54 protein-coding genes (1 of these 54 cut by a window edge) are annotated in these 57257 nt (G+C 59.1%); 36 read left to right on the forward strand and 18 right to left on the reverse strand.

Annotated elements, in window-relative coordinates; genetic code table 11:
• Positions 1-417 precede the first annotated feature (417 nt).
• The 10 genes from BLO80_RS02625 (at position 418) to BLO80_RS02670 (ending at position 13523) form a co-directional block, all read left to right on the forward strand.
• Entirely contained in the window at positions 418-1743 is a 1326-nt protein-coding gene (locus tag BLO80_RS02625) for an NAD(P)/FAD-dependent oxidoreductase (protein WP_092326566.1), read from the forward strand.
• Between the two features lie 356 nt (positions 1744-2099).
• Entirely contained in the window at positions 2100-2768 is a 669-nt protein-coding gene (locus BLO80_RS02630; protein ID WP_092326567.1) for a haloacid dehalogenase type II, read from the forward strand.
• Between the two features lie 36 nt (positions 2769-2804).
• Positions 2805-4079 carry an NAD(P)/FAD-dependent oxidoreductase gene (locus BLO80_RS02635; RefSeq protein ID WP_092326569.1) on the forward strand — a complete coding sequence of 425 codons (1275 nt, stop codon included), beginning with the start codon at positions 2805-2807 and terminating at the stop codon, positions 4077-4079.
• 78 nt (positions 4080-4157) lie between these two features.
• Positions 4158-5804, forward strand: coding sequence for an ABC transporter substrate-binding protein (locus BLO80_RS02640; RefSeq protein WP_092326570.1), 1647 nt, complete (start codon positions 4158-4160; stop codon positions 5802-5804).
• A 40-nt stretch (positions 5805-5844) separates the two neighbouring features.
• Positions 5845-6801 carry an ABC transporter permease gene (locus BLO80_RS02645; protein ID WP_092326711.1) on the forward strand — a complete coding sequence of 319 codons (957 nt, stop codon included), beginning with the start codon at positions 5845-5847 and terminating at the stop codon, positions 6799-6801.
• Entirely contained in the window at positions 6798-7673 is an 876-nt protein-coding gene (locus BLO80_RS02650; protein ID WP_053121195.1) for an ABC transporter permease, read from the forward strand. The genes BLO80_RS02645 and BLO80_RS02650 overlap by 4 nt, the downstream gene beginning before the upstream one ends.
• Before the next feature lies 1 nt (position 7674).
• Positions 7675-9516 (forward strand): ABC transporter ATP-binding protein, encoded by a 1842-nt coding sequence (locus BLO80_RS02655; RefSeq protein WP_092326572.1) that lies wholly within the window; start codon positions 7675-7677, stop codon positions 9514-9516.
• Positions 9517-9586: 70 nt separating this feature from the next.
• On the forward strand, positions 9587-10744 hold the full coding sequence (gene argE, locus BLO80_RS02660) for an acetylornithine deacetylase (RefSeq protein WP_092326574.1): 1158 nt from the start codon (positions 9587-9589) through the stop codon (positions 10742-10744).
• A 207-nt stretch (positions 10745-10951) separates the two neighbouring features.
• A complete protein-coding gene (locus BLO80_RS02665; protein WP_092326575.1) occupies positions 10952-12409 on the forward strand; it encodes an NAD-dependent succinate-semialdehyde dehydrogenase in 1458 nt (485 codons plus the stop codon).
• A 34-nt stretch (positions 12410-12443) separates the two neighbouring features.
• Positions 12444-13523, forward strand: coding sequence for a tartrate dehydrogenase (locus tag BLO80_RS02670; protein ID WP_060742358.1), 1080 nt, complete (start codon positions 12444-12446; stop codon positions 13521-13523).
• A gap of 250 nt (positions 13524-13773) precedes the next feature.
• Here the strand turns inward: BLO80_RS02670 and BLO80_RS02675 are convergent, their stop codons facing one another.
• The 3 genes from BLO80_RS02675 to BLO80_RS02685 all read right to left on the reverse strand — a co-directional run bounded on the left by BLO80_RS02675 (position 13774) and on the right by BLO80_RS02685 (position 16540).
• Positions 13774-14481 (reverse strand): cupin domain-containing protein, encoded by a 708-nt coding sequence (locus BLO80_RS02675; RefSeq protein WP_092326577.1) that lies wholly within the window; start codon positions 14479-14481, stop codon positions 13774-13776.
• Between the two features lie 48 nt (positions 14482-14529).
• Positions 14530-15387, reverse strand: a complete 858-nt coding sequence (locus BLO80_RS02680) for a GNAT family N-acetyltransferase (RefSeq protein WP_092326579.1) — start codon at positions 15385-15387, stop codon at positions 14530-14532.
• Between the two features lie 226 nt (positions 15388-15613).
• Positions 15614-16540 carry a 2-hydroxyacid dehydrogenase gene (locus tag BLO80_RS02685; RefSeq protein WP_092326580.1) on the reverse strand — a complete coding sequence of 309 codons (927 nt, stop codon included), beginning with the start codon at positions 16538-16540 and terminating at the stop codon, positions 15614-15616.
• Between the two features lie 286 nt (positions 16541-16826).
• On the opposite strand from BLO80_RS02685, the gene gabT reads away from it, so the two are divergent.
• The 10 genes from gabT to BLO80_RS02735 all read left to right on the forward strand — a co-directional run bounded on the left by gabT (position 16827) and on the right by BLO80_RS02735 (position 25762).
• On the forward strand, positions 16827-18119 hold the full coding sequence (gene gabT / locus BLO80_RS02690; protein ID WP_092326582.1) for a 4-aminobutyrate--2-oxoglutarate transaminase: 1293 nt from the start codon (positions 16827-16829) through the stop codon (positions 18117-18119).
• Positions 18120-18211: 92 nt separating this feature from the next.
• A complete protein-coding gene (locus BLO80_RS02695; protein WP_092326583.1) occupies positions 18212-18868 on the forward strand; it encodes an HAD family hydrolase in 657 nt (218 codons plus the stop codon).
• A gap of 46 nt (positions 18869-18914) precedes the next feature.
• Positions 18915-19403, forward strand: a complete 489-nt coding sequence (locus tag BLO80_RS02700; RefSeq protein ID WP_008146530.1) for an Lrp/AsnC family transcriptional regulator — start codon at positions 18915-18917, stop codon at positions 19401-19403.
• Between the two features lie 296 nt (positions 19404-19699).
• Positions 19700-20731: a phosphate ABC transporter substrate-binding protein PstS gene (pstS, locus tag BLO80_RS02705; protein WP_092199665.1), complete on the forward strand. Its 1032-nt coding sequence runs from the start codon at positions 19700-19702 to the stop codon at positions 20729-20731.
• 72 nt (positions 20732-20803) lie between these two features.
• Positions 20804-21769: a phosphate ABC transporter permease subunit PstC gene (pstC, locus tag BLO80_RS02710; protein WP_060742350.1), complete on the forward strand. Its 966-nt coding sequence runs from the start codon at positions 20804-20806 to the stop codon at positions 21767-21769.
• A complete protein-coding gene (pstA, locus tag BLO80_RS02715; protein ID WP_060742349.1) occupies positions 21769-22680 on the forward strand; it encodes a phosphate ABC transporter permease PstA in 912 nt (303 codons plus the stop codon). The genes pstC and pstA overlap by 1 nt, the downstream gene beginning before the upstream one ends.
• Positions 22681-22755: 75 nt before the next feature.
• Complete coding sequence (gene pstB, locus BLO80_RS02720; protein WP_025214260.1) at positions 22756-23517, forward strand: phosphate ABC transporter ATP-binding protein PstB; 762 nt, start codon at positions 22756-22758, stop codon at positions 23515-23517.
• 93 nt (positions 23518-23610) lie between these two features.
• Positions 23611-24309 (forward strand): Fic family protein, encoded by a 699-nt coding sequence (locus BLO80_RS02725; protein WP_092326585.1) that lies wholly within the window; start codon positions 23611-23613, stop codon positions 24307-24309.
• On the forward strand, positions 24309-24935 hold the full coding sequence (locus BLO80_RS02730; RefSeq protein WP_371856653.1) for a hypothetical protein: 627 nt from the start codon (positions 24309-24311) through the stop codon (positions 24933-24935). Before BLO80_RS02725 ends, BLO80_RS02730 begins: the two co-directional genes overlap by 1 nt.
• Positions 24936-25126: 191 nt before the next feature.
• A complete protein-coding gene (locus BLO80_RS02735) occupies positions 25127-25762 on the forward strand; it encodes a hypothetical protein (protein ID WP_092326586.1) in 636 nt (211 codons plus the stop codon).
• Positions 25763-25804: 42 nt separating this feature from the next.
• Here BLO80_RS02735 and BLO80_RS02740 read toward each other — a convergent pair whose 3' ends face one another.
• From BLO80_RS02740 to BLO80_RS02795, 12 genes are all read right to left on the reverse strand, one after another.
• Positions 25805-26350, reverse strand: a complete 546-nt coding sequence (locus tag BLO80_RS02740; protein WP_092326588.1) for a hypothetical protein — start codon at positions 26348-26350, stop codon at positions 25805-25807.
• Between the two features lie 149 nt (positions 26351-26499).
• Positions 26500-27189 (reverse strand): lipopolysaccharide kinase InaA family protein, encoded by a 690-nt coding sequence (locus BLO80_RS02745; protein WP_092326590.1) that lies wholly within the window; start codon positions 27187-27189, stop codon positions 26500-26502.
• Positions 27189-27854 carry a class I SAM-dependent methyltransferase gene (locus tag BLO80_RS02750; protein WP_092326591.1) on the reverse strand — a complete coding sequence of 222 codons (666 nt, stop codon included), beginning with the start codon at positions 27852-27854 and terminating at the stop codon, positions 27189-27191. The genes BLO80_RS02745 and BLO80_RS02750 overlap by 1 nt, the downstream gene beginning before the upstream one ends.
• A 733-nt stretch (positions 27855-28587) precedes the next feature.
• A complete protein-coding gene (locus BLO80_RS02755) occupies positions 28588-29964 on the reverse strand; it encodes an efflux transporter outer membrane subunit (protein WP_092326593.1) in 1377 nt (458 codons plus the stop codon).
• The gene (locus BLO80_RS02760; protein ID WP_092326595.1) at positions 29961-33056 is read right to left on the reverse strand and encodes an efflux RND transporter permease subunit; all 3096 of its coding nucleotides are present in this window, start codon (positions 33054-33056) and stop codon (positions 29961-29963) included. Before BLO80_RS02760 ends, BLO80_RS02755 begins: the two co-directional genes overlap by 4 nt.
• Entirely contained in the window at positions 33056-34237 is a 1182-nt protein-coding gene (locus BLO80_RS02765; protein ID WP_092326596.1) for an efflux RND transporter periplasmic adaptor subunit, read from the reverse strand. Before BLO80_RS02765 ends, BLO80_RS02760 begins: the two co-directional genes overlap by 1 nt.
• A 22-nt stretch (positions 34238-34259) precedes the next feature.
• Positions 34260-34754 (reverse strand): DoxX family protein, encoded by a 495-nt coding sequence (locus BLO80_RS02770; RefSeq protein WP_092326598.1) that lies wholly within the window; start codon positions 34752-34754, stop codon positions 34260-34262.
• A 363-nt stretch (positions 34755-35117) separates the two neighbouring features.
• Positions 35118-36533: an ATP-binding protein gene (locus tag BLO80_RS02775; protein ID WP_092326599.1), complete on the reverse strand. Its 1416-nt coding sequence runs from the start codon at positions 36531-36533 to the stop codon at positions 35118-35120.
• Complete coding sequence (locus BLO80_RS02780) at positions 36530-37249, reverse strand: response regulator (protein ID WP_092326601.1); 720 nt, start codon at positions 37247-37249, stop codon at positions 36530-36532. Before BLO80_RS02780 ends, BLO80_RS02775 begins: the two co-directional genes overlap by 4 nt.
• A 195-nt stretch (positions 37250-37444) precedes the next feature.
• Positions 37445-37837 (reverse strand): DUF3500 domain-containing protein, encoded by a 393-nt coding sequence (locus BLO80_RS02785; RefSeq protein ID WP_092326603.1) that lies wholly within the window; start codon positions 37835-37837, stop codon positions 37445-37447.
• Complete coding sequence (locus tag BLO80_RS02790; protein WP_092326604.1) at positions 37758-38648, reverse strand: DUF3500 domain-containing protein; 891 nt, start codon at positions 38646-38648, stop codon at positions 37758-37760. Before BLO80_RS02790 ends, BLO80_RS02785 begins: the two co-directional genes overlap by 80 nt.
• Positions 38645-38962 carry a DUF3861 domain-containing protein gene (locus tag BLO80_RS02795; protein ID WP_092326606.1) on the reverse strand — a complete coding sequence of 106 codons (318 nt, stop codon included), beginning with the start codon at positions 38960-38962 and terminating at the stop codon, positions 38645-38647. Before BLO80_RS02795 ends, BLO80_RS02790 begins: the two co-directional genes overlap by 4 nt.
• Before the next feature lie 167 nt (positions 38963-39129).
• Between BLO80_RS02795 and BLO80_RS02800 the strand changes: the two genes are divergently transcribed.
• The gene (locus BLO80_RS02800) at positions 39130-40038 is read left to right on the forward strand and encodes a LysR family transcriptional regulator (protein ID WP_092326607.1); all 909 of its coding nucleotides are present in this window, start codon (positions 39130-39132) and stop codon (positions 40036-40038) included.
• Positions 40039-40054: 16 nt separating this feature from the next.
• On the opposite strand, the gene BLO80_RS02805 is transcribed toward BLO80_RS02800, so the two are convergent.
• Genes BLO80_RS02805 through BLO80_RS02815 form a run of 3 tightly spaced genes read right to left on the reverse strand, consistent with a single transcriptional unit; the run spans position 40055 to position 43904 of the window.
• The gene (locus BLO80_RS02805; protein WP_092326609.1) at positions 40055-41245 is read right to left on the reverse strand and encodes an XdhC family protein; all 1191 of its coding nucleotides are present in this window, start codon (positions 41243-41245) and stop codon (positions 40055-40057) included.
• Between the two features lie 21 nt (positions 41246-41266).
• Entirely contained in the window at positions 41267-43399 is a 2133-nt protein-coding gene (locus BLO80_RS02810; protein WP_092326610.1) for a xanthine dehydrogenase family protein molybdopterin-binding subunit, read from the reverse strand.
• 49 nt (positions 43400-43448) lie between these two features.
• Positions 43449-43904: a (2Fe-2S)-binding protein gene (locus BLO80_RS02815; protein WP_092326612.1), complete on the reverse strand. Its 456-nt coding sequence runs from the start codon at positions 43902-43904 to the stop codon at positions 43449-43451.
• 489 nt (positions 43905-44393) lie between these two features.
• Between BLO80_RS02815 and BLO80_RS02820 the strand changes: the two genes are divergently transcribed.
• The 15 genes from BLO80_RS02820 to BLO80_RS02890 all read left to right on the forward strand — a co-directional run.
• Positions 44394-45170 carry a ribonuclease activity regulator RraA gene (locus tag BLO80_RS02820; RefSeq protein ID WP_092326614.1) on the forward strand — a complete coding sequence of 259 codons (777 nt, stop codon included), beginning with the start codon at positions 44394-44396 and terminating at the stop codon, positions 45168-45170.
• An 18-nt stretch (positions 45171-45188) separates the two neighbouring features.
• The gene (locus BLO80_RS02825; RefSeq protein WP_139196893.1) at positions 45189-45749 is read left to right on the forward strand and encodes a flavin reductase family protein; all 561 of its coding nucleotides are present in this window, start codon (positions 45189-45191) and stop codon (positions 45747-45749) included.
• Positions 45750-46217: 468 nt separating this feature from the next.
• Entirely contained in the window at positions 46218-47180 is a 963-nt protein-coding gene (locus BLO80_RS02830) for a VOC family protein (protein ID WP_218189353.1), read from the forward strand.
• 40 nt (positions 47181-47220) lie between these two features.
• On the forward strand, positions 47221-47619 hold the full coding sequence (locus BLO80_RS02835) for a RidA family protein (protein ID WP_092326617.1): 399 nt from the start codon (positions 47221-47223) through the stop codon (positions 47617-47619).
• A 1-nt stretch (position 47620) separates the two neighbouring features.
• The gene (locus BLO80_RS02840; RefSeq protein ID WP_092326618.1) at positions 47621-48520 is read left to right on the forward strand and encodes a fumarylacetoacetate hydrolase family protein; all 900 of its coding nucleotides are present in this window, start codon (positions 47621-47623) and stop codon (positions 48518-48520) included.
• A gap of 3 nt (positions 48521-48523) precedes the next feature.
• Positions 48524-50053 (forward strand): aldehyde dehydrogenase family protein, encoded by a 1530-nt coding sequence (locus BLO80_RS02845; RefSeq protein ID WP_092326620.1) that lies wholly within the window; start codon positions 48524-48526, stop codon positions 50051-50053.
• A gap of 25 nt (positions 50054-50078) precedes the next feature.
• A complete protein-coding gene (locus BLO80_RS02850; protein WP_092326622.1) occupies positions 50079-50363 on the forward strand; it encodes a DUF1330 domain-containing protein in 285 nt (94 codons plus the stop codon).
• A 69-nt stretch (positions 50364-50432) separates the two neighbouring features.
• The gene (gene torT, locus BLO80_RS02855; protein ID WP_175459439.1) at positions 50433-51518 is read left to right on the forward strand and encodes a TMAO reductase system periplasmic protein TorT; all 1086 of its coding nucleotides are present in this window, start codon (positions 50433-50435) and stop codon (positions 51516-51518) included.
• Positions 51519-51560: 42 nt separating this feature from the next.
• The gene (locus BLO80_RS02860) at positions 51561-52145 is read left to right on the forward strand and encodes a carboxymuconolactone decarboxylase family protein (protein WP_092326625.1); all 585 of its coding nucleotides are present in this window, start codon (positions 51561-51563) and stop codon (positions 52143-52145) included.
• A gap of 70 nt (positions 52146-52215) precedes the next feature.
• Positions 52216-53805 (forward strand): sugar ABC transporter ATP-binding protein, encoded by a 1590-nt coding sequence (locus BLO80_RS02865; protein WP_092326626.1) that lies wholly within the window; start codon positions 52216-52218, stop codon positions 53803-53805.
• Positions 53798-54820 carry an ABC transporter permease gene (locus BLO80_RS02870; RefSeq protein WP_092326628.1) on the forward strand — a complete coding sequence of 341 codons (1023 nt, stop codon included), beginning with the start codon at positions 53798-53800 and terminating at the stop codon, positions 54818-54820. The genes BLO80_RS02865 and BLO80_RS02870 overlap by 8 nt, the downstream gene beginning before the upstream one ends.
• A gap of 12 nt (positions 54821-54832) precedes the next feature.
• The gene (locus BLO80_RS02875; protein ID WP_092326629.1) at positions 54833-55219 is read left to right on the forward strand and encodes a nuclear transport factor 2 family protein; all 387 of its coding nucleotides are present in this window, start codon (positions 54833-54835) and stop codon (positions 55217-55219) included.
• Positions 55220-55247: 28 nt separating this feature from the next.
• Positions 55248-55625 (forward strand): hypothetical protein, encoded by a 378-nt coding sequence (locus BLO80_RS02880; protein WP_092326631.1) that lies wholly within the window; start codon positions 55248-55250, stop codon positions 55623-55625.
• 29 nt (positions 55626-55654) lie between these two features.
• Positions 55655-57058: a GMC oxidoreductase gene (locus tag BLO80_RS02885; RefSeq protein ID WP_092326633.1), complete on the forward strand. Its 1404-nt coding sequence runs from the start codon at positions 55655-55657 to the stop codon at positions 57056-57058.
• A 32-nt stretch (positions 57059-57090) separates the two neighbouring features.
• Positions 57091-57257: the 5' portion of a LysR substrate-binding domain-containing protein gene (locus BLO80_RS02890; RefSeq protein WP_092326634.1), read on the forward strand. 826 nt of this gene lie beyond the right edge of the window; only the first 167 of its 993 coding nucleotides appear in the window; its start codon is at positions 57091-57093; its stop codon lies beyond the right edge, outside the window.

The following is a 57257-nucleotide window of genomic DNA, read 5'->3' on the forward strand; positions in this document are numbered from 1 at the left end:
GAATGGGCCGGCGTCATCGCGAGCAAGCTCGCTCCCACAGAGGACTGAGCACCTATTTTTGTCTGCCGAAAATCCAATGTGGGAGCGAGCTTGCTCGCGATAGCGGTGGCCCAGCTAAATGAATGCCAGCATGTGCTCCGTGAAACAGATAATCAGACCCTCCCATCCGAAGCACTCCGCAAAGTCTGCTGAACACATCCCGCAAAACGGTGGTTTGTACCAGGCGACCTATACTTTTAACCGTTTATGCACGGTTTCTTGGTGTTGTAATAACACCATGATTCAGCGTGGCACTGATGCTTCCAGAACGAAGTAGCGGCTTGCCCTGGTCGCTGCCCTCAGTGCATGGCGATGCACCCGCGACCGTCTGAAGAAGACGTACCTTCAAATTCCCCGGCCTTCATGGACATCCCTAAAATGCCAGCACCGTTAATTTCCGTAGAGACGAATTCTGAGCTTCCGACGCACGCTGACGTTGTCGTGATCGGCGGCGGCATTATCGGAACCTTCACGGCCTATTACCTGGCCAAGCGCGGCATGAAGGTCGCGCTGGTGGAGAAAGGCCGCGTGGGTGCGGAGCAGTCGAGTCGAAACTGGGGTTGGTGCCGTCAGCAGAATCGAGACGCTCGCGAACTGCCGCTGTCGACCAAGAGCCTGGATCTTTGGGAGCAGTTCGCGGCAGAGACCGGTGAGGACACAGGTTTCAGAAGGTGTGGCTTGCTCTACTTGAGCAACAACGAGAAAGAGCTGGCCGGTTGGGCGAAATGGGGGGAGTTCGCCCGTACCGTCAATGTGAAAACCCACATGCTGACGGCGGAGCAGGCCGCTCAACATGGGCGGGTGACCGGCAAGCCTTGGAAAGGCGGGGTCTTTTCACCTACCGACGGTACGGCAGACCCATCCCGTGCCGCCCCGGCGGTCGCACGGGCCATCATTAAACTGGGCGGCACGGTGCACCAGGGCTGCGCCGCTCGTGGCCTCGAGACCGAGGGTGGCCGGTTGTCTGCCGTCGTCACCGAGAAGGGCACCATTCGCACCAGGCTCGCGGTGCTCGCCGGTGGCGCATGGGCGTCCTCTTTCTGCCGTCAGTACGGCATCCGGTTTCCCCAGGCGTCCATTCGCCAGACGATACTGTCGGTTTCCAAGAGTGCCCAAGAGATACCGGACGCGCTCCACACGGATGAAGTCTCCATGACCCGTCGCTCCGATGGCGGGATCACGCTGGCCATCAGTGGCCGAGGGCGTGTTGACCCTACCTTGCAATTGCTGCGTTTCGCCCCGCAGTTCCTGCCGATGTTCCAGCGTCGTTGGCGCAAGCTGGCCCCGGGCGGCCTGGAAGGCTTTCAATCGGGACACGAGGGCTTGGGGCGCTGGCGGTTGGACCAGCCGACGCCGATGGAACGCATGCGAATTCTCGATCCCAAGGCAGACGCCTCGACGGTCGAGTTGACTTACAAGCGCGCGGTAGACCTGATCCCGCTGCTGAAAACCTCGTCGGTCACCGCAGCCTGGGCAGGTTATGTTGACAGCACGCCTGACGGGGTCCCGGGCATCGGCGAGATGGCCAGCTTGCCTGGCCTGGTGCTGGCGGCGGGGTTCAGTGGCCATGGCTTCGGCATCGGCCCGGGTGCGGGTCATTTGATCGCCGACATTGTCTGTGACATGCCGCCACTGGTTGATCCGCGTCCCTATCACCCGGACCGTTTCCAATCTTCGGCCTGGGGCAAGGTCGCGGAGTTCTGAGGCGCCGGAAACTCACCGGCAAAACACTGAACGGGCGCATCCCAAGGGGCTGCGCCCGTTTTCATTTGCAGGCGTAGATTCTGCCGTGCGTGGCGTTTCCAGTGGTTTTTTACGCACCATAAATGTCCGCAAACGCCTTGAAAACGGCGCAAATGCCCGTGCATGGCGCATCCCGCACAGTCTGCTGAGCAGGCCCCGAAAAACGGTGGTTTGTGCCAAGGGGCCTATACTTTTAACCGTTTATGCACGGTCTCATGATGCTGTAATAAATCCGTGATGCAGCGTTGCACCCAGGCTTTCGGAACGGCGCAACCGCTTGCCCCTCATGACCTTAACCATCACTCAGGACTGCACTCATGAGCTTCCTTCGCCCCAAGTTCATTACCTTTGACTGCTACGGCACGTTGACCAATTTTCAGATGGGGACCATGACGCGCGAACTGTTCGCCGATCGGGTCCCTGCCGAGCAGATGGACCAGTTCGTCAAGGATTTCTCGGCCTATCGCCTGGACCAGGTGATGGGTGACTGGCGGCCCTATGATGAAATTCTCAAGACTGCCCTGGCCCGGGTCTGCAAGCGTTGGGGTGTCGAGTACAAAGGCGAAGGTCAGCTCTACTACGATGCCGTCCCGACCTGGGGACCCCATGCCGACGTACCGGCCGGCCTGTCGAAAATCGCCGACAAGATTCCCCTGGTGATTTTCTCCAACGCGATGGACGAGCAGATCATGTCCAACGTCGACAAGCTCGGCGCACCGTTCCATAAAGTCTTCACGGCTCAACAAGCCCAAGCCTACAAGCCGCGCCTGGCGGCCTTCGAATTCATGCTCGATAACCTCGGCTGCGGGCCGGAGGATGTCCTGCACGTGTCCTCGAGCTTCCGTTATGACCTGATGTCGGCCCACGACATGAAGATCAAGCACAAAGCGTTCGTGGCCCGTGGTCATGAACTGCCTGGAAATGCTGGCTACCACTACCACCAGATCCCGGACATCGGCGGATTGGCCGGCCTGGTCGGTCTCTGAGTCTTTGGACACTCTTCAAGGCATAAGGGGTTAGACATGGGCAGTGAGTCTTATTGGCTCGATACCGCACCGGCATTTACCGGTGCCCAGCTCGGTGCGTTGCCCGGGCAGGTCGATGTGGCCATCGTCGGTGGTGGTTTCACTGGCCTGGCCGCGGCCCGGGCCCTGGCCTTGAAGGGGGCCAATGTGGTGGTGCTGGAAGGCGGGCGGATCATTGGCGAGGCGTCGGGGCGCAATGGCGGCCAGTGCAATACCGGCGTGGCCCAGGACTACGCGGCCCTGAGTGCCAGCCTCGGCGCCGATAAAGCCCGCGCCTATTACCAGGCCTATGAAAGCGCCGTGCAGAGCGTTGTCTCGCTGGTGGAGCAGGAACAGATTGCCTGCAACTTCACACGCAATGGCAAGCTCAAGCTGGCGGCCAAGCCCATGCATTACGAAGGTTTGGCGCGCACCTGCGAATTGATTCGGCGCGAGGTCGATGCCGAGGTCGAATTGCTGTCTGCGCAAGAGACCCGCGCTGAAGTCAACTCGGCCCAGTTCCATGGCGGCTTGTTGCAGCGCAACGGCGTGCAGATGCACGTCGGGCGCTTCGGGGTCGGGTTGGCCGAGGCCGCCGTCCGTCACGGCGCCTTGATTTTCCAGGGCGTCTCCGTCACGGACTGGAAAGCCAGTGCCGGCGGCTATCGGGTCAATACCACCAAGGGATCGCTACAGGCCACGCAGGTCCTGCTGGCCACCGGCACCTCCCAGCAGGGTGGGTTGGGCTGGTATCGGCGGCGGATCGTGCCGGTGGGCAGTTTCGTGATCGCCACCGAGGTGTTGCCCCAGGCGCTGATCGACAGCTTGCTGCCGGCGCACCGTTCCTATGTCACCAGCCGCATGATCGGTAACTACTTCCGCCTGACCCCGGACAACCGCCTGCTGTTTGGCGGGCGGGCACGGTTTGCCATGTCTGACAGCGTGTCCGATGCCAAGAGCGGCAAAGTCTTGCACGCGGCGATGGTGCAGATGTTCCCGCAGCTGGCCCAGGTGAAGATCGACTATTGCTGGGGCGGATTGGTGGACATGACCTCCGATCGGCTGCCCCGGGCCGGCCAGCACGGAGGGGTTTATCACTCCATGGGCTACAGCGGCCATGGTGTGCAAATGTCGGTGCACATGGGGCAAGTCATGGCCGACGTCATGGCGGGCAAGGTCGAGGCCAACCCTTGGCGCGAACTCGATTGGCCGGCCATCCCCGGTCATTTCGGCAAACCCTGGTTTTTGCCTCTGGTCGGTGCGTACTACCGCCTTCAAGACTATTTGCACTGAGTTGCGGGAGACGCTTCACGTTTCAACACATTGCGTTAATCGCGAGCAATCGAGCCATTTCCGAAAGGTAGAACTGACATGACTGACGAAAAAAACAGTATCGACACCCAGCTGATAACAGGTACGGAAAGTCTGCGCATTTTCGAAGGGCTCAATCGCGGCATGTCACGCCGCAATGCATTGCAAATGCTGGGGTTGGCCGGGGTGGCCGTGGCAGGAGCGGGCAGCCTGTTCGGCGCCGCCGGCAAGCTGTTCGCCGATGAGGAACCCGCCGCCCCTGGCAAAGGCAAGCCTGGCGGGCGCATTCGCGTCGCCGGCTCGACCAGTTCCACCGCCGACACCCTGGACCCAGCCAAAGGTTCGTCGTCCACCGACTATGTGCGCCATTACATGTTCTATAACGGGCTGACGCGTTTCGACAGCCACATGGTGCCGCAACTGGAACTGGCCGAGCGTATCGACACCACCGACGCCACGCTTTGGGTGATCAGCCTGCGCAAGGAAGTGACCTTCCACAATGGCAAGGCACTGACCGCTGCCGACGTGGTGTTTTCGCTGCTGCGGCACAAGGACCCGATCACCGGTTCCAAGGTCCTGTCGCTGGCGTCGCAGTTCGCCGAAGTCAAAGCCGTCGGCCCCCACGAAGTGCAGATACAGTTGAGCGGTCCCAACGCGGAGCTGCCGTCGATCCTGGCCGTCTCCCACATGTTGATCGTTCCCGAGGGCACCAGCGATTTCAGCCAGGGCATCGGTACCGGTCCGTTCAAGGTCAAGGAGTTCAAGCCCGGGGTGCGCTCCATTGGTGTGCGCAATACCAACTACTGGAAACCCGGCTTGCCGTACCTGGACGAGATCGAATTCATCGGCATTGCCGACGAATCGTCACGGATCAACGCCCTGTTGTCGGGGGACGTGCACATCGTCAACGAGGTCAACCCACGCTCGACGACCCGCATCAAGGCCAGCGCCAAGCACCAGGTCATCGATTCACCGTCGGGCAACTACACTGACCTGATCATCCGCCAGGACCAGATGCCGGGCAAAAGTCCGGAATTCACCCAGGCCATGAAGCTGCTGCTGGATCGGGAACAGATCAAGTCGGCGATCTTCCGGGGCTATGCCAGGGTCGGCAACGATCATCCGATCGCTCCCGGGGCACGTTTCCACAATGCCGAGTTGCCACAACGGGCCTACGATCCGGAACAGGCCAAGTTCCTGCTCAAGAAGGCCGGCATGCAAGACATCAGCATGCCGCTGATGTGCTCGCCAGCGGCGACCGGCTCGGTGGACGTCGCGGTGTTGCTGCAGCAGTCCGCCAAGGAGGCGGGACTCAAGCTCAACGTCAACCGCCTGCCGAGCGATGGCTACTGGTCCAACCACTGGGCCAAGCACCCATTGAGCTTTGGCAACATCAACCCGCGGCCCAATGCCGACATGCTGTTCTCGCAGTTCTTCCAGTCGAGCGCACCGTGGAATGAATCCGCTTGGAAAAACGAACAGTTCGACCAGCTGTTGGTGCAGGCCCGAGGTGAAACCGACGAGGTCAAGCGCGGCAAGATGTACGGCGACATGCAGGTGCTGGTGCATGAGCACTGTGGCATCGGCGTACCGGTATTCATCAGCAACATCGATGGCGCCGATCAGCGCGTAAAGGGTTACGGCGCCAACCCCCTGGGCGGTTTCATGGGCTACATGTTTGCCGAGCAAGTCTGGCTGGATGCCTGATGACCGTCGGGTTTGGGCCATATTGCGTGAGGGTCGGATGATGAACAGCAACACACTCTGGTTGATCGGCCGCCGCCTGGGGGCGGCGGTCGTGACCTTGTTGATTGTCTCCATGGTGGTGTTCGCCATCACGGCAGTGCTGCCGGGGGACGCGGCGCAACAGGCGCTGGGCCAGTTCGCCACACCGGAACAGGTGGCGGCCCTGCGGATGAAAATGGGATTGGACCAGCCCGGTGTGTTGCGTTACCTGCATTGGCTGACGAGCCTGCTCAGCGGTGATTTGGGGATGTCGATGTCCAATGCCACGCCGGTCGTCGACTTGATGGCCGGCCGGGTCCCCAACACCCTGATGCTGGCGGCTGCCACGGCGCTGGTGTCGGTGCCTGTGGCCTTGACCCTGGGTATCGGTTCGGCGATGGGACGGGGCGGGCGTATCGACAGTTTCCTGAGCTTCTTCACCTTGACCATGGTGGCGGTGCCGGAGTTTCTGGTCGCCACCCTGGCGGTGCTGATATTCGCCGTGAACCTGGGCTGGTTGTCGGCACTGTCCTACGCCAGTGACATCACCTCACCCTGGCATTTCATGCGCACCTACGCCTTGCCGGTGATGACGCTGTGCTGCGTGATTGTCGCGCAAATGTCGCGCATGACCCGGGCGGCGGTGATCGATCAGCTCGACAGCCCTTACGTGGAAATGGCCCGCCTCAAGGGCGTCAGCAATATCCGGATCGTCCTTCGCCATGCCTTGCCCAATGCCATTGGCCCCATCGCCAATGCCATCGCCCTGAGCCTGTCCTATCTGTTGGGCGGGGTGGTGATCGTGGAAACGATCTTCAACTACCCTGGCATCGCCAGCTTGATGGTCGATGCCGTGACCAACCGCGATATGGCCCTGGTGCAGGCCTGCACCATGTTGTTTTGTACGGCGTATCTGGCGTTGGTGTTGATTGCCGACCTGTGCGCGATCCTTTCCAACCCGAGGCTGAGAAACCAATGAACAATCTCATTGTGAAGTCCCCGACGGCGGCCGTTGCGCTGGGGCTGGGCAAAGACGCCCACGCAAAGTCCTGGCTTGGCCTGGTCGGTGCCGCGATGTGTGTGATCTGGTTGCTGGTGGCCATCTTCGGCCCGTGGCTGGCGCCGCATCCGGTGGGGGAGGTGGTCTCTGACAACGTCTTCGACAGCCTCAGCGCGACGTACCCGTTCGGCACCGATTACCTGGGCCGCGACATGCTCAGCCGGATCCTTGTCGGCGCACGCTTCACCGTCGGCCTGGCGTTGGTGGCCGCGGTGTTGTCCAGCACCCTGGGCACCAGCCTGGCGCTGTTGTCGGTGGTGTCGCCAAAGTGGCTGGATGAGCTGATCAGTCGCCTGATGGACGCGTTCATCTCGATCCCCAGCAAGATGTTGGCGCTGATCATGGTCTCGGCCTTCGGCTCCTCGGTCACTTTGCTGATCTGCACGGCGGTGTTGAGCTACACCCCCGGCGCTTTCCGCATCGCCCGCAGCATGGCGGTGAATATCGAAGCCCTGGAATACGTGCAAGTGGCCCGTACCCGTGGTGAGCGCCGGCTGTACATCGCTTGTGTGGAAATCCTGCCGAACATACTCAACCCGGTCCTGGCGGACCTGGGCCTGCGCTTCGGTTTTATCGTGCTGCTGCTCAGTGGCATGAGTTTCCTGGGGCTGGGCGTGCAACCGCCGGATGCCGACCTGGGCTCGCTGGTGCGCGAGAACATCGGTGGCCTCAATCAGGGGGCGCCGGCCATTGTGATTCCGGCCCTGGCCATCGGCACCCTGACCATCGGTGTGAATCTGTTCATCGACCGGTTGTCGTCGCGACGTAGCCGACGTTCGGGAGGTCATTGAAATGAGCGAATTGATCCGAGTACAGGACCTGCGCGTGGTCGCCTGTGGCGAGCGCGGTGAAGTGGACATCGTCAAGGGTGTCAGCTTTTCCCTGCAAAAGGGCGAAGTGTTGGCGTTGATCGGTGAGTCCGGTTCCGGCAAGACCACCATTGCCCTGGCGCTGCTCGGTTATGCCCGGCGCGGTTGTCGCCTCGCGGGTGGCGTGGTGCAGGTCGGCGAGCATGACATGCTGGCGTCGAGCGAAAGCCAGTTGCAGAAGTTGCGGGGCAACCGGGTGTCCTATATCGCCCAGAGCGCCGCAGCGGCATTCAACCCGGCGAAAAAGCTGATCGACCAAGTGGTGGAGGGCGCGCTGATTCATGGCCTGGGCAGTCGGGCGGTGCTTGAAGCCAAGGCCATCGAGTTGTTCCGCGACCTGGCCCTGCCAGACCCTGAGCGCATTGGCCGACGCTACCCTCACCAGGTGTCCGGCGGACAACTGCAACGGGTGATGGCGGCCATGGCACTGATCAGCGATCCGTTGCTGGTGGTGCTCGACGAGCCTACCACGGCCCTCGATGTGACAACTCAGATCGATGTGCTGCGGGCCTTCAAACGAGTGGTCGGCGAACGTGGGGCCACGGCCGTCTATGTGTCTCACGACCTGGCGGTCGTGGCGCAGATGGCAGACCAGATCGTGGTGCTCAACGGCGGTGAAATCTTCGAGCACAGCGCCACGGCACCGTTGCTCAAGGGCCCGGCCCACGAATACACCCGCAGTTTGTTGGCGGCGGCGCGACCAGATACGACGATCCGTCCGCCGAGCGACATCGCCCAAGAGACGCCGCTGCTGACCATCCAGGGGCTGACCGCCGGCTACGGCAACAAAAATGCCCAGGGCATGCCGGCGATTCGCGTGCTGGAAGACATTGACCTGACGATTCGCAGGGGCCAGGCCATCGGTGTCATCGGTGAGTCGGGCTCTGGCAAATCGACCCTGGCACGGGTCGTGGCCGGATTGTTGATGCCGGCCCTTGGCGGGTTGACCTTCGATGGCCAACCCCTGGGGGGCAGCCTGTCGTCACGCACCCCCGAGCAGTTCCGACGCATTCAAATGGTCTTCCAGAATGCCGACACCGCGCTCAACCCGATGCACAGCGTCAGCACGATCCTGAGCCGTCCGCTGAAGATGTATTTCGGTCTCAAGGGCGCGGCGTTGCGCGAGCGTATCGGCGAATTGCTGGACCTGGTGCGTTTGCCGCGGGCGCTGGCGCAGCGGCGTCCGAACGAGCTGTCTGGCGGGCAGAAGCAACGGGTCAACCTGGCCCGAGCCTTGGCGGCCAAGCCGGACCTGATTCTCTGCGACGAGGTGACTTCGGCGCTGGATACCGTGGTCGGTGCGGCGATTCTCGAACTGCTGCGCGATTTGCGCCAGCAACTGGGGGTGTCCTATCTGTTCATCAGCCACGACATCTCCACCGTGCGCGCCTTGTGTGACGACATCGTGGTGATGTACAGCGGCCACAAGATCCAGGCCGGCACGCGCCAATCCTATGCCGAGGCACCGTTCCATCCGTATACCGACCTGCTGATCCATTGCGTACCGGAACTGCGCCAGGGCTGGCTGGAAACCTGTGGGGCCACGACCTGCCAAACGCTGCCACCCGTTGGCCCCAAAGCCAACGTGCCCGGCCTGTGCACCTTCCTCAGTCGCTGCCCGGTGCGGGTCGACGGCTTGTGCAATTGCGTCGCGCCGCAACGGCGGATGATCGTGGGCGGCAGTGAAATCCTCTGCCACCACGACAGTGCGGAACTGATGAAGACCCAGCAGTCCAACAACGTGACCGTGGCGGCGTATGCATGAACCGGCGTTTCGTCAGGCTGGTCGACATCAAGCGTTTCTTCTTTTCAGTCGAGCAACGGAGCAAGGCCTCATGAAACCCCGCGTATTGGACATTCTCAAACGGCTGATGGCCTTCGATACCGTCTCCTCGGAATCGAACATGGCCTTGATCGAGTACGTGCGCGATCTGCTGCTGACCAAGGGCATCGAGTCACTGATCGTCCAGGATGAAAGCGGCAAGAAAGCCAATCTGTTTGCCAGCACCGGGCCACGGGACGTGCCGGGGATCCTGCTGTCCGGGCATACCGACGTGGTGCCGGCGGCGGGGCAGGCCTGGACCTTTCCGGCCTTCGAGGCGACGGTGCAGGATGGGCGGATTTATGGCCGTGGCAGTTGCGACATGAAGGGGTTTATCGCACTGGCTGTCGACGCCATGCTCGAGGCCACCGAGCAGCCATTGAGCCGGCCATTGCAATTGGCCCTGTCCCATGACGAAGAGATCGGTTGCGTGGGGGTGCGTCGTTTGCTCGATGTGCTGCACCTGGCACCGGTCCGGCCGTTTCTGTGCGTGATCGGCGAGCCAACCAATATGCAGTTCGTGCTCGGCCACAAGGGCAAGGGTTCTTACCGTACTTACTGTCGCGGCCTGGAAGCGCATTCCTCCCTGGCACCGCGCTCGGTCAATGCGATTCACGTGGCCTGCGATTTCATTGCCGCGCTGCGCCTGAGCCAGCAGCAGTTGCAAGAGCAGGGGGCCCGGGACACCGATTACGACGTGCCCTACAGCACCGTGCATGTTGGACAGATTGTCGGCGGCAAGGCGCTGAACATCGTGCCCAACTTGTGCACCCTGGACTTCGAAGTGCGTAACTTGCCGGCGGACGACCTGGACGGGCTCCTGGAACAGATGCGTGAGCGCGCCGAACTGATCGTCGGCGAAGCCAGGAAGCTCTCCAGCGTGGCCGCTATCGAAATCGAGACCCTGAACGTCTATCCGGGCCTCGATACCCACCCGAGCGTCGAAGCGGTGCGTTTCCTGAAAAACTTTGCCGCGCCTGGCACCGGCACGGCCAAGGTCTCATTCGGCACCGAGGGCGGCTTGTTCAAACAACGCCTGGATGTGCCGGTGGTGGTCTGCGGGCCAGGCTCGATAGAACAGGCGCACAAGCCTGACGAATTCATCGAGATCAGCCAGATGGACGCTGGCGAGCGCTTCCTGCAAGGGTTAGTGGGCTCGATGCACCGCTAATTTGCCTGATTGAACATTCCGTCACGCCTGCAGCCCCATGGGTTTCATCGCCTGATCGAGGCGCACGGCGATCAATCCCCACCCGCGGTAGAGCATGCCGTCGAAGGCTGATTTTCAGCATTCACGGCTGTAGGGCCGGCGTTTTCAGCATCCTCGTCCAGGGCGAAACAATAGACTGAAGGCTGTCTCAAAACAGGACCCGACACCATGCTCAAGAATCGCCTGAAAGACCCCAGCCTGCTGGTAGAACGCGCTTACATCGACGGTCAGTGGGTCGGCGCCGACAACGCCGCGACCGTGGACGTTATCAACCCGGCCACCGGCGAAGTGCTCGCCAGGGTGCCCGCGATACAAGGCAGTGAAACCCGGCGCGCCGTCGAAGCCGCCGACCGTGCCTGGCCGGCCTGGCGTGCACGTCCGGCGGCAGAGCGGGCGGCGCTGCTGGATCGCTGGTATCAGGCCATGATCGACAACCTCGATGACCTGGCGTTGATCTTGACCTGCGAACAGGGCAAGCCGCTGGCGGAAGCCCAGGGCGAAATTCGCTACGGTGCCAGCTTCGTCAAATGGTTCGCCGAAGAAGCCCGACGGGTCTACGGCGAAACCATCCAGGCCCCCAGCGCTGATCGCCGCTTGCTGACCCTCAAGCAACCGGTCGGTGTCTGCGCCGCGATCACCCCATGGAACTTCCCCAACGCGATGATCACCCGCAAGTGCGCGCCCGCCCTGGCCGCCGGGTGCACGATCGTGGTCAAGCCGTCGGACCTGACCCCGCTGTCGGCCCTGGCACTGGCGGTGTTGGCCGAGCGGGTCGGCATTCCGGCCGGGGTGTTCAACGTCGTGACCGGCATGCCCACCGCCATTGGTGAAGAACTGACCGGCAACCCGACAGTGCGCAAGCTGTCTTTCACCGGGTCCACGGCGGTCGGTCGCCTGCTGATGCGCCAGAGCGCCGAACACATCAAGCGCTTGAGCCTGGAGCTGGGCGGTAACGCGCCGTTCATCGTGTTCGACGACGCGGACCTGGAGCAGGCCGTGACCGGCATCATGCTCAGCAAATTCCGCAACGCCGGGCAGACCTGCGTCTGCGCCAACCGGATCCTGGTGCAGGACGGGATCTACGAGCGCTTCGCCCAGCGCCTGGTGGAGGAGGTGGGCAAGCTCAAGGTCGGCGATGGCCTGGACGCCGGCGTGAACATAGGCCCACTGATCAATACGGCGGCGGTCAGCAAGGTCGCTCGACATATCGACGAGGCCTTGAGTCAGGGCGCTCGTCTACTCTGTGGTGAAATCCCCAAGGGTGACAGCCACTTCGTCCAGCCGACGGTGCTCGGTGAGGCCCATGCCGGAATGCTGCTGGCCAATGAAGAGACCTTCGGCCCGGTTGCACCGCTGATGCGCTTCAGCACTGAAGAAGAGGCGCTGGCCTCGGCCAACGCGACGCCTTACGGCTTGGCCGCCTATTTCTTCACCCAGGACTTGCGCCGCTCATGGCGGTTCGGCGAGGCGCTGGAGTTCGGCATGGTCGGGCTCAATACCGGACTCATCTCCATGGACGTCGCCCCCTTTGGCGGTATCAAGCAATCGGGCCTGGGGCGTGAAGGCAGCAAGTATGGCCTGGACGAGTTCCTTGAAGTCAAAGCCTTCCACATGGGTGGCTTGTGATCCGGTCAGCATTTGAAGAGAGGAGGCACGGTTGATGAGCAAACCATTCAGAATCGCCGCGATTGCCGGCGACGGCATCGGTAAGGAAGTCCTGCCGGAAGGGCTGCGGGTATTGGAGCAGGCCGCGAAGAAATGGCAATTGGATTTGAGCATCGAAGTGCTCGACTGGGCTCACTGCGATTATTACCTGGAACACGGGCAGATGATGCCTGCCGACTGGTTCGCGCAGCTCAAGGACTTCGACGCGATCTACTTTGGCGCCGTGGGCTGGCCGGACAAGGTACCGGATCACATTTCCCTGTGGGGGTCGCTGCTGAAGTTTCGCCGGGACTTCGACCAATACGTGAACATCCGGCCGGTGCGGCTGTTTCCCGGTGTACCGTGCCCGCTGGCGGGACGCGAAGCCGGGGACATCGACTTCGTGGTGATCCGCGAAAACACCGAGGGCGAGTATTCCTCGATCGGCGGCAAGATGTTCGAAGGTACCGAACATGAGTTCGTGCTGCAGGAGTCGGTGTTCACTCGCCGCGGCGTGGACCGGATTCTCAAGTTCGCTTTCGACCTGGCCCAGACCCGGCCGCGCAAACGCCTGACCGCGGCGACCAAGTCCAATGGCATCTCCATCAGCATGCCGTACTGGGACGAACGCACCGCGCTCATGGCGCAGCAGTACCCGGACGTCACCTGGGACAAGCAACACATCGATATCCTCTGCGCCCGCTTCGTGCTTCAACCCGATCGCTTCGATGTGGTTGTGGCCTCGAATCTGTTCGGCGACATCCTGTCCGACCTGGGCCCTGCCTGCGCCGGCACCATCGGCATTGCACCGTCGGCCAACCTCGACCCGGAGCGCCGGTTCCCCTCGCTGTTCGAACCGGTCCATGGCTCGGCGCCGGATATCTATGGACGAAACATCGCCAACCCGATTGCGATGATCTGGTCCGGCGCCTTGATGCTGGACTTCCTCGGCAATGGCGATGAGCGCTACCGTGCGGCCCATGATGGGATTCTCAGGGCCATCGAGCAGGTAATCGCCGAGGGGCCGATCACGCCTGATCTAGGCGGGCAGGGCTCGACCCAGGATGTTGGTCAGGCTATTGCGATGGCGCTTTGAACTGAGGTGTTCCGAGATCAACCTCCACCACGAGGCGGCCTTATGGCCGCCCTGGTTCCCCCGCTTGTTGTGGGAGCGAGCTTGCTCGCGATGAGGCCAGTAAACCCAACATCTATGTAACTGAACCACCGCCATCGCGAGCGAGCTCGCTCCCACAAGGGGACCTCGGTGTACATGAGGTCTGTGGCTTCTGAAAATTCAATGTGGGAGCGAGCGTGGCCTTACCAATCCCAAAAAGCCCCGCCAGACATCACTTGCAGACGTAGACCTTGCGCACATAGACGCTGCTCTTCCAGGCGCAGGGGGCGCCTCGAGGCACGAACACTGTATCGCCCGTGTCGACCGCCAGTTCGGAACCGTCGGCGATCTGGAGAATGATGCTGCCCTCGATCAGGTGCATCAGCTCATGCATCGTGTGTGGCCGCGCCTTGCGGGTATAGGGTGTCGAGTCCCAGATGCCGATGCGCAGGTTGGTCGCGTCCTCGACGAACACGTTGTTCGAGCGACATTGCGGTGTCGGGCTCAGCAGGAACTCTTCACTCGGAGGCGTCGAAGGGGATAGCAGGGTGTAGGGGGGAAGGGCGGTCAGCCCGACAGTGCCGGCTTCAACAGGCTGGGTATCGGCACAGAATGCCCAGAACGAGCCAGGTAGCGCGTCGATCTGAACCGATGTGCCACGGGCGATCACGGCGCTGTCACCCGGATTGAGTTCGAGCGCGTGATCCTGGCTCTGCAGGATCACGCGCCCCGCGTGGACCACGATCGTTTCACTGTAGGGGTATCGATCGCTGCTGAATTGTCCGCTCGCCTGGACGACGCCGGCAGCAATGTCATCCGTCCCGACATAAGCAATCTGCCTGTCGAAAGGATCGTTGGCGCCCAATGTGCCGGTGGTGAACGCTGTTGACGCGGGAGTGCCGTTGGCATGTGCGAGCAGCACGGCGGTGGGTTCTAGCATGAGGGTATTTCTCCAGGAGAGTGGATGGTGTCGCTGTGAGGTAAGGCGTCAGCCGATGGCCTGGGTCACCAGTGCAAATTGCTGCACGCCGCCGCTGGCCTGGGGCGGGGTCCCACGAACCATTTGGGCGACGGTGTCGACCTGTCTCAGCCCGGCGTCTTCCAACCACGGGCCGAGGCCGCAGTCGGAAGGGATGTCAACGCGCACGAAAGCATCCGGCACTCGAGCCAACAACACCGCGATCAGGTGCTTGGCCTGCTCTGGGTTTTCCGCAACGACCGGGCCGATGGAACGACCACGACCGAAGGGACGCAGGAGGGCGAACGCTCGCAGTTGCCCCTCACGCTCGATACCCACGACGTCTTCGACACGCTCGAACAGATCGTTGAGCACGGCATGCCTGTCCAGGCCGCTGCCGGCGTCGGCGAGTTCGATCAGGTCGTTTCGATCGGCTTCGGTCAGGTGGCGCAAGCGCTCACCGGATGGCAGGTCCATGGGGGCCGGAGGCGATACGTTGCCTTGGTGTTGTTGGACATGTCCAAAGTCAACGAAGCCCTGGCTGGCATAAAGGGGCGCGCCGGCCAGCGTCGCGTTGAGCATGGCGGTCCGCGAGCCGCACGCCTGGAGCGCCAGCTCCATCAGTTTGCGACCGATGCCCTGGCCCTGGTACTCATCGCTGACGATCACCAGGCCGATCGTGGCGTAATCCCCCTGCGGGCAGGTGAACGCCGTACCGATCAGGCGGCCTTCGTCCTCTGCGACAAAACCCTGCGAGACACGCTGCAGCATGGCCCAGTCCTCCAGGCGGTGGGGCCACTTCAACTGCACGGACAACGCATGGGCCGATGTCACATCGGCAGACGTCATGGGGCGATAGGTGTAGGCAGGGCGTTGCGTGTTGGACATGACAGATCTCCATGGACAGGGAGCGTGACCGGTCGGATTTCTCCGCTGAAAGTATTGGTATCTCACCTGCCACCAGGCCTGACAAGAGGCGGACATTGATTCGGTAGATTGCATAAGTTGCGGCGTCGCACGCCGCAGTTATTGCTCAAATCTGGCGCAGGCTCAGCAGCAAATATCAGCGGATTTTCCGTCGGTGTTTTTCTCGTAGGTGCATGACAAGCGCAGGTCAGTAACGGCGCTGAGGGTCAATCTGGCCGAGCATCGATTCGCCGCGCTGGTGGCGGCGGATATTGTCCAGCAACACGCCAAAGGCGCTTTCGGGCTGGGTCATCGCCGCGATATGTGGCGTCAGCAATATTTGCGGATGCTGCCAGAACGGGTGATCCGGTGCTGCCGGCTCCTGTTGCAATACGTCGAGTACCGCGGCACTTAGCTGGCCGCTGGCCAGAGCCTCGAGCAGATCCTCTTCTATCAAGTGCCCGCCACGGCCCATGTTGATCAGGGCAGCCCCCTTGGGCAGATGCTGGAACGACTGGCGGTTGAGAATCCCTCTGGTCTGCTCGGTCAATGGCAAGACACACAGCACGATGTCGCATTGGCCGAGGAACGCCGGGAGCTGTTCGTCACCGGCAAAGCAATCCACCCCGGCGATGCGGTGTTCGCTGCGTGCCCAACCTGATAAGGCGAAGCCAAAGGTCTGCAAGGTGGCCAGGATCTGCCGGGCCTGCATGCCTAGCCCCATGACACCGACCCGACGCTGGGCCGCCGGCTGCAGCAAGTGCGCCTGCCAGCACCGGGCGACCTGTTGCTGGCGATAACGGAGCATGTCCCGGTGCAGGCTGAGCACGGCGAAACTGGCGTACTCGCACATGCCCCGGGTGATGCCGGGGTCGAGTAACCGGACCACGGGCAGGGACGTGGGCAGACGATCAAGGTCAAGCTGGTCGACCCCGGCCGACAAGGCGAACAGCACCTCCAGGTTTGGCAGCCGTGTTTCGAGGTCGTCCGGCGCCTGCCAGGCGGCGAGGTAGCGAATATCCTTTGGATCGCCGATGTCCGGCCAGGCACGCCATTCGATATCCGGCGCGTGCTCGGCGAACAGACGCTTCCATTGTTCGCCGCGTACCGGGTCGGCTTTATAAAGCAGGGCCATGGGTCACTTCTCGTACTGGATAGGGAAGCTCCAGCATGCCCGACTGGTAAAGCAGGATGTATCAAAAGAACCTGCGTAATCACACATCGCTGCGTTGTATAGGGCGTCTGCCGGCAGATTCCATCGGGCTGGAGGCGGCTGAAGGAATCTGCTGTTTGCCGGGGTGAAAACAGTCGATCCGAATTTCCCAGAGGCCAAGTTCGGCTTAGACAATCGCGTCGAACGCTTAACCTGTGGAACACATCGCAGCCGTTTCCCGGTTGCCCGGTTCACTGTGGGAGATGCCATGAACAGTAAAGTCGAAGAAACCCCTAGTTTGCTCCGTCAACGCGATCAATTCGTGCCTCGAGGTCTGGTCACCGCCCATCCGCTGGTCATCGACCGGGCTCAGGGGGCTGAAGTGTGGGACGTGGACGGGGCGCGCTACCTGGATTTCGTCGGCGGCATTGGCGTCTTGAACATCGGTCACAATCATCCGAAGGTAGTCGCGGCCGTGCAGGCCCAATTGCAAAAGGTCAGCCATGCTTGCTTCCAGGTGGTGGCCTACAAGCCCTATCTCGACCTGGTCAAGCGCCTGTGTGGGTTGGTGGGTGGTCAGCAGGCCTACAAGGCGGCGCTGTTCACCTCTGGCGCGGAGGCGGTGGAGAACGCGGTGAAGATCGCCCGCGCCCATACCAATCGTCCCGCCGTCATTTCCTTTCGTGGCGGTTTTCATGGGCGGACCTTGCTGGGTACGACGCTGACAGGCATGAGCCAGCCCTACAAGCAGAACTTCGGGCCCTTCGCACCGGAGGTCTTCCATACCCCATACCCGAATGCCTACCGCGGGTTCAGCAGCGAGATGGCGCTGCAGGCCCTGAATGAGTTGCTGGCGACCCAAGTCGCTCCGGATCGAGTCGCGGCGATCATCATCGAGCCGGTGCAGGGCGACGGCGGCTTCCTTCCTGCACCGCCCGAATTTCTCCAGGCGCTGCGGACCCTGACCGAGCAACACGGCATCGTGCTCATCCTCGATGAAATCCAGACCGGTTTCGGCCGTACCGGCAAATGGTTCGGTTTTCAGCACGCCGGCATTCAGCCGGACCTGGTCACTGTCGCCAAGAGCCTGGCAGGTGGCTTGCCCATTTCGGGCGTGGTGGGGCGTGCGCACATCATGGACGCGCCATTGCCCGGTGGTCTTGGCGGCACCTATGGCGGCAACGCCTTGTCCTGTGCCGCCGCGCTGGCGGTGATCGACGCTTACGAACAGGAGCAGTTGCTCGAACGTGGCCAGGTCCTGGGCGAGCGGCTGCGTCAGGGGCTGCTGCGCTTGCAGGCACGTCACCCGCGCATCGGTGACGTGCGCGGTACCGGCTTCATGCTGGCCATCGAATTGATCAAGAACGATGAGGCCCGCAGCCCCGATGCCGAACTCACCCAACAACTGATCGACCAGGCCAGGGTAGGCGGGCTATTGGTGATCAAATGCGGGGTGTACCGAAATGTTCTGCGCTTCCTGGCGCCCCTGGTCACCGAAGAAAGTCAGATCGACGAAGCACTGACCATCCTTGAGGCAGCATTGCTCCGCGTGTTGGATTAATCTCAGGCCTCGGTCGGCCCGCTGCAGTGACGGGCCGACCGAAAGCATTTAGAGCATATGGATGGATGAATGCATCACGGGAGGCGACACACATGCACCTGACTGATTATCGTGCGCTGCTGATCGATTGTGACGAAGTCCTGGTCGATCGGGATTCCGGTGTCTGGACGGCCCTGCAACCTTTGCTCGACAACCATCCGGACGTGCCAGGCAGGGAAGTGGTGCTGGCTGAGTTCGACGAGACGGTGCGCGGGCTCTATCCGCGTTTTTCCGAACTGGGCTTCAGTGGTTTGTTGTGCTTTGCCCATCGCCAACTGGCAGAGCGCCTGGGGCTCAAGGTCAGTTGGGAGGAGGGCATGAGCTTTGCCCGTTCGGCCTGCAACTGGTCGCTGTTCGAGGACGCGCCCGGTGCCATGTTGTACCTGCGCAAATTCTACCGGCTGCTGGTGTACTGCGATCGTGATGCCGAAGATCGTGACCCGCTCTGCGAACGCCTGGGAATCCCCCCCGAGGACTTGCATTCCCGCGCCAGCAATCCATTGGAGGACGAGGCATGGTTGCTGGCGAACAAGCTCAAACCTGAAAACATCATGCAGGTGTCCAGGCCGCCCGCACACCCGCCAAAGTCGTCGGGCTTGTGCCTGATCCGTCGTGGCCATGAGCCTGATAATCAAGCATATTCCGCCGATTTCTACATCACCAGCATGGCCGACCTCGTCGCTCAGCATCAGCTATCTTTGCGGCGTTGAATTTGCTAAAACCACTGTCAACCTGAAGACAACCGAGGGGTACCCGATGGAAGGTTTAATAAAACTAGACCGAATTGATATCAGTATCCTTGTTGAACTTCAAAAGGACGGTCGAATGACCAACGTCAGTCTCGCCGATGCCGTGGGCCTGTCATCCAGCCCATGCCTGCAGCGAGTCAAACGGCTCGAGTCGGCTGGTTATATTTCCGGCTACAGGGCTCATCTCAACCTGGCCAAGATCACTGACTCGGTCACGGTCTTCACTGAAATCACCCTCAGCGACCACAAGCGGGAAGACTTCGCCAAGTTCGAATCCAATATTCGCTTGGTCGATGAGGTACTGGAGTGCCATTTGATCAGCGGCGGTTACGATTACCTGGTGCGCTTCATGACGTGCAGCATCCAGCATTACCAGGAAGTGATCGAAGGGTTGCTGGACAAGAACATCGGCATTTCCAAGTACTTCAGTTACATCGTCATCAAATCCCCCGTGCTCAAGGATGGGGTTCCGCTGCGTAGGTTGTTGCGTCACTGATACGTCCCAGCACTCGCCGTCCATGACGGCAACCCCTCGAACGGGTCCTTAGGACCTGCAAGCAGCCCCAGCGCTGCCGGCATCAATGCGCCTCAGCGTTGCGATCCGATCAATCGGCGATATGACTTCCACTTTTTCAGGCTCTGCAAAACGCCGGTGCGCGCGGGTGCGCGAGCTTTTCATGTCGGTGCGGCGGCACAAAAAGGGACATTTGCCCCTTTGCCATTCGATCTTCATAAAAACGTAACACGACTGTTGCAGAGTTCCCCAGCCCGTCATCACAAGGAATTCTTTCAATGAAAAGTTTGATGAAGTCTGTTGCGCTCGCCGTTACGCTTTCTCTTGGTGCCACTTCGGCGACATTCGCTGCAGAAAGCGTCCGTCTGACGGGTTCTGGCGCGAGTTTTCCGGCGCCGATCTACCTGACCTGGTTCAAGGATTTCAGCAAGAAATCCGAAGGTGTCACTGTGGATTACCAATCCAAGGGCAGTGGCGCGGGTGTACAGGACTTTCTGAATAAAACCGTTGATTTCGCCGCCAGTGACTCGGCAATGAAAGACGAAGATATCGCCAAGGTTGCCGAAGGTGTGCAGTTGCTGCCGATGACCGCTGGGGAAATCGTGCTGGCCTATAACCTGCCGGGCAACCCAAAAGGCTTGAAATTGCCACGCGATGTGTACTCCAACATTTTCCTGGGCAAGATCACCCGCTGGAACGATCCGCAGATCGTCGCTGCCAACCCGGACCTGAAACTGTCCGATACGCCGATCACGGTGGTGGTGCGTGCGGATTCCAGCGGTACGACCGCGGTATTCACCAAGCACTTGGCAACCATCAATCCGGAGTTCAAGCAGGCGCTGGGGGAGGGCAACACCGTCAACTGGCCGGCCAGCGACAAGTTCATCAAGTCGCCGAAGAACGATGGCGTGACGGCTACCGTGCGCCAGACCCCGGGCGCGATTGGCTACATCGAATACGGCTTCGCCAAACTTGCCAAGGTTGATTTTGCCCAGTTGCAGAACAAGGCCGGCCACTATGTCGTGCCAAACGCCGAGAGTGGTGCCGAGGCTCTGGCAGCGGTGAAGATGCCGGATAGCCTGGTGTCCTGGTTGCCTGATCCAGACGGCGCCAAGTCGTACCCGATCACCTCCTACACCTGGATGATTTTCCGCAAGAACAACGGCAACCCGGCCAAGGCCAAGGCCATGCGTGAAATGGTCGAATACAGCCTGACCGAAGGGCAGAAAATTGCCGACTCGATGGGTTATATCCCGTTGCCGCAGTCGGTTGTCGAGCAGGTTCGCAAAGCGTCCGCCAACATTCAGTAACGCCTGAGGCCTCTCTCGGTGTGTGCTGTCAGCCATGCCGGGAGAGTTTCCCCCCTGTTCCGGACTTAGCCAATGAACAAACCCTTTGTCGTACCGGTTAATCCAGATTCTGCCTGCCAACCACCGTCCGCGAAGGACTTCCTGGTTGATCGCACCTTTCGTGCGCTTGCGCGTATTGGGGTCATTCTGGTTCTGGCGTTGGTATTTGCCCTCGTGTTCGAAGTGGGACGCAAGGCGCTGCCTGGCATGGAAAAGCACGGGTTCGATGTACTCCTAGGCACTGTCTGGGACGTGAACCAGGGTAAATACGGCATCCTGCCGGCAATCTGGGGCACGCTCTACAGTGCCTTCATCGCATTGCTGATCGCGGGCTTTTTCGGCGTCAGCATGGCGATTTTCCTGACCCAGGACTTCCTGCCTCCCAAGCTCGCCGCCATTTTCCGGACCATTGTCGAATTACTCGCGGCCATCCCCAGCGTCGTCTACGGCCTGTGGGGGATCTACGTGGTGATTCCGGCGATTCGGCCACTGACCACCTGGTTGAACAGCGAACTCGGCTGGGTGCCATTTTTCGGCACATCCTTGAGCGGGCCGGGGCTGCTGCCTGCGGCGTTGGTGCTCGCCATCATGATTCTTCCAACCATTGCCGCTGTTTCGCAGGATGCGCTCACGGGCGTACCGATGAAAACCAAGCAGGCCGCCTACGGCATGGGGACCACCCATTGGGAAGCGATTCTCAAGGTGATGGTGCCGTCGGCCGCCACGGGCATTTTCGGTTCTCTGGTACTTGGCCTGGGACGTGCGCTGGGTGAAACGATGGCGCTGGCCATGCTGGTAGGCAACGCGAATAACATTTCCCTTTCGCTGTTCGCACCGGCCAACACCCTGGCGGCCTTGCTGGCCCTGAACTTCCCCGAAGCCGGGCCGAACGAGATCGAGGTGTTGATGTATGCCGCACTGGTGCTGATGTTGATCACGTTGATCGTGAACGTCTTTGGCTCCTTGATCATGATGTACGCCCAACGGGGTAATAAGTGATGACCGACCTGACTGCTGCAACAGACTTGACGGCTCCGGCAGGCGCAATGCCCAGCCTGCAGCGCAAGTTCGAGGGCCGCGCCCTGCGCAGCCTGATCCTGACCACCCTGGTCTGGGGCGGGGCGCTTCTGGCCAGCGTGCCGTTGATTTCCGTGCTCTACATGCTGATCACCCGCGGCGGCGCTCGCCTGAACCTGGAAGTCTTCACCGAACTGCCGCCGACGGGCTTCGAGATGGGCGGGGGCTTCGGCAACGCAATGGCCGGTACCTTTGTGATGGTAGGTATCGCGGCGGCAATCGCGGTGCCGGTGGGCATCATGGCGGCGATTTTCCTGGCTGAACTGGGGCCGGACAGCAAACTGGCGAACGCGGCGCGCTTTGCCGCCAAGATGCTCACGGGGCTGCCATCGATTCTGGCCGGGGTGTTCGCTTACGCCCTGGTGGTGATGACCACCGGCACTTATTCGGCACCGGCCGGTGGCGTAGCGCTGGCAGTCCTGATGCTGCCTATCGTCGTGCTGACGGCGGAAGAGTCGATGCGAATGGTGCCCAAGATCATGAAGGATGCCGCCTATGGCATGGGCTGCACCCGCTCGCAGGTGATCTGGAAGATCGTCTTGCCCACCGGCATGCCGGCGATCCTGACCGGCGTCATGCTGGCGGTGGCACGTGCCGCGGGCGAAACAGCGCCGTTGTTGTTTACCGCGCTGTTCAGCAACTACTGGATCTACCACCAAGGCAGCCTCGAGGTCATGAACCCGACGGCATCGCTTGCCGTGTTGATCTACAACTTCTCCGGCATGCCGTTCGACAACCAGCTCGAGCTCGCATGGGCGGCCTCACTGGTGCTGGTGATGATCGTGCTGGTCGTGAATATCATCAGCCGTATCTTCGGCAAGCCCAAGTATTAAGAACGGGAGCATCTGATCTTGAACGTATCCACTGCGCAAATAGCCGCTCCGTTTGTCACCCAGGCGCCTGTAGTCATGGACTGCAAACTGGACAAGATTTTCTACGGCAACTTCATGGCGGTGCGTGACAGCCATGTGCCGATCGAGAAAAACAAGATCACCGGTTTCATCGGGCCATCCGGCTGCGGCAAGAGTACCGTGCTGCGCAGCCTCAACCGGATGAACGATCTGGTGAAAGGTTTCCGTTTCGAAGGCCATGTGCATTTCCTCGGGCAAGATGTCTATGGCAAGGGCGTTGATCCGGTGGTCGTGCGCCGTTACATCGGCATGGTGTTCCAACAGCCGAACCCGTTCTCGATGAGCATCTTCGACAACGTCGCGTTTGGCCTGCGCCTCAACCGCTACAAAGGCGATATAGGCGATCGGGTCAAGCATGCGCTGCAAGGCGCCGCCCTGTGGGATGAAGTCAAGGACAAGCTCAAGGTCAGCGGCCTGTCGCTCTCCGGCGGCCAGCAACAACGCCTGTGCATCGCCCGCGCCATCGCCACCGAGCCGGAAGTCCTGCTGCTGGATGAGCCCTGTTCGGCACTCGACCCGATCGCTACCCGGCGGGTCGAGGAATTGATGGTCGAGTTGAAGAAGGATTACACCATCGCGCTGGTCACCCACAACATGCAGCAAGCCATCCGTGTCGCTGACACGACGGCGTTCTTCTCGGTGGATATTTCCCAGGGCACGCGCACCGGCTATCTGGTTGAAATGGGCCCGACGACGCAGATTTTCGACAACCCACGTGAACAGATGACCGGTGACTACATCAGCGGCAAGTTCAGCTAACCATACATCCGGTCAAGGCCGCATACCTGCAGAAGCCAAATGGATTTGGCGGGCATCCGGTAGACATTTACCAAGCGTTTCCAAGGAGCACCAATGCCTGCTACGCATCGCCTTGATTTGCCTGCGATTGAACATGCACTGCGCGAAGTGCAACACCGCTTCGCCGAGCTCAGTCGGCACTTCACGGAGCCACGCGATCCCTTGACTGACGAAGTGCTGCAAAACGTGCTTGAAGGCTACGCGTTGATTGACGACTATGTTGCCCGCGGCGTCGATCTGTTCGACCTTCAGCACCTGAACCTGATGCTCGAGATCAACGCCACGGTGCTTTGTGGCCGAGACCCGACGCGCCGCGTGGAATACGCCCAGCACCTGGCCGCGACCGAGGCGCATTTCTTCAACAACGTTGAGGGAGGCATCAAGGACTTGTTCAATTGGTATTGCACGTATCGCAGCGAGTCCGTCTGGAAGCGTGCGGCTGGCGTCTATGTGCGCATTCTCAGCAAGCCGCAGTTGTTCATTGAAGGGAACAACCGCAGTGGGTCGCTCATCGTCAGCTACCTGCTCATGCGCGCGGGTTTGCCACCTTTCGTGTTGACGCTGGAAAACGCCAAAGGCTATTTCAACCCGTCATCGGTTATACGCAACTCTGCCAAACATGGAGTCAAGGCGTTGTACGAACTGCCCAAGATCAAGAAAAAATACGCAGCCTTCCTGGAAGAACAAGCGCCTGACCCGATGAAGTTTTTTCTCAAGGGCAAGTCTTTGCCCCTCTCTCAGGGTGGCCATTGATGAGCGGGAATTCAGCGCTCGCCAAATGCAAAATCTTCGGCAGCCGGGCAGGGCAGGCCGTCCGCTGGGCTATCCCGATGCAGATGTCCAGGCGGCAGCGCATACGCATTTCGTTTGATATCGATGACACGCTCGCCTGCCAACTTCACCACTGCGAAGTCGAACAAAGCCGATTGCCGGCCTGTGTTCATCGCTGGCTGGGTGAGCCATTGCGCAGGGGGACACGCTCCCTGATCCGAGAGCTGCGCCGCCAGGATTGCAGCATCTGGGTCTATACATCGTCCGGCCGCACGCCGTCCTACATCCGGCGTTGGCTGTTGCTCTACGGCATCCGCGTCGATGGTGTGGTCAACAGCGTGCTGCACAATCAGGCGCTAACGGACCATGGGCTGTCGAACGCACCCTCGAAGTATCCGCCGGCGTTCGATATCGACTTGCATGTCGATGATTCCGAAGGCGTACAGATTGAAGGTGATGACCATGGCTTTCGTGTTGTCGTGGTGCATCCGGAAGATGACGGCTGGGCCCATAAAGTGCTGGAGGCGGTCGCCATTGTTCAGGCACAGCTGGCTTGGCAGCAGATGCCTGTCCAACGACCTTCGTTACACCGGGTGCCGACTGTTTAGCGGGTGATTGCGAGCCGCGTCCCTTTAGTAGGCCGAACCCGCTCGGTCGCTCCAGCTCATCCCTCAGCCTCGTCAATGGAAAAACGCGGGCGAGGGCAGAGAGTGATGGCCTTTTGATTTCAAGCAAATATCGCTAGAATCCGTCCCCCCTCTCTGTGAGCGGCATCAATACATTAAGCAAGGAAGTCGATATGCAATTTGGAAAAGCCATAGGCCTTGCCTTGGCCTTGAGCCTCAGTGGATGCGCCAGTTTCACCAAAGATGAAGTCGCCCCCGTGAATCTGCCTTCGATGGCCAGCTATTCGAACAAACCGAACGTCTATGTCGACTTCGATTTCTATCAGGGCGAACCCGACAATGCCAAAGCCACCGAGGTGCCTCAGGCCCGTGACATGCTCAAGCCCGATCTGAAGCGAGCCTTCGATGAATCAGGGCTTTTCGGGCGTGTAGTGTTCGACGAATTCCAGAAGCAACCCGGCGACTACAGCCTTCGCCTGAAGGTCTACAACCATGCGCCAGGCGGTGGGCAAATGGTCTGGGCGTTCATCAGCGGCCTCACGTTCACGGTCGTTCCTGCGCTGGCAACCGACCAGTACACCGTGAGCCTGGAAACCTTGGACAATCAGGGCCAGCCGTTGGGCAAGACCAGCAATCATGACGCGGTCAACACTTGGATGGGTATCTGGTTCCTGCCGCTGGCGGGTAACACCCCCAAGGCTGCCATCACTGACACCTTCAATCGTCAGGTCAATGCGCTGCTGAAAAACTGGGTCGACAACAACCGCATGAAATATTCCGCTGTCGATACCCACATCCCACGGGGTTGAGACCGATAGAAAAAGAGCCGCAGTCGCGGCTCTTTTTTTTGATCACTTCAACGCTTGAGTGAACTGTGGGTCGTTGTACAAGCTCTTGAGCAGATCTTGCAGCATAGGGTTGTAGTTGTTAGCCGCCGCCGGAATGGCGATCGGACCGAAGAAGCTACTGTCCCACTCACGCTGCACGTCTTTAGTGGTTTCGTACAGGACCTGATCACCTTTACGAAGGGTGAAGCGTGCAGCCAGTTCGCCGTGCCCAGTGCCCACGCCGGCGGTGAGCTGGCTCTTGATCAACTGAACCTGCAACTGCCGATCAGCACGAGGATCCAACAGACCCGCCTGACGCAGCTCATCGTTGATCGCGGCCTGGATGTGCAGTGGAACGCTACCCACAGGCGAAGAAATCGGGTTCAGGCGCACGATCAGCGACCCTTGGCCCGTATCCGCATTCACCTGCGTCTCGCGCAAGGACTGCATGGGCTCGTTTTTCTTGAGCTGCTGAACGTTCTGGAAATTGGGTTCATAGCGGGTCATGGTCACGCCGCAGCCCTGGAGCAGCAATGCGCAGAACGGTAGGGCCAGGTAGAGCTTCTTCACAGCAAATCCTTATGTGCTTTTTAGAAGGCGTGATTATCGACTGATAGCCTTGAGCCATCAAGGGTGGGGAAAGGTTAATGACGTACTTGAACATCGTGTGGGCGGACCAGTCATTCACGTCCCCCGATACCTGCTGTTCACGAGCCGGTCTACTCGGGAACCGCAGTCGGGAAAACGCTTCGATAGCCCTGGAGAAAGGCCTGCCATTGCGACTCTGTCCATGATGAGCGGCGTTTTACCTGGCGCAAGTCATGTCTGGCCGCCCGTTTTGCGCTGATGCGCTGGCGGGCCTTTTCCATATCGATCAAGGCAATATCGATCCCACGGCGATCGACTCGAATGAACACATGTTTCAGGTACAGGCAGCCATGTTGCCAACGGCCTGCATTCAATCTGGCCAGGCTGCTGCCATATCTGCGTAAGATCTCGCAGTGAAGGGGTTCTCCCCAGCGCTCATGTTCACCTTGAGCGTAACAATCCTCCAGGCTGGTATAACCATGCAGCGCTTCAGTGACCAGTAATGCCAGCCAACGCTTATTCTGTTTTCGACATCCTGCATAAACTACGCGAGGTACCCGAACCCCCAGTTTTCGAGCCTGTAAGAGTGCGTTGTATTCACGCATTGCAGTTGGATAGCCAAACGGATGGCGCCAATCGTAGTAGAGGTGCTCAACTTGCTGCTTTCGATAATAAAGTTGATGCTCACTTGTCGATACGCGCTGCACGCCACTTTCCCCGCCACGGCGAAGATTAGGCGCTTCAACCCAAGTACCAGGCATCTGCAGCCATAGGTCCATATCAGCTTTATCGAACGAACCGACTGCCGAGCTGGTCGCCATTATTTGACCGCCCTTAGTACATATACCCGCCACATATGGAGCAGGGGAATGAAGTCAATATGGTTTTCCACGGTAAATCCAGCTTGGCGAAACTCATCTTCAATGACTTCAGCCGGAATGACGAAGCGATTTTGATAGGCGTGCTGGATTCGGTTGGCTTCGGCTCTTTTGCGTTTCCAGGCTTTGAAGTTTCCATCCACCCAGAGTGAAATGATGACGCTGTCACGCGTCACCCTACAGAACTCCTTGAGCATGGCAAGACGATCAGCGGGCAGTCCGAGATGATGGATCAGGCGCATTGAAAAGATACTGTCGACGGACTTGTCCGGAAGCATTATTTCGAAGGCAGAGGTATGCAGAGGGCTGACGCGCTTGACCACCTCGGCGGGTTGCGCGTTGCAGGCTACCGCCAGCATGTCCAACGAGTTGTCGGCGCCGATGACGGAGCGATTGCTTTTTTCCGCAAGCATTGGCCAGAACCGTCCGGCACCGCATGGCAGGTCAAGAATCAGGTTTGGTTGGTTGGCAAGCTGCAGTGCTTTGCGGGCTATTTGCACTTCACGCCAATGCGATAATTTGCGAGAAAATCCGGTCCGATGCTTTCTGAGATAACGCTCGGCATGTTCGCGATTGTATTTCTCGGAAAATTCATGTCGTTCAGTCATGCGTTGTTCTCATATGAGTGTGTCAGAAGAAAATCGGATGATGGGGGGCTTGTATCAAGTCCGCTGCATGGATTCTGAAAGAGCCGAGGAACAGAATAAATTCTGCTCCCTGCAAAGTCTTTTCAGCTTTAAATAACAATCCGTTACACCAAAGAATAATGCAATGAAAAACAGCCATATCTTGTCAAAGTGTATGGGTTTTGCCGATTTATTACATCTTGCGACAATCTTGACGATTATTGACATAGCTGTGAGTCAAGGCCGGACAGATCATTACTGCATACAGGGTTTGGCATAAACACTCATTTACTGTTCAGGGCTGAACCGTCGGAAGTTTTTGCGGCGGCAAGACTGACCTTGCCGGTAATTTTGCAATACACGAGCCTGAATGGAGCCACTCATGAGATTAAGAAACCTGATTGTCTTAATTGCCTGCGAGATTGCCCTCGACCCAATGTGTACGGTGCATGCCGCGAATGAATGGCGGTCATGGGGTTGGCTTGCGCATCGGTATGAGCTGCTGCATTGGTGACAACGCCGGTAGAAAACGCCATGGCCAGCAGCGGCCGACTGGAGCGAAGATGATTCGACAGGCTAATGAAAACCGACTTTTCCCTTCATGGATTACGAACAGGTGCCGGCGGCTTCCGGAAGCCCTATGCATTCGATAGGGCTGCTAACGGTATTCGGCGCGCGTGGAAACAAATATGCCGTGCCGTTGCTGCTGAAATTTCTATAGCGTTGCAACAGACGCCCCAGGTGGGGCGATACCCAAGGTGCGGTTGATCTCGACCCAGCGCAGCGCCACGTCCGCTCTGGCCTGTACCTGGCTGCGCTGCACCTCGAACAGGCTGCGTTCGGCATCCAGTACTTCCAGCATGGAAACCGTGCCGGCGGCATATTGCTGCTTGGCAAGGTCGACAGCGCGTACGGCAGCAGCCGTCGCCTGGTCGAGATTGCCCTGTCGCTCGATACCCTGGTTGTAAGCCTGGAACGCGGTGTGTACCTCTCGTAACGCCTGCAGCAGGCTCGACTTGTAGGCGAGTCTGGCCTGTTCGTGTCGGGCATCGCCGGCTTCGATGCGTGAGCTGATGCGGCCGAAGTCGAACAACGGCTGAAACAGTTGACTGCTCAGCGCCCAGGTCGAAGCGCCAGCGCCTTGCTCGAAACCGGACAGCAGCCCCAATGTCAGTTGCGGGTAACGCGCTGCCTTTTCCGCTGCCAGAAATTCACCGGCTGCCTGCAAGCGTTGCTCGGCTGCACGCACGTCCGGCCGTTCGCGCAGTACCTCCACAGGCACCGAGGACAACGAAAGGGCGGAGGGGGATGGTGGTACTGCCGCAGGATCCTCACCCGCCAGCAGCCGATCGACCACGGGCTGCTCACTGGCCAGCAGGTAAGCGAGATTGTAACGAGCGGTCTGCGCCTGTTGCCGAGCGACCGGTACCTCGGCCAGGGTGACAGCCACTTGGGACTCGATGCGCTCCAGATCCAGACGGTTGCTGGTGCCCTGTTCCAGGCGAGCCCGGGTGACATCCGCGGTTTGTTTCTGTGCGGCACTGGCCTCGCTGGCAATCTGTTCCACTCGCCGCGCCAGACGGTATTGCAAGTAATTGTTGGCCACCTCGGCCATCAGGCTGATCCGCAGGCTCAGGTAGTCCTGTTGCGTGGCCTTCAACTGCGCATCGGCTTCATTACGCAGGGCCTTGAGACGACCAAACAGATCCACCTCCCAACTCAGGTCCAGGCCGTAGAAGTAGTCCTCATTGGTGCCGTTCAGTGCTGTGCGCGAGCGATCGTAATTCGCCGCCAGGCCAATGTCAGGATACCGTTGGGCCGCAGCCAGGCGCCGCTGAGCCCGGACCTCCCGTACTCGTTCCACGGCGCTGGCCAGATCCAGGTTGTTGCGTAACGCCGACTCCATGAGGCCATTGAGTGCAGGATCGTTGAAACCTTCCCACCAGCGCGGCGCCTGAGTGGCAAGAGAGGGCGCGAGGTCTTGGCCATGCGCCTGGTTACCTGTCGTCGGGGAACCCTCCTGCGCGAGGCTGCTGCACCCTGCCAGCGCGGACAACAGGGTCAAGGTCATGAGCGAGGTTCGGTTCATCATGCGCGGTGCTCCAGGCCGGCAACCGGCTGACCTTTGCGTCGGTGGAACAGATTGTCGAGTACCAGGAACACCACCGGTGTAGTGAGCAGCGTCAACACCTGGCTGAGCATCAGGCCACCGACGATTGCAACCCCGAGCGGCTCGCGCAGCTCGGCGCCGGTACCGAAGGCCATCATCAGGGGCACGGCACCCAGCAGGGCTGCCAGGGTTGTCATGAGAATCGGCCGCAAGCGTGCCAGGCATGCTTGATGGATGGCGTCTCGGGCGGACAGGTTGCGCTCACGCTGGGCGTGGATGGCGAAATCAATCAGCAGGATGCCGTTTTTCTTGACGATGCCGATCAACAGGATCAGGCCGATCAGGGCCATGATCGAAAAGTCCAACTGCCATGCCCACAGCAATAGGATGGCGCCGATACCTGCCGACGGCAGGGTCGAAAGAATAGTCAGCGGGTGCACCAGGCTTTCATAGAGAACGCCAAGGATGATGTAGACCGCCACCAGCGCGGCCAGAATCAGAAACGGTTGGCTGGCCAGGGACGACTGGAACGCCTGGGCCGCCCCCTGAAAGGTACCGCTCACCGAGGTTGGCGTGCCGATGTCCCGTTCTATGGCCTGCACTGCGCTCACCGCCTGGCCCAGGGCAACGCCGGGAGCGAGATTGAAAGACAGGTTGGCCGCCGGCAGCATGCCGTTGTGGTTGATGACCACCGGACCACTTGCCGGCGGCTCGATCCGGGCAAATGTCAGGAGCGGTACCATCTGGCCGGTCTGCGGCGAACGCAGGTGGAAGTAGCTAAGGCTTTCGGCATTGCCACGCTGTGCCGTACTCAGTTCGAGCACCACCTGGTACTGGTTGACCTCGGTCTGGTACTCGCTGATCTGCCGTTGACCGAAGGCATCGTAAAGCGCGTTGTCCAGGTCCTGGGCGGTGAAACCATAACGTGCAGCCTCATCACGATCCAGGGTGATGCGGGTGATGTTGGCATCCAGTTGCAGGTCATGCGAGACATCGCGAAACAGCGGGTTGGCCCGCAGGCGATCGGCCAGGGCGGTGGCCCAGGTCGCCAGTTCGGCACTGCTCTGCGCGCGCAATACATATTGATACTGGGCCCGGGGCTGGCCAGCACTGAGGTTGATGTCCTGCACGGCGCGCAGGAACACTTGGATCCCGGGAACCTGTGCCAGTTGTGGACGTAACCGATCAATGACCTGGCTGACCGTCGCGTCACGCTCCCCGGGATCGTTCAATACCAGCCAGACCCGGCCATTGCCGATCGAGTCCGTAGTGCTGCCGCCGATGGCGTGGTTATAGCTGATGACCGCCGGATCCTTGCTGAAGATCGCTTCCAGTTGTTTGTGCTTTTCGACCATCTCATCGTAGGAGATATCGGCAGATGCCTGGGTGAAGCCCTGGATGAAGGCAGTGTCCTGCAGAGGGAAGAAGCCTTTTGGGATCATGATAAAACTGGCCACGCTGAGCGCCACACTGGTGAAAAACACGCCGAGCATGATGCGCTGGTGCCCAAGTGCCCAACTCAAGGCGCGATCGTAGAACTTGAGCAAGTTGCCGAAGAAACCTTTGTCGGGCTCGTCGTGATGATTGGGGGCTTTCATGAACAGAGAGGCCAGGGTAGGGGCCAGAGTCAGGCAGACCAGGACTGAAATCACGATGGCAGCAGTGGCGGTCAAGGCGAATTCGCGGAACAACCGTCCAATCACGCCGCCCATGAAGAGCAGGGGAGTAAAGGCGGCGATCAGCGACACGCTGATGGACACCACGGTGAAGCCGATTTCACTGATGCCCTTGAGCGCCGCAGTACGCTTGTTCTCGCCCAGTTCCAAGTGACGGTGGATGTTTTCGATCACCACGATGGCATCGTCGACGATGAAACCGACTGCAATCACGATGGCTACCAGCGTCAAGTTGTTCAGACTGAACCCGGCCAGGTACATCACCGCGCACGTCGACACCAGAGAGACACCAAGCACGGTGGTGACGATTAATGTGGCCGACCACTGCCGCAGGAACAGCGCCATCACCCCTATGACCAAGACGATCGCAATGCCCAGCGTCAATTCCACTTCATGCAAGGAGGAGCGAATGGTACGGGTGCGGTCGTTCAGCACTTCGACCGTCATGTCCGCCGGCAAGGATGCCTTGAGGCGGGGAAGGGCTTGCAGGATGCGATCCGCGGTGGCAACGATATTGGCTCCCGGCTGACGCCGGATCACCAGGGCCACGCCGGATTCGCCATTGGGCCAGCTTTGCGTGTAGTCGTCCTCCGACCCGAGAGTAACCCGAGCCAGGTCGCGCACCCGCACGGCCGATCCATTGCGATAAGTGACAATGACATCGTCATATTCCCGGGGCTCGAACAGTTGATCATTGACCTCCAGGTTGGAAACCCGGTGTCCACCGAACAGGGCGCCCTTGGGCAGGTTGACGCTGGCCCTCTGCACCGCCGAGCGGATGTCCGCCAGTGTGACCCCCGCCGCGGCGAGGACTTCCGGGCGGGCCTGGATACGGATCGCCGGACGACGTTCGCCCACGACGTTGATCAGGCCCACCCCTTCGAGTTGACTGAGCTGACGCGAGAGCACGGTATCGGCCAGGTCGCTGACCTCGATCAGCGACAGGTTGGCCGAATAGGCGCTGAGGATCAGGATCGGACTGTCAGCTGGATTGACCTTGCGCCACACCGGCAAGCTCGGCATGTCGCTGGGCAAACGCGCCGACGCCGTATTGATCGCCGCCTGGACTTCCTGGGCGGCGGCGTCGATGCTTTTATCCAGCGTGAACTGCAGCGTCAGGGTCAACATGCTCAACGAGCTAGCCGAGGTCATCTCGGTAATACCGGGGATCGAGCTCAGTTCAACTTCCAACGGCGTCGCCACTGAGGAGGCCATGGTCTCGGCACTGGCACCCGGCAGCGTTGCAGTGATCTGGATCGTCGGAAAATCAACTTCCGGCAGTGGTGCAATGGACAGACGCGGATAGGCAATCACGCCGAGCAACACCAAGGCGAAGCTCAACAGGATGGTGCCGATGGGATGATCCATGCACCAGGTGTAGACATTGCGGCTGGCCATTACAAGACACCTCCACTGGCGACAGTGGAATGAACCGCATCGTCAGGCTCGAGGATGTGCACCTCGGTTCCGGGGCGCAGCCGCGAGTAGCCGTCGTCGACGATCCGGTCACCCGCTGCGATGCCCTCGACCACTGCGATCTCCGCGTTTGCATAGGTGACCCGCACCGGTTGTGGGGATGCCTTGCCGTCCCGGACGCGCCAGACAAAGGTGGATTGCGCACCTTGGCGCAAGGCACGCTGTGGCACCGCCAGTGCTTTGTGCAAGGTCGCTGCCTGAAGGTTGACCACCACCGATTGGTCCGGCCACAGACGCCCTTGTGTGTTGGCGAAATCACCTTTGATCCGTACCGTCCCTGTGGCGTCGGAAACCCGGTTGTCGATCAGGCCCAGGTGACCCTCGCCCAGGAGCGCACCACCGTCGCCCGAATAAGCGCGCAGGATCACCGGTGCTTGTCCCGAGCCAGCAACCAGTGCCTGCAACTGGGGCAGGAGCGTCTGGGGAAGGGCAGCCTCGATACTGATCGGGTCCAGTTGCACCACGGAGAACAATGCCTGCGCGTCACTCGCCCGGACGTAGCTGCCTTGATGGAAGTTACGGATACCGACCCGACCATCGGTAGGGGACAGAATCCGCGTGTAAGACAGTTGCACCTGGTTGGCGGAGACAGTCGCCTGTTGACTCTGCACCGTTGCTTGCAGTTGGGCGACAAGTGCCTGCTGCTGGTCGAGGGTCTGTGCGGAAACCGCTTGGGTCGTGGCTAGGGCCCGATAGCGCTTGAGGTCAACGGATGCCGAAGCCAGCTGGGCCTGGGCCACGGCCAGTTGGGCCTTGGCTTGCTCCAGGGCGGCGACGATGGCGCGATCATCAATCCGAGCCAGAAGATCGCCACGCTTGACCCGTTGCCCCTCTTTGACAGGCAACTCTAGCAATATACCGTCGACCTGCGAGCGGATTTCCACGCTGTGCAGGGAACGTACGTTGCCGATCGCGTGAATCAACACCGGGACGTCTTGATGTTGTACCTCGATCGCACTGACCGGTACGGACGGCGGGGTCGTGGTCACGGCTGCCGCGGACTGACCCGGCCACAACCAGTAAGTCCAGCCACCCAGGGTCAACAGGCTGCCGAGTGTCAGAGACACACTGAAAAAGGTCCTGGATATCTTGGATTGCGACATGACGGCAACTTCCCTAAAGGATTTAAAGTTCCCGCCCGAGCAGGCGGTCCAGTGAGTGGCGGCCGGCGCCCCTGAAGGCGATGTAGATGAAGAGAAACGCCATCAGGACCGGGTACTCGATGCCGCGATCGATCCAGGGCCAGGTCGGACCAAGGATGTAGGCGATTGCCGCCATCTGCAGGGCCATGGCCACCGCAAGCACCCGGGTTGCCAGCCCCAGCGCCAGTAACAATCCGCCGAGCCCTTCAAGCCAGGCGACGAACAGGCCGAAGAGTTCGGGCGCAGGGAGATGCAAGATGTTTTCGATCAAGCGGATCGAACCCGCCATGGGGTCGGCCATGGAGCCGTGTGAGGTTCCCAACAGCTTGGGCAGGCCATGGGTCAGCATGACGATGCCCAGGCATAACCTCAGCAACGCGTAGGCGAGGGGTTCGCCCCATCGATAAAAAGGGCCCAGGGCCGGGATCAGCAGCTTCGGTTGCAGTTCTGCATCTGAGGAGTGAGGAGTCGATTTCATCTGAGGTGTCCTGGCATTGTTCAATGGGGGGCGGTGCAAGTGCGTCGAATCGCTGTTACAACGAAGCGCGCACCGTCCCGGTATTGTGGGTCGCTGTTTGCCAGTGGATAAATCCGCATAAGCTGCCATTACTATTCATCTCGGATAAACAATCGCTGATGGGCAGACACACCTGTTCCAGACGGCCTGCCGACAAGGTCGACAGCCAGGTGGCGAGTCCTGATTCAGAGCTTGCCCAGCGCTTGTATGCAGACTTTGTCGAGAGAAGGGCGCTTTGTCGCAAAATGTCGGGAAGGGGGCTCAGGTGACATTTTGCGCAAGCGCTGAGGCATTGCTCCGTGCTTCGAGCAAAGAAAAAGGGGGTTAACGGGTCAGTGGAAGATTGATCAGGGCACGCATGCCCGCATCCAGATTGTTCAAGCTGATATCACCTCCATGGTGACGCACTATGGCCCGGGCGATGGACAGGCCCAGGCCAATACCTCCCGTGTCGCGACTGCGGGAATCCTCCAGCCGGAAGAACGGGGCGAACACCTGTTCCTGGGCATGGTTTGGGATACCGGGCCCGTCGTCCTCGATGATGATGTCGATACCTTCCATGGCGTGGTGGATACTGACCCGAGCCTGTTCACCATACCTGACGGCATTTTCGATGAGGTTACGCATCGCTCTGCGCAGTGCGTCGGGTCGGCAGCGGTAGATGATCTTCGGACCGCCCATATAGCTGACCCGCATACCCAGCTCCGCAAGGTCATCACACAGGCTTTCAACCAGCGCCGAAACATCTACCGCACGGGTCGCCTCAACCGTCGCTTCTTCACGTGCATAGGCGATGGCAGCCTCGGTCATGCTGCGGATCTCCTCGATGGTCGCGAGCATTTTCTCCTGGACCTCGGGGTCGGTGACGAACTCCGCGCGCAAGCGCAGTGATGTGATCGGTGTGCGCAAATCGTGACCGATGGCCGCCAACATCCGGGTCCGGTCGTCAACGAAGCGTTGGATACGTGCCTGCATGCGGTTAAAGGCTTCTACCGTCTGCCGGATATCATCGGGGCCCGACTCCGGCAGATACGGAACTGTTTCGCCGCGTCCCAACAGCTCGGCCGCCGCCGCCAGGTGTCGCATCGGACGGGTAATGCCCCGCGCGACCACAATCGCGATCAGGGAAAGTGCAAGTGCGGTGATCGCCAATGACAATAACGATTGCAGGGTCAGCGGTGAATTGCGTATCGATTTGGCATACACCGCATTCAGCCAGACGTCGTCGGCGAGCCGTACGGCCAGCCCCGATCCGTTCGCGGTCTCCAGAGGCAGGTACAGGGCAGGACGGGAAAGCGGCCAGGAGGTGGAGGGCAGTTGGCTCCAGACCGAGCCGGACTCGATCCCCTCGGAAGGCACTGCGGTCAGTTTTGTTAATGCCTCCTGTTCATCGGCATCCCCCGGCGGCGCCGTGCGGTTGGGTAATGGCTTGAGCAATTGCGCACGTGCGTCCTGCCACCAAGACGAGGCGTCTCTGGGGGCTTCGGTCGAGACCCAGAACCGGCTGTAGTTGGTCCCGCTGACATTCAGGATATCGCTGTGCAACGTCGACGGAGTGCTCTCCAGCAGGAGTGTCAGTGAGGCGGTGCGGCTGAAAAATTCGCTTTTGATAGCGCTACGCAGTGCCTGCCCACGCTCATCCCAGGAGATCAGGAAACCCGCGCCTTGGGACAGCGCCAGGGCCAGCAATAACAACAGGATGAAACGCGCAGCGAGGCTGCGTTGCCAGATACCCATCATGCCCGCTCGATCTGGGCCGTGAAGCTGTAGCCTCCGCCCCAGTGTGTTTTGATCAAGGCCGGGTTGCGCGGATCGACTTCGATTTTCTTGCGCAAACGGCTGACCTGGTTATCGATGCTTCGGTCAAAGTAGTCCGAGGTACGGCCAACAGTCAGATCCAGCAACTGGTCGCGACTGAGCACAATGCCCGAGTGATCGAGGAACACATTCAGCAGCCGAAATTCTGCGGTGCTTAAAGGAATGGCGACACCGTCGGCGCCGAGCAACTCCCGGCGGCCAACATTGAGCACCCAATGATCGAAGCGCAGCACCTTCGACTTGGAGATACCGCGCTGCGGAGGCAGGCTGTTGACCCTGCGCAGCACGGCTTTGATTCGTGCCAGCAACTCTCTAGGGTTGAAGGGCTTGGAGAGGTAATCGTCCGCGCCCAGTTCCAAACCGATGATTCGGTCCAGCTCTTCGGTCATCGCGGTGAGGAAGATGATCGGGATGTCGGTGCTGCTACGCAGTTGGCGGCAGACGGTCAACCCGTCTTCTCCAGGCATCATGACGTCGAGAATAATCAGGTCCGGTGAACTGCGTTCCATCAACCTTCGCAACGCCGCCGAACTTTCAGCCATGCTGATCCGGTAACCATGTTGCCCGAGGTACTTGCCGACCAGATCGCGGATATCGCGATGGTCGTCGACAACAATGATGTGGGGGGACGACTCCATCGGAAACTCCATGTGCCATAAACCGTTCAGACCGGATATGCGCAGATTTTTGAGTATTTCGCGCCCCTGGGAAAGTCCCCGGACCGGCAGGTTTCCAACTATTTCTTATCAATCTGTGCCCGTTGAGCTGTATGTGATATTTCGCGACAAACGGCTAGGCAACGGGCATCGACTGCCCTTGGAAAGTAACCTCTTTCAGTGCGGATGCTGCTCCAGGTGCTGGCGCAACAGACTCTGGCCGTAGTCGTTGCCATTGGGTGTGCGCACCACCGCATGTACATGCTGATGATCGGTGAATGTGCCGTGGATCTCGTCGAACTCGATGAGAATCACAGGGCTGAAAATCCGATAGTAGATTCGACCATCATCGCGCTCCCGGGCGACGAACCATGTGTCGTCGAGATGCGCCCGGACCTCATCCATGGCAATGTCCGCGTGGCCCTCACGCAAATTGCCGACAAAGTTTTCGATCAAGGTGGCCAGCGCCTGGCGCTGGCTGCCCTGCAACTCATTGCCGCGTATGCCTTCTTGTGGAACCTTGGCATTGTCGTTGCCGGCTCCCGAGATGAACGACTGCCAACCGCGCAGGCGGGCCTTCTTGGCCTGCTCCGGGTTCGGCTCCCGAGATGAACGACTGCCAACCGCGCAGGCGGGCCTTCTTGGCCTGCTCCGGGTTCAGCGAGGCGAGAAAGTCCATGGCCCCGCTACGTTCCACCTGTAGCACGGACAACCCTTGGTAACGTGGCGGTAGTGCCGCGTCAGGCGGACTGTACATGGGCTCTGAGCCCCAGAAAGTCGGACTCATCACCACTTGATCGCCGAGAATGAAGTAGTTGATGACCAGATGGTGTCCTTCGAACTGAAACCCCCAGGGTTCGTTATCCGAAGGGCGGCCGAACAGCGCCAAGTAATACTCGTCCTCGTTGAAACTGCGGGTGTCGCCAGTGATGACGCCCAGCACATGGTTCAACTTGATGATGTCCTCGCTGAGTTTCAGTCCCTTGGCGCTGAGCGACTGGCGCAGCAACTCAAAGACATCGGCGCGGCTGGTCGCAGACAGATCCCCCAGGCGTAGGCCAAGGCGCTCATTGGAGCGGTGGAAGTTGCTCCATACCCGCCATTGTTCACTGTCCACCGCAAAGCTCGCCTGCTGTCTCTGTGTCGCGCTCAAGCCATCCAGCAGATGGGTGGTGGCCTCGGCGATCGCTTGTGTACTGACGCCTGTGGATTTGCGCTTGTGCAGCGACGGATCCACGCGTTCGTCGTAAGCGATACCCCTGTAGGGTTCGATCGCCGAAGAGACCGGGCTGGCCAGGAACAAAAAGGCTGTGACGGGGGAAAGTAGCGTTCCGCCCAACCGACGTAGATGCCTGCCCTGTTCCGCTAGAAAACGCTTCATGGCTGCGTCGCTCCAGACGTCGGAGCAACCGCTGACACTCGCTGCTTGAGCTTGCGAATGAACGTGCGCATGGCCGGGTCGATATCCGCGAACAACGGATCGTAACGGTTCGCCACCATCACCGCGCTGAACAGTTTCACCCCGATCGCCAGCGCGGCGGTCGAGGCAGGTGCATAGCTCAGACCAGCCTGGACCAGCTCAACGATATGCAACAGGTCGTCATGGTTGACGAATTCGAACTGCAGGGCAGGGGGAGCACCCTCGCTCTGCTCATCCAATGACTGGATACTGATTTGATAATGGTTGGCCTTCATCACTGCCTCTCACAAGACGGATTCGAAATGACATATGCGCCGCCATGGCACGCCTCGGACGAAACCACCGAAGCCACGAAAGTAATTCTGATTGCTTCCAGGGGATGGATAAATGCGGAATAACTGGTAAGACTATTTACCCCTTGCCAACAATAGGGCGCTCCACGGTGGACAAATTCGACGCCTTGCAACTCTTCATCCGTATCATCGAGCAGGGCAGCTTCACCCGTGCCGCCAATGCCCTGAACATCCCACGAGCCACTGCTACCCTGGCTATCAAGGAGCTGGAACGACAGCTCGGTGCACGCCTGCTCGAGCGCACGACGCGACAGGTTCGGCCAACGCTGGACGGCCAGGCATTCTATGAGCGTTGCAAGCGTATTCTTGGGGATCTGGAAGATGCCGAGTCTTCGCTCAGCACGGTACTGGCAAATCCACGTGGCACGTTGCGCCTGGATCTGCACGGCTCGCATGCGACCCAGATCATCTTGCCGAACATCCAAGACTTCCATCGGCGCTATCCCGAAATCAACCTGGCGATCAGCAGTGGTGATCGGCTGGTGGACTTGGTGAGCGAAGGCGTCGATTGCGTGGTACGTGCGGGTAACCCTCGCGACTCTTCACTGGTCGCCAAGCGCTTGGCGTTGATGCCAGAAGTCGTTTGTGCCAGTCCCGGCTATCTGGCGGAGCACGGCACACCGACATCCCCCGAGCAGCTAGGCGAACATCAGGCGGTGGGGTTTTTTGCCAGCAATCACGACATTCGTTATCCCTTCAGTTTTCTCATCGACGGCCAGGTGGTCGATCAGGAGCTGGGCAGCTGGATATCGGTGAATGATGCTGAGTGCTACAGGAGCTGCGCGCTCAGCGGTTGTGGCCTGATCCAGGTTCCGCGGTTTCGCGTGGAGCAGTACCTGGCAACAGGGCAATTGGTGGAGGTCCTGGGCAACTGGCCCAGCGCCGGATTGCCGGTCTCGGTACTGTATCCCTATCATCGCCAGCTTTCCCCCAGGCTGAAGGTTTTTGTCGAGTGGGTGAGCGGGTTATATGCCCAGCGCTTCGGGCCCTTGACCTGAGAAGAGCAGGGCCTGTTTATCGCTGGTCCGTCAGGTGCTCCGAGGCAGGTGTCAGCGCCTGATAGATAGCGGCTTCGGTTGGATGGATCGGGGTGCCGCGATGCTTCAACTGACCGCCTTGTCGATGGTTCAGCACCGCGGTGATCTCCGCGAGGATCGCCATGGCCACGGTTTCGGGGGAATCCCCGCCAGTGTCCAGCCCCATCGGATAGTGAAGGCGGTCAAGTGCCGGAAGTGCTGCTGGCCGTCGGTTGAGGTCATCCAACAGACGTTCGGTCCGCTCCCGCGGCCCGAGCTGGCCGATATAGGCCGCGGCCGATGTCAGGGCCATGTCCAGCCATTGTCGATCCTGCACATAGCTGTGAGTCATCACCACCACCGCCGCGCCTTGCAGTGACCCGATCTGCCTGGTGACTGTGGCCTGATCTGCGACTATCACCTGGTCGGCCAAGGGAAAACGCTCCGTGCGGGCGAAATGGGCTCGGCCGTCGACCACTGTCACATGCCAGTCCAGTAGCTTGGCCATTTGTACCAGGGGTTGGGCGTCATGACCGGCACCAAATATTACCAGCCGGGTGGGGGGCGGCAGGTATTCGAGGAAAACCTCGGTCGCTCCGTGTTGATCGGCATAGAACCTCCACCCGGATTTACGCAGTGACAGGACGTCGGCCAAGTCGCTGCACACATTCGCCTGCAGTTGCGGATTCCTGAACCCACCAATGTACTGCCCGGAGGGATTCAGAATGATCCGCTCTCCGACTCGCACCAAGGCATTGCGATAACTCGAAATGACGGTCGCCATGGCTGCCGGTGAATGACTCTGTCTGACGCAGTGCAGCAAGTCGACCACCGCCGATGGTTTGCCAGCGACAAGGCGTTCGAGCATCACATGAACAGTCCCGTTGCAACCCAGCCCGAAGGTCAGCGAGCGGTCCGGGTCATCGTCAGTGTCGTCGGCATTGGTACTGTAGCGACGTACCACGGGTGCTCCTGCTTCAGTGAACCACCAGGCCTTCTTGGCCAATTCAGCTTCCAGGCAACCACCACTGACGGTGCCGACCGTCCCACCGAACACAGGAATCAGCATCCGCGCACCGGGACGTCGATACGCAGAACCTTCGACCTTGACCACACTGGCCAGTACCGAGTCATCACCATTGCGTTCGGCAGTGATGATCGCTGCCAGCAAGTCGCTCATACCTGACATATGCACCTCCCGGATGCTGCTTTATGCACGGTTTGAGAGGCGTAACGGCAACTCGCGCAAGCGCTGGCCCGTCAGGGCGAATAGCGCGTTGGCCACCGCCGGTGCCACTGGCGGCGTCGCAGGTTCGCCCACTCCGCCGGGGCCCTCGGTGCTGGGGAGGACATGCACCTCGATCTGCGGCATCTCATTCATGCGCAGTACCCGATAATCGTGGAAGTTGGACTGCTGGACGCGCCCCTCCTTGATACTTATCTGCCCGAACAGCGCCGCGCTCAGTCCGAAGACGATAGCGCCTTCCATCTGCGCCTTGATGTTGTCCGGGTTGACCGGGATTCCGCAGTCGATCGCACAGACCACACGGTGGACACGGATCTCGTCATGCTCAATGGATATCTCCACCGCCTGAGCGCAGAAACTTCCGAAGGACTGATGCACGGCAATACCCTGGCCTCGACCAGCCGCCGCTTTACGCCCCCAGCCAAAGCGCTCGGCGGCGAGGTTCAGCACCCCCAGGTGACGGGGTTCAGCCTTGAGCAGCAGGCGTCGATAAGCCAATGGATCCTGGCCGGCTGCGTGCGCCAGTTCATCAACCGCGCTTTCCATGACAAACGCATTATGGCTGTGTCCAACCGAGCGCCAGTACCACACGGGAACGTTGGAGCGGGGCGAGTGCGCTTCGACTCGATAGGCAGGGGTGTGCTTGATGTAGGGCGAGTCGCTCATACCTTCGATCGATGTCGGGTGAATGCCCTCGGCATCGGGGAAGATCGACTGTCCGGCACTGGTCTGCGACCAGGACAGCGGTCGGCCGTCACGACCCAGGCCAACCCTGAGACGTTGCGCGAAGGCTGCGCGGTAATAACCGCCCTGCATATCGCTTTCGCGGCTCCAGAGCGTTTTCACCGGTACTCCCGCGGCCTTGGCGACCTGCACGGCCTCCGCCACGAAATCCTGCACGGCGCGTCTGCCGAAGCCACCGCCCAGGAAGGTGGTGTGGATGCGTATCTGTTCCGGAGCCAGGCCGGTGATTTTTGCGGCAGTTCGTTGATTGAAGGTTTGCATCTGGCTACCCACCCAGATGTCGCAGCTGTCGGCAGTGAGCCTCACCGTGCAGTTCAGCGGCTCCATGGCGGCGTGTGCGAGGTAGGGCACGAAATACTGCATCTCCACCACTTTATGCGCGGCCTCTCGGGCTTTCTCGACGTCACCGTTCTGTGTCGCGACCAGTCCGGGGGTATGGGTCAGCTTGACGAAATCCTCGCGTTGCCGATCGCTGTCGAGGATAACGGCACCGCTCGCAGCTTCCCATTCCACCTGCAGCACATCGCAACCCCTCTTGGCCGCCCAGTAGTGATCAGCGATCACCGCGATACCGCTGGGGACCTGAACCACGTTGCGCACCCCGGGGAGCGCCCGGGCCTGGGTCGCATCGAATGCACGCACAGTGCCGCCTAACATCGGCGCACGTGCTACCACCGCGCACAGCAAGCCGTCGAGTTGAACGTCGATGCCGTACTGCGCACGTCCGCTGATTTTCTCTGGCGAGTCCAGACGCAAGGCGCCTTTGCCGATCAGCGTCCAGGCACCCGGTTCTTTCAAGGTGAGGGTGCCTGGGTCCGGTGCCGGGAGGAGGGCGGCCTGTTCGGCCAACTCGCCATAACGCAGACGGGTATTACCGGTGATGACCACACCATTTTCGGTACGCAATGCACTGGGCGCTTGCCCAAGGCGAATGGCCGCTGCCTGGATCAGCAGGGTACGGGCCATTGCACCGGCCCGACGGTAGCGTTCGAACTCTTCGCGAATGCTGGATGAACCGACGGTGGCCTGAACCCCTCGTTGGGGGCTGGCGTACGCCGCAGCCGCTGGCGCGTGTTCGACCTTGAGTCGACTCCAATCGGCATCCAGCTCTTCGGCGATGAGCATCGTCAGTGTGGTCCAGACTCCCTGACCCATTTCAGAGTGAGCCAGCAGGATGGTAATGCTGTCGTCCGGCGCGATCCGCAGAAAGGCATTGGGCGCGAATTCGGAGTCTGTGGTCTGAGCCATCAGGCGTTTGGCGCCGGGAACCGAGAAGCCGACGATCAGCCCACTGCCGAGCACCGCACTAGACTTGAGAAAACCGCGACGAGAGGGGACAAGAACGGGGTTCATCAGAGAACTCCTTGGCTGGAATAGGGCCGATGGAAGAGAGGGCAGAGCGTCAGGTCTTGCTTAACTCGGCAGCGCGATGAATTGCGTTGCGAATACGCTGGTAAGTACCGCAACGGCATATATTCCCGGCCATGGCCTGATCGATATCGGCATCGGTGGGGGTAGGGTTGCTTGCTAACAACGCTGCGGCGCTCATGATTTGCCCAGACTGGCAGTAACCGCACTGGACTACATCAAGTTCGGCCCAGGCACGCTGTACCGGATGGCTGACATCTGCTGATAGACCTTCGATCGTGGTGATCTTTTTGCCAGTCACGGCGCCGACCGGCATGACACAACTACGCTGCGGCGAACCATCGATATGCACGGTGCAGGCGCCACATTGGGCCATCCCGCAGCCGAACTTGGTGCCGGTCATGTGCATGAGATCACGCAGTACCCACAACAGCGGCATGTCGGCGGGTGCATCCACGTCCAATTCCTGTCCATTGACCTGTAGCTTCATCGTTAACTCCTGTTTGCGACCGCAAAGATCCGCCATGGTTAACGGATGGCCGCAATGCTGTAGGGGGCATAGGGATTGAGACGAAGCTTACAAGTCGGGCGCTCCGATCATAAAGACAGGAGAATTGAATGATCTGTGCAGGGAGGACTAACAATCAGGCGGGCCACCAAACTCACTCAGTGGGTGGCCGGCGTTGCAGAAGCCCATGATGCTCAGGAGGGTTGCTAACGTGCGGCCCCTGGATCTGGAATGGCTCGTTGGTTGCCTGCTCACCGAACACCTCTATCTGGCGAGCATTCTCGCCTAAATGGGTACCTGGCTTCATCCAAGCACCAAAAATTACTCTTAGGTTATATCTCGGCGTTGTTTATTCATTGGTTCTGAGAGCTGCTCCTATCCATACTCATCTCGAAAATCGGGGCGTTCGCTGCGCGGTATGACCCGGCTATTAAACCGTAGAGTGACGTGACAGTTCAGGAGCAACCCAGCATGGGGCAAGCGGATAATTCTAAAAGTACACCATGTGAAGAGTTTTCTCTTGCTCTTGACTCAGAGGTATATCAGGCCTTACATCGGAGCAGCACTGCGACGTTAGCAAACATCCTGCTTAGTCATGGGTTAAGCAATACCTTTTTGCTGGGGCTGTCGCCCTTGTCGGGCGCCCAAGAGAAACTTATCGGTCCCGCTTATACGCTGCGATTCATTCCTGCGCGAGAAGATATCGATAGCATGGCTAACTACGGGAGTTCCGAGAATCTCCATCGCCGTGCCATCGAAGAGTGTCCGCCTGGCGCTGTGCTTGTTATTGATAGCGGTCGATGTGTACGTGCGGCTTCGGCTGGCGATGTGATGGCGGCACGCCTGCAGAAACGTGGCGTCAAAGGCATGATCACTGATGGTGGTTTTCGTGATGCCAAGTCAATTCGGGAGGTGGGGTTGCCGGCTTTTCAGCAGCAGTCCGCCCCACCCGCTACGCCAATTGCTCTTCACCCGGTAGAGCTCAATGGGCCTGTGGGCTGTGCAGGTGTTGCGATTTATCCAGGGGATATCATCGTCGGCGATGAAGATGGTGTGGTTGCGATCCCTGCGCATCTAGTAGAGCAGGTAGCACAAGAGTCTCTCCGGGTGTCTCATTATGAAGAGTTTGTCGACCTCAATATTAAGCGTGGTCGCTCGATCTTTGGGTTGTTCCCATCCAGTACCGAAAGTCTTCTGGAATATGAGCGCTGGGTCTCGTCCGGCAAGCCTGGCGCAAGCGAGCAATGACAAAAAAGGGTGAAGAAAATGACTCGTGTTCCTGTGCGTCCGTGGTTCGGTGGCCTCGCATTAAATAGTGATAGTGACGAACAGCCAGACATTGATGGGTTTCGCCTGGCAATGCGTCAGTTGGCAGGGGCCGTGACGCTGGTGACGAGCCAGGATGAGTCGGGGCCTTGCGGCTTGACTGCCACGGCTGTGTGTTCAATGTCAGCTGAGCCGCCTCGCATCTTGTGTTGTATCAATCTGAGTGGGCGCACTTATCAGGCTATCTGCAAAAGCAGATACCTGGCAATCAATGTCCTGCAGGGCGATCAAGTAGGCTTTGCCAACGACTTCGCCAGTCGCTCCGAAAAAATATTCGATGCGAACCATTGGACCCATGCGGCGACAGGCGCGCCTGTCCTGCGTGAAGCGCTGGTATCGTTCGATTGCGCCGTGGCGGAAATGTTTGTGATGCCGACGCACGCGTTGATCGTGGGGGAGATTCGCCATATTGCCTACAAAGCATGTCCTGCCAATCCATTGATATACCAGAATGGAGAGTTCTTGACGTTTTCAGCAGGTGTGGCGAACGCAGCATCCTGATTTTTGTGCTGCCGTTTCATGGGGTTGTGAGAATGGTCTCTCAATCCCAAATACTGCTCATTGGTTGGAAGTTTCCGAGAAGCCGCATGGTCGTCACCATGCGGCTTTTTTTATTCTCCATGCCAGGGGCAACTTCTCCAGGAGGTCGAGCGAAGAGGGGAGAGAAAAATCGCCAAGAAGTAACTATTGGCTCCATATTATCTGTCCCGACCTTCCTTTCTATCGCGACCGTGTAGGCCTTGCTGCTGTGCGGTTGCACGTATGTTTCTTCATGGGGCAGAGCTGCTTTTTTTGTGCGCTTTTGGGGCGTCGCGATATAAGCATAAGGTTATGTATCGAGAGAAAGTTTTCATTTTTATTTTCAAGAGCGCTCACTAATACTCCATGTCAAGAGGCGCTTGCGAGGCCCCGTGAAATGCGGTTAGAGCAAGCGCTGAAAAAACAACTACAACCAGCGGGTTCCAAACAATGTTGAGCAATGCGTCTGAATCGACTCGCGTCGCCACGGCGTCGGCCCTGAGTTACGTGGTTTATCAGGTCACCGACTTGTGCATGGCACAACGTTTTCTCGAAGACTTTGGTTTGATTTTGGTATCGATGAGCGATGAGCGCCTGTTCATGCGCGGTACCAGCAGTGATGCGTATCTTTATGAGGCGCGATTGGGTGATACCTGTCGTTTCGTGGGCGCGGGTTTTCGTATGGATAGTCTAGACGACTTGCATGCGCTGGCAGTGCTTCCGGGCTCTGGGCCGCTTGAGCGCAGCGATGCGCCTGGCGGTGGTTTTCAGGTGCGTATGCAAGCGCCAGAGGGCTTTGAGATCACCGCGTTTCATGGTCAACAGGCCATCGGTATCGAGTCGGTGCCTGCTCGTCGCCAACTCAACATGGCAGGTGTCAAACCTCGTATCAACGCTAGCGTGCGAGTCAAGCGGGAGCCCGGAACGGTTTTGAGGCTTGGGCATTTCGTACTGCGTGTCAAAGAGCATGACCGGATGGTTGCCTGGCTCGATCATCGACTGGGAATGATTCCCTCCGACTATCTGGTCAAGGAAAAAGGGTCGTCTCATTCTTTGGCTACATTCCTTCGCTGTGATCGCGGCAGCGAGCTGGTCGATCACCACTGCCTGTTTGTGATCGGTGCAGGTGAGACAGGTGTCCATCACTGCTCTTTTGAGGTAGAGGATTTCGATGCTTTAGCCAGTGCCCACGATTACCTGGAGGCCCGTGGTGCGCGCCTGGTGTGTGGTATCGGACGCCATCTCCTAGGCAGTCAAATCTATGACTACTGGCTTGATCCGTTCGGGTTTCGTGTCGAGCACTACACCGATGGTGATGTTGTCGATGACAGTCACCGTCCTGGCTATCACGCAGTGACTGCCGAGGAAACCACGCAGTGGGGTATGCCGCCTCCAGCAGACTTCTTCACCTGATATTGACAGCTTCCCACGCCTCTTTTCTGGAAAACTAAAAATGAAAAAAACTGCAATCACCACGCCGCTCGTTGCAGAACCCGCTCCTGGCATGTGGAGCAATTGCATCAAGGTCGGTGAAACCCTCTATGTGTCAGGTCTGACGTCGCGTGCCAAAGACGGTAAGACCATTGAGGGGGCCGATGAAAGTGAGCAAGCAATAATTGTGTTTGAAAAGATGAAGGCGCTGCTCGAAGCTGCCGGCGCGAAGATGAATGATGTCGTGAAAATGACGATCTTCGTTACCGACATTACCCGCAACACCCTGATTTGGGACGTGCGTAAACGCTATTTCACTGGTGACTTCCCTGCATGCAGTTTGGTGGAGGTCAGCGCCTTGGCCACACCTGCAATCAAGCTGGAAATCGAAGCGGTAGCAGTCGTCGGGAGCGGCCAGTGAGATGAAACTCATAGCTTTCGAACACCAACAAGTACGCCGTATCGGGCTAGTTGAAAACGACCGCATTCGTCCGTTGCTAGGTGTAAGCAATCTGCAGGAGCTGATCCTGCTGCCAGAGCGTATTCTGCCTGACCCGCATTCACAGGCACTGACGCTCGAACAAGTCCGTTTGCTACCCATCATCGAACCTCGTCGCAATGTTATTTGCGTTGGTTGGAACTACCGTAAGCACTTCGACGAGAGCATTGGCAAACGTGAAGGTCAGGGGCCGGAGGCCTTGCCTGAAGTTCCGACATTCTTCACCAAGGCCACTGGTTCTGTGGCTGCGGCCAACGATGACCTCCCACTGCATGCCGGCCTGACCAGCAAACTGGACTGGGAGGTGGAACTGGCAGTGGTAATTGGTCTTGGGGGGCGGGACATCGACGAAGCGAATGCCTTGTCCCACGTCTATGGGTACACAATCGCCAACGACATTAGTGCGCGTGACTTGCAGCGCGCTCACGGCGCTCAGTGGTTCAAGGGTAAGAGCCTTGATGGCACCTGTCCGCTGGGCCCTGTATTGGTCACCGCAGACGACATCGTAGACCCGCAGGCGCTTACGATCGAATGCCATATCAATGGAGTGGTCATGCAGCGCGATACGACCGCAAACCAGATCTTCAGCGTTGCGCGGCTGATTGCCGACCTGTCTCGCGGCATGACCCTGGAGCCGGGAGACGTGATCCTGACGGGAACGCCTGATGGCATTGGAGCCGCTCGCGTGCCAGCGTTATTCCTGGCAGATGGCGACCTGATCGAGAGCCGTATCCAGGGTATTGGCACTCTTCGCAACCTGGTTCTTGGCACCGTGAGTGCCGCTACCCCCTCCAATCGCATTGTCTCGTTGAGCTGTGAGTGAACCATGACTATCAATCAAAGCAGTGTATTTACCGAGTTGTTCTTGCAGTCGGTCAACCCTGGCGCCCATGACAGCCAAAATGGCTGGTCGTCCTCCGATGGGCAACGGTTCGACGTGATTAACCCTTCGACAGAGCAGCGTCTGGCTCAGGTGATTAGCGCAACCGCTGATGATCTGGATCGGGTTACTCAGACTGCCTATGATGCACAGCGTCGCTGGCGCATGGTTCCGGCACCGCGTCGCGGCGAACTGGTTTCGCGAATTGGCGAGCTGTGCAAGCAGCACCATGCAGCATTGGCCGCAGTGGTGGCTCTGGAAACAGGTAAATCACTGGCCGAAGCTATGGGTGAAGTGCGTGAGGTCATCGACATGGCGATTTTGGCCGCCGGCCAATCGCGCATGCTCTATGGCTTTACCCAGCAGTCTCAGCGTACCAATCATCGTATGTATGACCAATGGTTGCCTCTGGGTGTAGTGGGCATCATATCGGCCTACAACTTCCCGGCCGCTGTCTGGGCACAGAACGGCTTCCTGTCGGCGATAGGCGGTAACACGGTGATCTGGAAGCCGAGCCCCAAAGTGCCGTTGACCGCTTTGGCTCTGCAAAGACTGTGCGAAATCGCCATGAACGAGCTGGATCAACCGGGCGTTTTCTCCTTGGTAATCCCGCAAGACAACGACGTGGCCGAGCGCCTGGTTCGTGATACCCGTGTTGCTTTGATCTCGTTTACAGGTTCTAGCAATGTGGGTCGCAAGGTGGCGCAGATTGTGGGTTCAACTCTGGGCCGTCGCAGTCTGTTGGAATGCTCGGGTAATAACGGTTGCATCGTCGATGAAACCGCCGATCTGAAGCTGGCAGCCGCAGCTATCGCTTTTGGTGCCGTAGGCACCTCCGGACAGCGTTGCACCAGTACCCGTCGAGTTATCGCTCACAGCAGCATCAGGGCTGAATTGGTTGAACTGCTTAAACAGGCCTATACCCGCATCCGTGTTGGCGACCCGGCTATCGCCGGGAATCTGGTTGGGCCGCTGGTCGACCGTGCTGCAGCCGAGCATTTTGAGCGCTCTGTCGCAGAGGCTGTTTCGCTTGGCGGGCAGATTGCCTTTGGCGGTCACCGCATGGACTGCCCAGGTTACTTCGTAGAGCCGACCATCATTACGCATGCTCGCAACGAATGGCACTGTGTGCAGGAAGAAACGTTTGCACCGCTGATCTATGTGATTGATTACGAAGATCTCGATGAAGCCATCGAAATGCACAACGGTGTAGTGCAGGGGCTGGCTTCAGGGATACACAGCAGCAACCTCAGCAACATAGAGCGTTTCTTATCTGCCTCTGGCAGCGACTGTGGTATCGCCAAAGTCAATATGGGCACCACGGGGGCAGATGTCGGAGCCGCATTTGGCGGTGAGAAAGAAACCGGTGGTGGGCGCACCGCGGGCTCTGATGCCTGGAAGGGCTATATGCGTCGACAGAGCGTTTGCATTAACTGGGGTAGCGACACCCCATGGAAGTATTTGCTCAACGACTAAGTTCTGCCCAGGAGCCCAATAGATCATGACTGCGTACTTTCTAGCATTTGGAACCGTCAAGGACCCAGAGAAGCTCGCTGAATATATCGAGCGCTCAGGACCTTCGGTCGCCCACCACGGTGGCAAATATGTTGGTGTAGACGAGCAGACCGTCGTTCTGCTTGGTAAACACAAGCACCCCCGCACAGCACTGTTTACCTTTCCAGACTCGGCGTCTTGCCAGGCCTGGTTCGATTCAGCGAGTTACCAAAAGCTTGAAGGGTTACGTGAGGACGCGGGCGATTTCGTATTCATCGTGTTCGATGTTTGAACATGATGCACATATGCAGGGATGCCACTGCCAGTAGTACCCAAATTAATTCCAAGAAAGGGGAACAGCATGCATAACATAGTGAAAGCAAGTCTCTGCTTCGGCGTCCTGCTCACGGCCCTCAGCAGTATTTCGGTCCAAGCGGCGGATGTCGACAGCATTTCGGTGCTGGCCATGGATCCTCCCAGGGAAAGGGCCTCCGAACCGTTCAAAGGCAGTCTCACCTCCTACGAGTTGCTGAAGTCTTCAGACGTATCACGCAAATGGAACCTGTGTGCGCTGTTTCCGCACACGACCAACGATATTTTGCGCGCCTACATCTACGGCACAGTTGATCAAGCCAAGAAACTGGGGGCGCAATTGACCATCTACGATGCTGGTGGATACGCCAATATCGATAAACAGATGGCGCAATTTGACAACTGCGTCACTCTTGGCGCGCAGGGTATTTTGATGTTCTCGGTGTCACCCAGTGGCATGAACCAGAAGATCGAACAGGCCCGCGCCAAAGGTATCAAGGTGGTTGACCTTAACACCGGGGTAGATACTCCGACGGATGCACGGGTGGTCGTGACCTACAAGGAAGTCGGCCAACTGGTCGGAAAGGCATTGGCCAATAAGCACCCGGCAGGTTCGGGCGCCACGCCCGTCGTGCTCATGCCAGGACCGGCCGGTGTGTCGTGGGCCGAAGACAGCGTGATTGGTTTCAAGGAGGCTATCGCAGGCTCCGATATCCGCCTGGAAAAGGTCATCTACGGCCAGAGCAGCCGTCTCGATCAGCAACCATTGGTTGAGAACGTGCTGATCACTTATCCAGACATCAAATACATCGTCGGCATGGGTACTACCGTTGAGGCAGCGCTTAATGCTCTGCGCGAGCGTGGCAAGGTCGGCCAGGTAGGACTGTATGCCACCTTCATCACCGCCGATTTGCTGCGGCCTATTCGTAGCGGCGAAGTAGAGGGCGTGGTGGTTGAGAACTCGGTATCGATCAACCGTATTGCTGTGGATATGGCTGTACGTAGTCTGGAGAACAAGCTGCAGATACGTGATGCCATTCCGGCTGTGCAGATGATGGACAAGACCAACGTCGATCAGCTCAGCGATGCAGCGTTTGCCCCGCGAGGCTGGAAGCCACAACTGAAAGTCGACTGATTGAGTATTCGATATTTCATCCCATCCCAAAGGACTCTTGCCATGCCACCTCGTATTCTTCCGCTTGAACGCAAGGACCTGCCGGAATTCGAAAATGCCTTCCAGGGCATGATCGACTCCATCGGGTACGTACCAAACAGTTTCTTCACCATGGGCCGAGCACCGCTTTTGCTCAAGGCGGTCGACGCCATGAGTGATGCGGCATGGTATCCAGCAACCGTTGAGGAGCCAGTGCGTCGTCTGGTGACGTTCGCGTTCAGTCAGTTTTCACAGTCGCACTATAGTGCCGCGCACTGTGCCTGTGGAGCTCCTGAGCTGGGGTTACCACTGGAAAAGATTCTGGCGATCCACGCCTATGAGACATCGCCTTTGTACGACGAGCGCGAGCGGGCTTTGCTGCGCCTTTGCCGCCATGCGGCGCGCATTCCGGGCGAGGTGACCGACCAGGACGTCAACGACCTGAAACGCTTCTTTGACGAGGAGCAGGTGATCTTCATCACCACGCTGATTTGCTACATGGCGTTCCTCAATAAGTGGAACGAGATCATTGGCACTCGTCTTGAGGACATTCCCCACGAATGGGCCAAGGCCAATCTCCAGCCGGTCGGCTGGAAGCCTGGTCATTGATCGGCTGACAACAACAATAATCCACCGCCCGGCTCACCCCGGGCGCGTGAGAGCTGGGAGATATTCTGTGATGCACGCCCTTGTCAATGACGGTCGCCATGCACAGTCCGACGCTGCACCGTTGGTGACCGACCCCGTCACGCTCTTTCGTGTCGAAGGGCTCAGTAAACGCTTTGGTGCGGTTCAAGCCCTCAATAACATGTCGTTTTCCCTGCGTCGCGGGGAGGTACATGTGTTGTTCGGCGAGAATGGCGCTGGTAAATCGACGCTGATCAACATGATTGCTGGTGCCCTGCAGCCTGATAGCGGCCAGATGTGGCTAGATGGCCAGCCCCTGGCGCTGCGCGATGTTCAGGATGCTCGCCGACATGGTATCGCGGCGATGTTCCAGGAGTTCAGCCTGGCACCGACTTTGAGTGTGGAAGAAAACATCTTGCTCGGCGCAGAACCACGCTGGGGTATCTTCATCAACTTGGTGGAGCGTCGTCAGCGGGTACGGGCTGCGTTGAAGCATTTTGGCTTCGACTTGGACCTGAAGGCGCCGGTAAGTCGCCTATCCCGTGCTCAGCAGCAGATGGTTGAGATGGCCAAGGCACTGCTGACCGAGCCGAAGCTGCTGATCTTGGATGAGCCGACCGCATCGCTGTCGGAAAAAGAAACTGAAGCTTTGTTCGAGCTGGTCGAGAGCCTGCGTGAACAAGGCGTGAGTATCATCTACATCACCCACCGGATTAAGGAAATCTATCGTATTTCCGATCGCATTACCGTGATGCGCGATGGAAAGTTCATCAGTACTGTCGAGACTGCTGCGGTAACAGAGGAACAACTGGTTCAACTGATGACCGGGCGCACCTTCGAAGCGTTCTACCCGGAGATTTTCAGTAACCCTGGTGCTTGTCTTCTCTCGCTGCAGGGGGTCAGCAGCTCCGATGGTAGCGTGCGCGAGGTCGACCTGCAGGTGTGTGCCGGCGAAGTGGTCGGTTTGGCCGGACTGGTGGGCTGCGGAAAGTCTGAGATCGGTCGCGCCGTTTTCGGCCTGGTACCTATCAGTGACGGGCAGGTGCGAGTGGAGGGCGAGCCCAGTATTCGTCCAAGTCCACGCTCTATGCTTGACCGGGGCCTTGTTTATATCACTTCGGACCGACGCAACGAAGGACTGATGCTGCTGCGTCCTACCCAAGAGAACATCACGCTGCCGGCGCTGCATATGAGGGGGTTGTCGCGAGCGGGTTGCTGGTTGCGTATGGGCAACGAGCGCCGTACCGCCAAAGAGCTGGGTGAGCGTATGCGGGTGCGTCCTCTGGCGCTTGATGGTCATGTAGGTCGCTATTCGGGCGGCAACCAGCAGAAAGTCCTGATCGCCAAGGCACTGTCGCGCGATACCCGGGTTTTCATCTTTGATGAGCCAACAGTTGGCATCGATGTTTCGGCCAGGGTTGAGGTCTATGCTTGTATCAAGGCTCTGGCCGAAGCGGGCAATGCGGTGGTGATTATCAGCTCGGACTTGCCCGAGGTGCTCAACCTCAGTCACCGCCTTTATGTGGTCAGGGATGGCCGTATCGTCGATCACATGGAAAAAACCGAAATTACGGAGTCGCGTGTTCTGCACGGCTTCTTCGGCACCCAATGTTCCGCGCACCTGGAGTCGAGCCATGATTAACGTTACCGAGCACAACCCGGCATCGACGCGCTCCGTCGGTGTTGCCAGCGTCGCCAAGCGGCTTTTCGTCAGCCTCGGCATCTTGCCGTTGTTGCTTTGCATCACCTTGATATATTTCGCGGTCAACGAACCGCGCTTTCTGTCGCTTGATAACCTGTCCAACGTGATGCGTGTTTCGACCTTCCTGATCATCGTTGCCATGGGGCAGATGCTGGTGATCTTGACCGCTGGCCTGGATTTATCAGTGGGTTCAATTATTGGGTTCGTCGGTGTTGTCACTGCTTCGCTGATGCTCTACCTGCTGGAGTTGTACCCCGACTCGATCGGCTTAGTCATCACTCTTTCCGTGGTCGGCGGCCTGTTTGCCGGGATGCTGGTTGGTGCGATAAATGGCGTTGGTGTTTCGGTGCTCAAGGTGTCGCCGTTCATGATGACCCTCGGCACCATGACCAGCCTGGTCGGCGTATCTCTCAGCCTGACCAGTGGCTTGCCGGTTACAGGCATACCCGATGAGTTCATGCAGGTGCTGGGTTATGGTCGAGTGCTGGGTATGACACCACCGGTACTGATCACGTTGGTGTTGTTCGTAGCCATCTGGATACTGCTCAACCGAACAACTACAGGGCGCTATTTCTACGCAGTGGGTGCCAATCTACGTGCAGCCCAGTTGTCAGGCATTGCCACCAAGCGCCAATTGTTCCTCGCGTACGTCATGGCCGGTCTGTTGGCGTCGGTCGTCGGCGTACTGTTCCTGGCTCGCACCGGCTCTGCCGAAGCACTCAACGGTTCGACCTTCGGTCTACAGGCCATCGCCGCCTGCGTAATCGGCGGAGTGTCGTTGTTTGGAGGAATCGGCAAGGTTCGCGACGTACTTTTGGGGGCCTTGTTCATCACCATCCTGACTAACGGCATGGACCTGATCCGGGTCGAGTCTTACGTCCAGCAGATTGTATTGGGCATCGTCCTAATTCTTTCTCTGGTGGCCGACCAGTTTCGTCTGCGTTGGACTTGCTGAGAGAAATCGACGATGTCCGACGTCCTTGAAAACAACAAGCGAGTGGTTCGCGAGTTTCTTGATCTGGTGTTCAACCAGCATGCCGTCGAAGAGGGTATCGCCCGTTGCATGGGGAGTCACTACCGCCAGCATAACCCGATGGTCGGTGATGGTGTGCAAGCTTTCGCTGCGTTCTTTCATGCCTTTTGCGAAGCGCATCCACGCTCTTCTTTGCAGATAAAAAGAATGATCGCTGAGGATGACCTTGTGGCGGTGCACTTGCATTGGACATCTGACATTGACGTGATCGGTGACGCGGTAATGGATTTCTTCCGCCTTGAGGACGGACGCATCGTCGAACACTGGGATGTGATTCAGCCGGTGCCTTCAGTATCAACCAATAACAATTCCATGTTCTGAAACCTGCCAACACTCGGGAGTCTCAACTATGCACCTAGCCGAATTCATCGACTGGATCAGCCGCCTGGCTATCGCGGCCTACTTCTTGTGGGCCACTGTGTTCAACGCACAGACCTGGAACTTTCAGCTCTTGGAGTTCAAACGAGTGGGAATCGAGCGAGGCGCATCGCTGTTGATCACGATTGGGCTAGCCATGCTCTCCGTGGGTAGCTTGCTGCTGTTGATTCCGTCCACCGTCGTCATCGGAGCATGTGTATTGATCGTATTTGTGCTCAGTGCGGACACGATCTTCCACCGCTACTGGACCTACACCGACCCGCAGGAACAAGTGATTCACAAGATTTTCCTGTTCGAACACGTTGCTTTGGTCGGCGGTTTACTGGCGATCATCAGCGCCCGTCTGTGATGCCTCTGTGTGCTTAGGAGTAGTGAGAAATGAGCAGTTTTAACGTCGACGTCGTAGTGGTGGGGTCAGGGGCGGGTGGTTCGACCGTAGCTGGCCGGTTGGGCCAGGCAGGCAAGCGGGTGATGGTGGTCGAAGCCGGACCGGTACGCTTCGGTACACCGGGCCTGCACGCTCGCAATCTCGACGTGAGCGAGGCGGGTATGCTCGAGTACGCCAAGGTTGTGATGAACGAATGGGTATTCCCCTGTTCATCTTCTACACCTGTAGAAGGGTTGCCAGGCTTTTTGGTCAGCCATGGCGTGGGTGGGTCATTTTCGCTTTGGTGTTCCAATGCCCCCTCACCCGATGTCTCCGAACTTCCCAAGTGGATGGACCCGGCGCAGTGGGCGGAATACTTTGCCGAGGCTGCCCGTGTAATGCACGTCGATCCTGATATCGCGAAGGGCGGAGTACGCGCCGAGCGAATCCTGGCGGCAACTCGTGCGGCTGTGACGGGGTTGCCGGCAGGGCGAGAGGTCCAGCCAATGCCAATCGCGGCCCGGCGTGTGGACGGCAAGCTTAAGTATACCTCCAGTGACGACCTGCTGGCCCAGGCCACGGACGGTGTGTTGCCGCAGGTGCTGGCAGATCATGTTGTGCGTCAGGTATTGCATGTCAATGGGCGGGCTTCTGGAGTCGTGGCGTTTCCGCGCCAGGGCGGTGATCCTGTCGTGATCCACGCAGACACCGTGGTCATTGCCAGCGGTACTCTGGCTGCTGCTCAACTGATTCATGCGTCGGGCATCGACGCGGGCCCGGCCCTCGGTCGCAATCTACTCGATCATCCCATTTTATCCACCCGCGTAGTGCTGCGGCCGGAAATACTTGAAGATGTGCCAGCCCATGACCCGATTTTCTCGATCTGGGTACCGCACTCTGCCGATCACCCTTGGCAGACTGAAGTGTTCCGTTTCCCACAGACGCCAGCTGCTGGCACACGTGATGAAGATGGCGCAGACATCACCACTTTTGTGGCGATGGATGAGAACCCTGATAATCGGATTTCCTTCGATAGTGAGACCAAGGACGCTTTCGGTCTTCCACAGGTACGGGTGCACTTGCAGCATTCGCTTGCAGATACTCAGCGAATCAGTGAAGCGCTTGCTGAACACTATCGGGTATCGGCTGCTGTGGGTGATATTACACGTGGTGCCAACTTTATGATGTATGGGGTAGGCGGTTCGGCACACCTGATGGGTTCGTGTCGCATGGGGCCGGAAAACGACGGCACCAGCGTGGTGGATCGTTATGGTCAGTTGTGGAACATGGGCAATGTGTTCGTCGCAGGTAACGCCGTGCTGGGCTCTTCCAACAGCTCCAACCCGACGTTCACTCTGGTAGCCGCTGCACTGCGTACGGCTGATCGGATACTTGATCTTACGCAGGCGCTCTAGCTCATCGCTTCGTTCACGCTGGAGAAGTGCATATGGCAAAGTTGGACTGGTACATCCGCGCAGGTCTCAAACCGCGTCATTTGCAGTTGTTGGTGGCAATCGACGACCTTGGTCAACTGACCAAGGTCGCCGAGCTGCTCAACGTTACGCAGCCAGCGGTATCCAAGGCACTTAACGAACTTCAGAATGGACTTGGGCT

Source organism: Pseudomonas sp. NFACC56-3 (genome assembly GCF_900100025.1).
GTDB lineage: Bacteria > Pseudomonadota > Gammaproteobacteria > Pseudomonadales > Pseudomonadaceae > Aquipseudomonas > Aquipseudomonas fluorescens_AA.

What these genes read in the sequence shown, in the direction of transcription:
- BLO80_RS02795 (WP_092326606.1), bottom strand. Translation starts at nt 38,962, where the DNA reads ATGAAGGCCAACCATTATCAAATCAGTATCCAGTCATTGGATGAGCAG.
- BLO80_RS02830 (WP_218189353.1), top strand. Translation starts at nt 46,218, where the DNA reads ATGTTGAGCAATGCGTCTGAATCGACTCGCGTCGCCACGGCGTCGGCC.
- BLO80_RS02815 (WP_092326612.1), bottom strand. Translation starts at nt 43,904, where the DNA reads ATGAAGCTACAGGTCAATGGACAGGAATTGGACGTGGATGCACCCGCC.
- BLO80_RS02775 (WP_092326599.1), bottom strand. Translation starts at nt 36,533, where the DNA reads ATGATGGGTATCTGGCAACGCAGCCTCGCTGCGCGTTTCATCCTGTTG.
- pstB (WP_025214260.1), top strand. Translation starts at nt 22,756, where the DNA reads ATGGACTGCAAACTGGACAAGATTTTCTACGGCAACTTCATGGCGGTG.
- BLO80_RS02810 (WP_092326610.1), bottom strand. Translation starts at nt 43,399, where the DNA reads ATGAACCCCGTTCTTGTCCCCTCTCGTCGCGGTTTTCTCAAGTCTAGT.
- BLO80_RS02885 (WP_092326633.1), top strand. Translation starts at nt 55,655, where the DNA reads ATGAGCAGTTTTAACGTCGACGTCGTAGTGGTGGGGTCAGGGGCGGGT.
- BLO80_RS02745 (WP_092326590.1), bottom strand. Translation starts at nt 27,189, where the DNA reads ATGGCGACCAGCTCGGCAGTCGGTTCGTTCGATAAAGCTGATATGGAC.
- BLO80_RS02825 (WP_139196893.1), top strand. Translation starts at nt 45,189, where the DNA reads ATGACTCGTGTTCCTGTGCGTCCGTGGTTCGGTGGCCTCGCATTAAAT.
- BLO80_RS02835 (WP_092326617.1), top strand. Translation starts at nt 47,221, where the DNA reads ATGAAAAAAACTGCAATCACCACGCCGCTCGTTGCAGAACCCGCTCCT.
- BLO80_RS02725 (WP_092326585.1), top strand. Translation starts at nt 23,611, where the DNA reads ATGCCTGCTACGCATCGCCTTGATTTGCCTGCGATTGAACATGCACTG.
- BLO80_RS02790 (WP_092326604.1), bottom strand. Translation starts at nt 38,648, where the DNA reads ATGAAGCGTTTTCTAGCGGAACAGGGCAGGCATCTACGTCGGTTGGGC.
- BLO80_RS02845 (WP_092326620.1), top strand. Translation starts at nt 48,524, where the DNA reads ATGACTATCAATCAAAGCAGTGTATTTACCGAGTTGTTCTTGCAGTCG.
- BLO80_RS02680 (WP_092326579.1), bottom strand. Translation starts at nt 15,387, where the DNA reads ATGTCCAACACGCAACGCCCTGCCTACACCTATCGCCCCATGACGTCT.
- BLO80_RS02730 (WP_371856653.1), top strand. Translation starts at nt 24,309, where the DNA reads ATGAGCGGGAATTCAGCGCTCGCCAAATGCAAAATCTTCGGCAGCCGG.
- BLO80_RS02665 (WP_092326575.1), top strand. Translation starts at nt 10,952, where the DNA reads ATGCTCAAGAATCGCCTGAAAGACCCCAGCCTGCTGGTAGAACGCGCT.
- BLO80_RS02865 (WP_092326626.1), top strand. Translation starts at nt 52,216, where the DNA reads ATGCACGCCCTTGTCAATGACGGTCGCCATGCACAGTCCGACGCTGCA.
- BLO80_RS02840 (WP_092326618.1), top strand. Translation starts at nt 47,621, where the DNA reads ATGAAACTCATAGCTTTCGAACACCAACAAGTACGCCGTATCGGGCTA.
- BLO80_RS02640 (WP_092326570.1), top strand. Translation starts at nt 4,158, where the DNA reads ATGACTGACGAAAAAAACAGTATCGACACCCAGCTGATAACAGGTACG.
- BLO80_RS02625 (WP_092326566.1), top strand. Translation starts at nt 418, where the DNA reads ATGCCAGCACCGTTAATTTCCGTAGAGACGAATTCTGAGCTTCCGACG.
- BLO80_RS02670 (WP_060742358.1), top strand. Translation starts at nt 12,444, where the DNA reads ATGAGCAAACCATTCAGAATCGCCGCGATTGCCGGCGACGGCATCGGT.
- BLO80_RS02860 (WP_092326625.1), top strand. Translation starts at nt 51,561, where the DNA reads ATGCCACCTCGTATTCTTCCGCTTGAACGCAAGGACCTGCCGGAATTC.
- BLO80_RS02700 (WP_008146530.1), top strand. Translation starts at nt 18,915, where the DNA reads ATGGAAGGTTTAATAAAACTAGACCGAATTGATATCAGTATCCTTGTT.
- BLO80_RS02820 (WP_092326614.1), top strand. Translation starts at nt 44,394, where the DNA reads ATGGGGCAAGCGGATAATTCTAAAAGTACACCATGTGAAGAGTTTTCT.
- BLO80_RS02695 (WP_092326583.1), top strand. Translation starts at nt 18,212, where the DNA reads ATGCACCTGACTGATTATCGTGCGCTGCTGATCGATTGTGACGAAGTC.
- BLO80_RS02655 (WP_092326572.1), top strand. Translation starts at nt 7,675, where the DNA reads ATGAGCGAATTGATCCGAGTACAGGACCTGCGCGTGGTCGCCTGTGGC.
- BLO80_RS02765 (WP_092326596.1), bottom strand. Translation starts at nt 34,237, where the DNA reads ATGTCGCAATCCAAGATATCCAGGACCTTTTTCAGTGTGTCTCTGACA.
- BLO80_RS02770 (WP_092326598.1), bottom strand. Translation starts at nt 34,754, where the DNA reads ATGAAATCGACTCCTCACTCCTCAGATGCAGAACTGCAACCGAAGCTG.
- BLO80_RS02755 (WP_092326593.1), bottom strand. Translation starts at nt 29,964, where the DNA reads ATGATGAACCGAACCTCGCTCATGACCTTGACCCTGTTGTCCGCGCTG.
- BLO80_RS02675 (WP_092326577.1), bottom strand. Translation starts at nt 14,481, where the DNA reads ATGCTAGAACCCACCGCCGTGCTGCTCGCACATGCCAACGGCACTCCC.
- BLO80_RS02880 (WP_092326631.1), top strand. Translation starts at nt 55,248, where the DNA reads ATGCACCTAGCCGAATTCATCGACTGGATCAGCCGCCTGGCTATCGCG.
- gabT (WP_092326582.1), top strand. Translation starts at nt 16,827, where the DNA reads ATGAACAGTAAAGTCGAAGAAACCCCTAGTTTGCTCCGTCAACGCGAT.
- BLO80_RS02685 (WP_092326580.1), bottom strand. Translation starts at nt 16,540, where the DNA reads ATGGCCCTGCTTTATAAAGCCGACCCGGTACGCGGCGAACAATGGAAG.
- BLO80_RS02870 (WP_092326628.1), top strand. Translation starts at nt 53,798, where the DNA reads ATGATTAACGTTACCGAGCACAACCCGGCATCGACGCGCTCCGTCGGT.
- BLO80_RS02750 (WP_092326591.1), bottom strand. Translation starts at nt 27,854, where the DNA reads ATGACTGAACGACATGAATTTTCCGAGAAATACAATCGCGAACATGCC.
- BLO80_RS02630 (WP_092326567.1), top strand. Translation starts at nt 2,100, where the DNA reads ATGAGCTTCCTTCGCCCCAAGTTCATTACCTTTGACTGCTACGGCACG.
- BLO80_RS02780 (WP_092326601.1), bottom strand. Translation starts at nt 37,249, where the DNA reads ATGGAGTCGTCCCCCCACATCATTGTTGTCGACGACCATCGCGATATC.
- BLO80_RS02735 (WP_092326586.1), top strand. Translation starts at nt 25,127, where the DNA reads ATGCAATTTGGAAAAGCCATAGGCCTTGCCTTGGCCTTGAGCCTCAGT.
- BLO80_RS02635 (WP_092326569.1), top strand. Translation starts at nt 2,805, where the DNA reads ATGGGCAGTGAGTCTTATTGGCTCGATACCGCACCGGCATTTACCGGT.
- BLO80_RS02760 (WP_092326595.1), bottom strand. Translation starts at nt 33,056, where the DNA reads ATGGCCAGCCGCAATGTCTACACCTGGTGCATGGATCATCCCATCGGC.
- BLO80_RS02850 (WP_092326622.1), top strand. Translation starts at nt 50,079, where the DNA reads ATGACTGCGTACTTTCTAGCATTTGGAACCGTCAAGGACCCAGAGAAG.
- BLO80_RS02645 (WP_092326711.1), top strand. Translation starts at nt 5,845, where the DNA reads ATGAACAGCAACACACTCTGGTTGATCGGCCGCCGCCTGGGGGCGGCG.
- BLO80_RS02805 (WP_092326609.1), bottom strand. Translation starts at nt 41,245, where the DNA reads ATGTCAGGTATGAGCGACTTGCTGGCAGCGATCATCACTGCCGAACGC.
- torT (WP_175459439.1), top strand. Translation starts at nt 50,433, where the DNA reads ATGCATAACATAGTGAAAGCAAGTCTCTGCTTCGGCGTCCTGCTCACG.
- pstC (WP_060742350.1), top strand. Translation starts at nt 20,804, where the DNA reads ATGAACAAACCCTTTGTCGTACCGGTTAATCCAGATTCTGCCTGCCAA.
- argE (WP_092326574.1), top strand. Translation starts at nt 9,587, where the DNA reads ATGAAACCCCGCGTATTGGACATTCTCAAACGGCTGATGGCCTTCGAT.
- pstA (WP_060742349.1), top strand. Translation starts at nt 21,769, where the DNA reads ATGACCGACCTGACTGCTGCAACAGACTTGACGGCTCCGGCAGGCGCA.
- pstS (WP_092199665.1), top strand. Translation starts at nt 19,700, where the DNA reads ATGAAAAGTTTGATGAAGTCTGTTGCGCTCGCCGTTACGCTTTCTCTT.
- BLO80_RS02875 (WP_092326629.1), top strand. Translation starts at nt 54,833, where the DNA reads ATGTCCGACGTCCTTGAAAACAACAAGCGAGTGGTTCGCGAGTTTCTT.
- BLO80_RS02650 (WP_053121195.1), top strand. Translation starts at nt 6,798, where the DNA reads ATGAACAATCTCATTGTGAAGTCCCCGACGGCGGCCGTTGCGCTGGGG.